A 55,604-nucleotide genomic window follows, 5' to 3' on the forward strand; every position below is an offset into this window, starting at 1 on the left:
GTAGCCTGGCCAGAAAGCGGCAAGATCAATAGGATGCATGGTGACAGCAGGGTGCAGGGGTTGGTGTGTTTGGCGACTGCCAATTTACCTGCATCCCTGACTGTCAATCCTCTCTTTCCCACGATCCCGCGAAGAACCAAAAAAAGGGGCGCCGTAGCGCCCCTCTGTGTCGCGGTTACCCGCGCACTGCAGCGATTTAGACGGTCAGGCGCGTCAGGGCTTCGCGGTATTTGTCGGCGGTTTTCTGCGCGACGTCGGCGGGCACTGCTGGGGCTGGTGGCTCTTTGTTCCAGCCGGTGGATTCCAGCCAGTCACGCACAAACTGCTTGTCGAAGCTTGGTGGGTTCTTGCCTTCTACATAGCTGTCCGCTGGCCAGAAGCGGCTGGAGTCCGGGGTCAGGGCTTCGTCCATCAGGGTCAGGGTGCCGTCTTCATCCAGGCCGAATTCGAACTTGGTGTCGGCGATGATGATGCCGCGCGTGGCTGCGTATTCGACCGCTGCGCTGTACAGGGCAATGGCGGTGTCGCGCACTTTGGCGGCCAGCTCTGCGCCAATAATCGCTTCGCACTGCTCGAAGCTGATGTTCTCGTCGTGGTCGCCCACGGCGGCCTTGGTCGAGGGGGTGAAGATCGGCTGCGGCAGTTTGGCCGCTTCTTTGAGGCCCGCTGGCAGTTGGATGCCGCAGACGGTGCCGCTTTTCTGGTATTCCTTCCAGCCGGAGCCGACGATATAGCCACGGACGATGGCTTCCACCGCGACCGGCTTAAGTCGCTTGGCGACTACTGCGCGGCCTTCCACCAGCGGCAGTTCGGCGGCCGGGACGATGTCTTCAACCTTGTCGCCGGTGAAGTGGTTGGGCACCAGGTCCTTGAGCTTGTCGAACCAGAAGTTGGAGATGGCGGTGAGGATCTTGCCCTTTTCCGGGATCGGCTCGTTGAGGATCACGTCGAATGCCGAAAGGCGGTCGGTGGCGACCATCAGCATGCGTTTGTCGTCGATCTCGTATAGATCACGGACTTTGCCCGAATAGATTTTCTTCAGGCTCAGGGTGGTGGCTGTGCTCATGTCGGAATTTCCGCCTTTGGTAAACAAAACAGGCGAAACCCGCCGGGTTTCGCCTATTGGTAGTGCCGGTGCAGCAGTTACCTGCTGTCAGCCAAGGTTTTCCTGGATCAGGTCCAGCACCTTGCGCGCCACGTCGGACGGGGCAATGGTGTTGAGGTCTTTTTCCACGGTGACCTGCACGCTGTCGCCAACGGCGGTCAGGCGTACCTGATAGCGCTCGGCGCGGGCGTCGATCTCTTCCTTGCTTGGCGCGCTGCCAAACACGCTGCCGAAGAAGCCAGGCTTGTCGTCCGGCTTCTGCGCGCGTTCGGCGAGGTTGATGTAGTACACGCCCAGGCTGCGGTTGATGTCGTCGATACGCACATCAGCCATTTCCAGGGAGCGACCGACACCGGACCAGGCGCGGTCGAAATCAGCACCCAGGCTCAGCACCGGGTTGCCGTTGCCGTCTTCGGACAGGCTAACGCGATTCGGTGCGTCGTAATCACGGGCGGCCAGCAGGGAGACCGAACCACCCTGCTCGGCGCTGCGCGCCAGGGTCACGAGCATTTCATCGAGCAGCGCAGCATCCAGACTTGGGTTGCTGCTGCGGTTGGTGAAGGCGACATCGGCAGTGCTGCCGGCAGGACGCTCGGCGCTGACCACGAAGATTTCGCTGGTGTTGCGCTGCACACCTGGCTCGATACGCACCCGCACGCGGGTTTCGGCATCAGGATTGACGCCGGATACACGGCTGCTCAGACGACGGGCCATGGACTCGGACAGGGCATCAAAACGCTGCCAGGAGGTGCTGAATTCGCCCGTTTGCGGACGCTCTTCAGCAATCTGGAAGCCGTTGTCAGCAAAGAACTGACGCGCTACAGGCCAGACTTCAGCCGGTACGCGCTGCGCCACGACCCAGCGCGACTCGCCGCTCTTTTGCAGGCTGAACTCGCTGGCATCACCGGCTACAGCCAGGGCTTGCGGGCGCGGCACGATAAATTCGCCAGTGTCGGTGGTGGTGGCGACCTGCTGCGGCACGGGCAGCAATGGGTCGATACGTTTGGCGTCGACGTTTGGCGGGATTTGCATCGTGGCCGTTTGACGGGCTTCGAGGTAGTCGCTGCCACGGTCACGGAAATAGCCGTTTTCGCCATAGATCCAGCCGCAACCGCTGGTGCCAGCGATGATCAGGGCCAGGGCGGAGAGTCCGGTGAGTCGCTTCATGCGTAGTAATTCCTCAATTAAACCAATACGCCGGACTGGCGCAGGGCCTGACGCAGCGGTTCATGACAACGTGGGCTGAGCCAGGTCAGTGGCAGACGGATACCGTCTGGCATCAAACCCATTTCATGCAGAGCCCATTTCACCGGAATCGGGTTGGATTCGATAAACAGCGCCTTGTGCAGTGGCATCAAGCGGTCGTTGATTGCCCGGGCAATCGCCGCTTCACCGCGCATGGCAGCTGCGCACAGATCACTCATGGCGCGCGGGGCGACGTTGGCGGTTACCGAGATATTGCCCTTGCCGCCCATCAGCATCAGCTCGACGGCAGTGGCGTCATCACCGGAATAGACCAGGAAGTCCTTGCTTACGCGATCCAGTACTTCCTGGCCGCGCTGCAGGTCGCCAGTGGCTTCCTTGATACCGATGATGTTGTCGATCTTGGCCAGGCGCTCAACCGTCTCAGGCAGCATGTCGCAGACCGTGCGGCCCGGCACGTTGTAGAGGATCTGCGGGATGGCCACCGATTCGGCGATGTGGCGGAAGTGCAGGTACAGACCTTCCTGAGTCGGCTTGTTGTAATACGGGGTGACCAATAGGCAGGCATCGGCGCCGACATCTTTGGCGGCGCGGGTCAGTTCGACCGATTCACGGGTGGAGTTACCACCGGTGCCGGCGATAACCGGAATGCGCCCGGCGACCTGATCGACAATGCGCTTGATCACTTCGATGTGTTCAGGCACCTCAAGGGTCGCCGACTCGCCGGTAGTGCCGACTGCGACGATGGCATTGGTGCCCTCCTGCAGGTGGAAATCCACCAGTTTGCTCAGGCTGTCCCAATCAAGACCACCTTGTGCATCCATGGGCGTAACCAGTGCCACCATACTGCCCGCAATCATGCAACCGCTCCTGCCGGAAAAAGAGAGCCGTAATGGTACTGGGGCCACCTGCCTTGCACAAGCGAAGTACCGAGGCTGTGATGCAACGCGTATACAATCTTTCTCGGGCAAACGCGGCACATTCCTCACCACCCAGCCGCGCCGGCATTCCCCTGAGCGGTGCTTTTCGCTACCCTTCCGGCTTTGATCGGCGCTGCGCACGCAGGCCGACCGCTTATCGTTTAGGAAGGCTGCATGTCCACCCCCCTAGTTCGCGAACAATTCCTGCTTATCAGCGCCCTCGGCCCCAACGCCATGGAGCTGACCAACGTGCTCTGCCGCACCAGCCACGAGAACCGTTGCGCCGTGGTCAGCACCCGCCTGAGTCGGCATGGCGAGTACAGCGCGCTGGTGTTGCAGATCTCCGGCAGCTGGGATGCTCTGGTGCGCCTGGAGTCGAGCCTGCCAGCGCTGGCGAAGAAGCACAGCTTCTCGGTCAATGTGATTCGCAGTGCCGCCTCGGAAAGCCGCCCACAGGCGCTGCCTTATGTGGCGTATGTCAGCTCGGCCTACCGCCCGGACATCCTTAATGAGCTGTGCCAGTTCTTTCTCGACCATCACGTCGAGCTGGAAAACCTCACCTGCGATACCTATCAAGCTCCGCAGACTGGCGGCACCATGCTCAACGCCACTCTGACCGTGACCCTGCCAGCCGGTACGCAGATCAGCTGGTTACGTGATCAGTTCCTCGACTTTGCCGATGCGTTGAACCTGGATGCGCTGATTGAGCCTTGGCGTCCACAAAATCCATAAGGAGATTTTTATGGCCGTAGCACTCGACACCCCGGTTGCAGACTTCCAGGCCCAGGCCACCAGCGGCCAGACCGTTCAGCTGTCCGCACTCAAGGGCCAGCAAGTGGTGATCTACTTCTACCCGAAGGACAGCACCCCGGGCTGTACCACCGAGGGGCAGGGTTTTCGTGATCAGTACCCGGCGTTTCAAGCAGCCAACACGCTGATCTTCGGTGTGTCGCGCGACAGCCTGAAATCCCACGAGAACTTCAAGTGCAAGCAGGAATTCCCCTTCGAGCTGATCTCCGACAAGGATGAAGCCGTCTGCCAGCTGTTCGATGTGATCAAGCTGAAGAAGCTCTACGGCAAGGAATACCTGGGCGTGGACCGCAGCACCTTCCTGATCGATAAAGCAGGCGTACTGCGCCAGGAATGGCGCGGCGTGAAAGTACCCGGGCATGTCGATGCGGTATTGGCCGCAGCCCAGGCGCTGAATAAAGCCTGAATCGCACGCGTAAAAAGCCGGTCAATTGACCGGCTTTTTATTGCCAGCAGCTATTCCGCCGCCACCTGCTCACTGCGCGGCCAAGCGTCGATCACGGCCTTGAACAACGTGGCCAGCGGGATGGCGAAGAACACGCCCCAGAAACCCCACATGCCGCCAAACAGCAGCACCGCGCAGATGATCGCCACCGGGTGCAGATTGACCGCCTCGGAGAACAGCAGCGGCACCAGGACGTTGCCATCCAGCGCCTGGATGATCCCGTAGACCACCATCAGGTAGATGAACTGATCACCAAAGCCCCACTGGAACAACCCGATCAGCGCCACCGGCACCGTCACCACCACCGCGCCGATATACGGCACCACCACCGACAGGCCGACAAACAAGGCCAGCAGCGCCGCATAGTTAAGCCCCAGGGCAACAAAGGCGATATAGGTCACCACGCCGCAAATGATGATCTCGATCACCTTGCCACGGATGTAGTTGGCAATCTGCTTGTTCATTTCCTCGGCCACCCGGGTGATCAGGGCACGCTCACGCGGCAGATAACCGCGAAACCAGGCGCCGATCAGCTCCCGATCCTTGAGAAAGAAGAACACCAGAATTGGCACCAGCACCAGGTAGATCATGATGCTGACCAGCATCGGCAAGCTCGATAAGGAAAACGACAGCGCCCACTGGCCAAACTTGCCGACCTCACCACGCACGCCCTCAATCAGCTGCAGCACCTGAACATCGGTAATCAGCGTTGGGTAACGCTCCGGCAGCAGCAGAAACAGCGACTGCCACTCCCCGAGCATGCGCGGCAGTTCATTGAACAAGGTGCTCAACTGTTGCCAGAGCAGTGGCATCAACACCAGCAGAAACAGCCCCAGCATGCTTAGAAACAGGGTGAACACTAGCCACACCGCCACCACCTGCGGTAAGCGCAGGCGCTCAAAGGCATTCACCAGACCCTGCATCAAAAACGCCAGCACCAGGCCCGTCAGCACCGGAGCCAACATGCCGCCTAGATTCAGGATCGCGGCAAAACCAAGCACCAACAGCACCGCGAGCACCACCGCCTGCTCATCAGAAAAATAGCGATGCAACCAATCCTGAAACACCTTGAACATCGTGACTCCTTACTTGGGCAGCGCCTTCATAGGCTGCCTCATAATCCGCACTTGTCGCAGTAAACCCTAAGCCTTGCGCAGCCAATAACGGTACACGCCATTATCGACCTCTTCACGCAGCAGACTATGCCCGGCCAGACTGGCGAAGGCACGGAAATCCCGCTGCGAGCCGGCATCGGTGGCCTCTATCTTAAGCACCGCACCACTGGCCAGACGATTGAGCTCCAGCTTGGCCTTAAGCAAAGGTAGCGGGCAGTTGAGTCCGCTGGCGTCCAGTTGCGCGTCGAAGTCTTCGGCACGCCATTGCATATCAGTCATTGAGCCACTCCAGGAAGGCCGCAAGGATACCCAAGGCCGCACAACCCTGGCCAGCACCGCCGCCAGCCAGCTACAGTAGCGCCTTTGTTCGACACGAGCTTTGTGCATGAGCCTTCTGCGCCCTACCCTGTTGACGCTGGCCTGCCTGCTGGCAGCCCCCGCCATGGCCAGTGACCTGCCCTCCCTTGGCGATGCCAGTTCCGCCATCGTTTCCCCGCAGCAAGAACACCAGCTGGGCCGTGCATGGCTGAGCCTGGTGCGCGGCCAAGTCAGCCAGCTCGACGATCCGCAGCTCAAGGACTTCGTCGAAACCAGCGTCTATCGCCTGAGCGAAACCAGCCAGCTGCAGGATCGCCGCCTGGAGTTCGTCCTGCTCAACAGCCCGCAGATCAACGCCTTTGCCGCACCCGGCGGGATTGTCGGGGTCAACGGCGGCCTGTTTCTGTATGCCCAGACCGAAGCTGAATACGCCTCGGTCATGGCTCACGAACTGGCGCACTTGTCACAACGCCACTTTGCTCGAGGGCTAGAAGCGCAACAGCGCATGCAGATCCCGGTCATGGCCGGCCTGCTCGCGGGTATCGTCGCAGCGGCTGCCGGCGCGGGTGATCTGGGTATCGCTGCCATCGCCTCGACCCAGGCCGCCGCCATGCAGGAACAGCGGCGCTTCTCTCGGCAGAACGAGCAGGAAGCCGACCGCATCGGCCTGGTCAACCTGGAAAAAGCCGGCTTTGACCCACGCGCCATGCCCAGCATGTTCGAGCGCCTGATGCGCCAGTACCGCTACGACCGCAAACCGCCGGAATTCCTCCTCACTCACCCGGTGTCGGAGTCGCGTATCGCCGATACCCGCAACCGCGCCGAACAGTACAAAGCCACAGGCATCACCGACAGCGTGCGCTACCAGCTGATGCGCGCACGCGTGCAGCTGACCTACGAAGAAACCCCAGGGGTCGCCGCTAAGCGCTTTCGCAATATGCTCGACGAAAACCCACAACTGGAAGCCGCGCGCTACGGCCTGGCGATTGCGCAGATCAAAAGTGGCCAGCACAAGGAGGCCCGCGAGTCCCTGCAACCGCTGCTGGCAAACTCACCCAATGATGTGGCCTACAACCTGGCGCAAGTTGAACTGGATATGGCCGCCAATCGCCTGAGCGACGCGCAAAGCCGGATTACCCGGCTGCTGACCCTTTACCCGAACAACTACCCGGTCAACCAGGCGCATATTGACCTGCTGATGAAGCAGGTCCGCACCCAGGAAGCCGAACGCGCCCTCGACGACATGCTGAAAAGTCGCGGCAAAGATCCGGATGTCTGGTATCAGGTAGCCGAAGTGCGCGGCCTGAGCGGCAATACCATCGGCCTGCACCAAGCCCGTGGCGAATTCTTCGCCCTGGTCGGTGACTACAACCAGGCCCTTGAACAGCTCGACTTTGCCAAGCGCCGCGCCAGCAATAACTTCCAACTCGCCTCACGCATCGACGCCAGGCAGCGCGAGCTGATGGAAGAACAGCGCATCATCGAGCAGATGCTTCGCTAGCACTGCGCGCCCTAGAAACGAAAAAGCCAGGCAAATGCCTGGCTTTCTCATACAGCTCGCTTAAGCGTTGCCGCTCAGCTTGAGCCGCGCAGCCTGGGTAAAATCGAGCATACGCTTGAGCGGCTTGATCGCTTTGGGGATCAATGCCGGGTCGACAAATATCTCATTACTACCCTCACGCAAGCACTCCAAGGTGCGCTGCAGAGTATTCATGGCCATCCACGGACAATGCGCGCAGCTACGGCAAGCAGCGCCGTTGCCGGCGGTGGGCGCGGCAACAAACTCCTTGTCCGGACACAGCTGCTGCATCTTGTAGAAGATGCCGGCGTCGGTGGCGACGATAAAGGTCTTGTTCGGCAGACGCTGCGCCGCGGCGATCAGCTGACTGGTAGAACCCACTGCATCGGCCAGATCGATCACCGCTGTCGGCGACTCGGGGTGCACCAGCACGGCGGCATCCGGATACAGCGCCTTCATATCTTCCAGCTGCTTGGCTTTGAACTCTTCGTGGACGATGCAGGCGCCGTCCCACAGCAGCATGTCGGCGCCGGTTTTGTTCTGGATATAACGCCCCAGATGCTGGTCCGGTGCCCAGATGATGCTTTCGCCGTTATCCATCAGGTGCTCGACAATCTCTACCGCGCAGCTGGAGGTCACCACCCAATCAGCCCGCGCCTTCACCGCCGCCGAGGTATTGGCATACACCACTACCGTGCGCTGCGGGTGCTGATCGCAGAACGCCGAAAACTCTTCCACCGGACAACCCAGATCAAGCGAGCAAGTCGCCTCAAGCGTCGGCATCAGCACGCGCTTTTCCGGATTAAGGATTTTCGCCGTTTCGCCCATAAATTTAACGCCGGCTACCAGCACGGTCTGCGCCGGGTGCTGATTGCCGAAACGGGCCATTTCCAGCGAGTCGGAAACGCAGCCGCCGGTTTCTTCGGCCAAGGCCTGCAGCACCGGGTCGCAGTAATAGTGCGCCACCAGCACGGCGTTCTGCTTTTTCAGCTCGGCAGCGATTTCAGCGCGGTAAAAAGCCTCTTGCTCAGGCGTCAACGGCTTGGGCTGCTTGGCGTCGAGGTGGGCTTGCACCAGTAGGCGTTCGGAAATCTGGGTCATGTCATCAGGCTCTGAATATGCTTTCAGTGCAGCGAGTATACCCGCCTGCATCGCGCCGGCGCAGGCAGCTTGCAACCACGTACAGGCGGTAAAAGTTACAGATACAAAAAAGCCCGAAAATTCCTTTAATCAGAACTTTCAGGCTTCTTGACCTTCCGAGGAAGGAAATATGGTGGGTCGTGTGGGATTCGAACCTACGACCAATTGGTTAAAAGCCAACTGCTCTACCAACTGAGCTAACGACCCGACGCGAGGCGCATGATACTGATTTAATTCAGAAATTCAACACTTCGCGAAAACTTTTTAGAAATAACGAGTGGAATCTACCAGTCCAGCGGTAGCAAAACCCGCAGCGCGCAGACGGCAGCTGTCGCATTTTCCGCAGGCGCGCCCCTCATCATCAGCCTGGTAGCAGGAGACAGTCAGCGCGTAATCAACGCCCTGCTGAACGCCTGCCTGAACGATCTCTGCCTTGCTCATAGCCTGTAGCGGAGCCTGAATGCGGAAGCCCTGCCCTTCTACACCGGCCTTAGTGGCCAGATTGGCCATGCGCTCAAAGGCCTCAATAAACTCCGGACGGCAATCCGGATAACCGGAATAATCCACCGCGTTCACGCCGATAAAAATATCTCGCGCACCCAGCACCTCAGCCCAACCCAGCGCGAGGGACAGGAACACCGTGTTGCGCGCTGGCACGTAAGTCACCGGAATGCCCTCGCTCGGACTTTCCGGCACTTCAATGCTCGCGTCAGTCAGCGCCGAGCCGCCCATGCCATTGAGGTTCAGACCGATCACCTTGTGCTCGACCACACCCAGTTGCCGCGCCACTTGCTCGGCCGCCTGCAATTCAGAGCGGTGACGCTGACCGTAATCGAAACTCATGGTGTAGCAGCTGTAGCCATCGGCCTTGGCCAACGCCACCACGGTGGCCGAATCCAGGCCGCCTGACAGCAGAATTACCGCTTTCTTATCGCTCATATCAATGTCCCGGCTCATCATTCCAGAGAATCTTGTGCAGCTGCATCTGCAGGCGAACTGGCAGGTTGTCGGCAATGATCCACTCGGCCAGTGAGCGCGCATCCAGCTCATGGTGGCTGGGCGACATCAGCACTTCGCTAACACGCTGATCCAGGCGGTACTGAATCAGCTTGCTCACCGCCCAGTCGTAATCCTCACGGGAGCAGATCACGAACTTGACCTGATCATTGGGCGTCAGCAGCTCGATATTCTCGTAGCGATTGCGCACCACTTCGGCCGAGCCTGGGGTTTTCAGGTCGAGGACCTTGCTTACCCGCGGGTCGACCGCCGACACATCCAGCGCGCCGCTGGTCTCCAGCGACACCTCATAGCCGGCATCACACAGGCGCTTGAGCAGAGCAATACAGTTGGGCTGCGCCAACGGCTCACCACCGGTCACGCAGATATAACGCGGCTTGTAGCCGGCAACCTGCTCGAAAATGGCGTCCAGCGACATGATCTCGCCACCACTAAAGGCATAGGCGGTGTCGCAGTATTGGCAACGCAGAGGACAGCCGGTCAGGCGAACGAACACAGTCGGCAAGCCGGCGGTGCGCGTCTCGCCCTGCAGCGAGTAGAAAATCTCGGTAATGCGCAGGGTATCTTGCATATCAGCCACGGGCGTGACAGCTAAACAGGCTGTCCGCCTCCGTTGCGGGAAAAGGGCCGCGGATTGTATACGAAAAAATTTCCGGGAGAAATTTTTAACGTCGCGCAGCGACGGCCCGCAGGGTGGCCGCCAAGGATGGCGGGCCACAAAAAATCCCGGGAGCAGTTTTTAACATCGCACAGCGATGGCCCGGAGGGTGGCCGCCAGGATGGCTGGCCATAAAAATCCGGGGGAAATTCTTAACACCGCGCAGCGACGACCCGATGGGCAACCACTAGGGATCAATGCACATAAAAAACCCGCGCAAGGCGCGGGTTTCTTGAATCGAATTGCGGCGTTACGGCAAACGCTGCAAATCACGCTGCGCCAGCTGAGCAGCTGAACTGCCCGGATACTGGGCAATCACCTGCCGCAGAATACCCTTGGCCTTGTCGCTGTTACCCAGGCGCTGCTCGACATCGGCCAGCTTGAACAGCGAGTCTGGCACTTTGGCGTGGCTCGGGTAAGTCTGGCTGACCCGTGCAAATGCCTGGCCTGCACCCTGCAGATCACCCTTGGCCAGGTTCACCTCACCCAGCCAGTACTGCGCGTTGCCGGCGTACTGACTGTTGGGGTATTTGCGCAGGAAGGCAGTAAATGCCTGACTGGCCTTATCGAAGTCCTTGGCCTTGATCAGGTCAAAGGCAGCCTCATAGAACAGCTTTTCCTTTGCAGGATCGGCCGGCTCATTGCTGGCTGGTGCTTGCGTTTGCCCCGCCGCTGGCGGAACAGGTGTACCACTGGCATTGATTGCGCCAGCAGTTGAAGAATTCTGGCCGGTCGCAGCACCTGCTGCACCACCACTCACACGTCGATCAAGATCCTGATAACGCTCCAGGCTTTCTTGTTTCAGACGCTGAATCTCGTTCTGTTGTTCTTCCAGCGCACCGCGCAGCTGCGCGATCTCGTCCTGCATCTGCTGCAACTGGTTGAACAGCATGCCCTGCGCCGAGACAGGGGCCGCAGCCCCTGCCCCGGCGTAGGTGCCGGACGTACCGTAACCAGCAGGCGGATAACTGCTGCCGTAACCGGCATTGTTATCCACCACGGGAACCTCAGCCCACGCCGCAAGCGGCAGGCTGAGCGCCAAAACGGTTAAAGCACGGCGGCACGTACGCATATCGAATTACTTACGCAGTTCGACGCGACGGTTTTGAGCCCACGAGGACTCGTCGTTGCCAGTGGCGATTGCACGCTCTTCACCGTAGGAAACCAGTTCCAGTTGAGCCGGGGAAACGCCTTGCAGTACCAGATAACGCTGCACAGCTTTGGCGCGACGCTCGCCCAGAGCCATGTTGTATTCACGAGTACCGCGCTCGTCAGCGTGGCCTTCCAGAACTACGCGAGCGCCGTTGCCTTGCAGGTCACGGGCGTGCACGTCCAGAGCGCGCATGGCCTCTGGCTTCAGGTCGGAGCTGTCGTATTCGAAGTAGAAGGTGGTGATAGCGCGCAGAGCAGCTTCTTCGCTCAGGCTGCCATCAACAGCGCCAGTGTTGGCACCGTAACCAGCGTTAGGATCGGTAGCGCCTTCGCCAGCAGCGTCGCCGCCTTTCGAGGAGCAACCAACTGCAACGGCCAGAGCCAGGCTCAGGGCAGCAAACTTACCAAATTTCAGCATTTCCATCATGTAACTCCTAATGAACCCCAGTGTGTTAAGCAGTATTTCAGACAGCAAAAAGGTGTAGCACCGCATCAGTTCAGGTAAGGGGACCAAGAAGGCTCTCGAACTTCGCCTTGAGCGGTAGGAAGAGGGAGCCTCACGCGACCATTAGTGGACGCCAATACCAAGACTCCCCGGCCCTGCTGGCGGGTGGCGTAGATTACCATGGTGCCGTTGGGCGCGACAGTGGGCGACTCGTCCAGACTGGTATCTGAAAGTATCCGCAAATTACCGCGCTGCAGGTCTTGTGCCGCCACTTTGAACACGGTGTAACCATCCTGGCGGTGAATCATCACCAGGGTCTTCTCATCAGCAGAGAGTTTCGGGTTGGCGTTGTAGTTACCGATAAAGGTCACACGCTCTGCCGAACCACCGTTGATGTTGGTTTTGTAGATCTGCGGCTTACCGGAACGATCCGAGGTGAAGTACAGGGTCTGACCGTCCTTACCCCAGAATGGTTCGGTATCGATTGATGGTTGGTTGGTCACCCGGCGCAACTGGCGAGTGCCCATGTCCATCACATAGATTTCCGGGTTGCCATCACGCGACAGCACGAATGCCAGGCGATTGCCATCCGGCGACCAGGCTGGCGCGCCATTCAGGCCTTCAAAATTGGTGATCTGCTCGCGACGACCGGTATCGATGTGCTGCACGAAGATGCGCGGGCGCTTCTGCTCGAACGACACATACGCAATACGTTTGCCATCCGGAGCAAACGATGGCGAGAGGATCGGCTCGCGCGATTGCAGCAAGGTCACCGCACGGGCGCCGTCATAGTCAGAGCGCTGCAGGGTGTAGCGGGTGTTGTTGACTGCGAAACGCTCAGCAGTCACGTACAGCATGCGGGTAGAGAACGCGCCCTTCACACCGGTGAGTTTCTCAAACGACTGATCGGCGATATGGTGCGCCATGTCGCGCAGCTGATCGACACCGCCCCCCACGCTGCCAGTCATAACCTGCTGCTGAGTGGCTACGTTGAACAAAGCGAACTGGATCTGCAGACGCCCGGCGCTCGGCACAATGCTGCCAACCAGCACGTATTGCGCGCCCAGAGCCTGCCAATCGCGGTAGATCACTTCAGTCGCCTGAGTCGGCAGGCTGATCATGTTCTGCCGAGGGATCGGCTCGAATACGCCGGAATTGCGCAGGTCATTGCCGATAATTTCAGCCATGTCCTCGGGCAACACACTGCCGCCCTGCCAGCCAAACGGCACTACGGCGATGGGTGTAGCACGGTCAGTACCACTGCTGATCACCAGCGGATCAGCGGCCTGAACGGTGCCGACCAGTAGGGTCAGACCGAGCAGAACAATACGCATCAGGGTATTCACAGACCTAAATCCTCCGGTTTGAAGACAGCGCGACGCTGCCGGTAAAGGCGATCAAAAGTGGCGCGGTCCAACTGTTGCATTTCAGCAATACGGCCGACGTTACGCACCGCTTGCACGGCCGAGCTATCAAATGGCGAGTCGCCACTGGAGCGCGTCACGCTGGCATTGGTAATGGTGCCATCAGGCAGCATTTCGATCAGTACTTCTACGCTCATGCCATTACGCGCAGATGGCGGGCGCCGCCACTGCTGGCTAACCAACATAACAATCAGATCATCCAGGCTGCCAGCGACTTCATTACCGACGGTATCGGCGATTGCCTGCTGACGACCGACATCCTCGGACAGCAGCTCGGCCAGTGCAGCAGCCTTCTTGTCTTCTACCGCTTTACGCTGAGCGGCTTCAGTTGCTTTCTTTTTGGCATCATCGGCAGCCTTTTTCTTCGCAGCTTCGGCGTCGGCTTTCTTCTTCGCCTCTTCTGCCGCTTTTTTCTTGGCATCTTCAGCAGCCTTTTTCTTGGCCGCCTCATCCGCCGCTTTCTTCTTGGCTACATCGGCGAGCTTCTTCTGCTCGGCGGCCTTCTGCTCGGAGAGCTTTTTCTCTGCCTCAGCTTTCTTGGCGGCCTCCGCTTTCTGAGCCTCTTGCGCTTTCTTTTGTTCCGCAGCCTTGGCCGCTACTTTTTCCTGCTCGGCTTTTTTCTGCTCAAGCTGCTCGGTTTCATACACCGGCGCAGTGGTCTTAGGCTTCTCTCCAGCGATTTTCTGATTGGTCTGGGTGGTGGCCTGGCTCTGCGACTGCAGCTTGTACAGGGTCGCCTGCACCACCGGCTTGGCCGGCGGCAGGTCCGGGGCAAAGGCGAAGCTGACGAACAGCATGGCAAACATGATGACGTGCAGCCCTACAGCCCAGACAACCGGCCAGAACAGACTTTCCGAGGGCGAACGCTCGCGCTGGTAGTGCATCAGGGGGCCTCGGTAATCAGCCCGACGTTACCTACGTCAGCCTGCTGCAAGCCACCCATGGCCGCCATGATGGTGCCGTAATCGACGCTTTTGTCGCCGCGCACGAACACCTGCACCTGCTTACCGGTTGCCCGGCTCTGGTTGATGATCGCAGTCACTGCGCGGGTCATTTCTTCCAGCGTCAGCGCTTTGTCCTGCACGGTATCGACATCGACCTCGGTACCCATATTCCAGAAATAGGTCTTATCGGCCTTGATCGAGATGGTCAGCACCTGGGCGTTATTGTCCTGCGGCAAGACTTCACTGCTGACTTTCGGCAGATCGACCTTGACCCCTTGATTGAGCATGGGCGCGGTCACCATAAAGATCACCAGCAGCACCAACATCACATCGATGTAAGGCACCACGTTCATCTCGGCGACGGGCTTGCGTCTGTTGCGAATTCTGGCCATGGCTTAAAACCTTTCGTAAAGAGTGCCTAAGGCTTAGTCGTCGCTGGTGTGGACTTTGCGGTGCAGGATCGCCTGGAACTCATCGGCGAAGGTGTAGTAACGGCCAATCAGCATTTCGCCACGGGCGGCAAAACGGTTGTAGGCGATTACCGCAGGAATAGCGGCAAACAGGCCGATGGCAGTGGCGATCAGCGCTTCGGCAATACCCGGGGCCACAGTGGCCAGGGTCGCTTGCTGCACCTGAGCCAGGCCGCGGAAGGAGTTCATGATGCCCCACACGGTACCGAACAGGCCGATATACGGGCTGGTCGAACCGACGGTGGCGAGAAACGGCAGGCTCTGCTCAAGCTTCTCTTCTTCACGCGAGATGGCCACACGCATGGCGCGGGCCACGGCATCCATCACCGCATCCGGATCAACACCGGACTGCTGACGCAGACGCGAGAATTCTTTGAAACCAGCGCGGAAGATCTGTTCCAGACCGGAATCCGGGTCCGGGTTACTGCCCGCCTGGCGGTACAGCTTGGACAGATCGATACCCGACCAAAAGCGCTCCTCGAAGTTATCCAGGGCACGCTTGGCCGCACGCAGCAGCGCGGTGCGCTGAAAAATCATGACCCACGAAGTGACCGAAGCGGCCACCAACGTCAGCATTACCAGTTGCACCACCAGGCTGGCGTTGCTAATCAGACTCCACATCGACATGTGGTCAACGGCGTTGGCTTCCACGCTTACTCTCCTGCTCTAGATGTACCCGCGCCGCCCTGCCCGGCAAAGGCCGTGTGCAGAGCTTGGGGAATGGCCCGGGGTTTCAAATTGTCGGCGCGCACACAGGCCACCATAAACTGCCCTTCACAAAGCAGCGCCTCATCCGTTGCCCGCCTGACCTGTTGACGAAAACGCAGGCTGGCACGGTTTAATTCAATGACTTCAGCGCTTACCAGCAACTCGTCGTCGAGCTTAGCGGGCGCGTGGTAGCGCGCTTGGGCCGAATGCACAACGAACAACAGGCCCTCCTCGGCCAACGTCGACTGGAGAAAACCCAGATCACGCAGGCGCTCGGTGCGAGCCCGTTCCATAAATTTAAGGTAATTGACGTAGTAGACGATGCCGCCTGCATCGGTGTCTTCGAAATAAACCCGACAGCGATGGGTGAACGGCGTAACTCCGTTTTGCGCGCGCATACTCTAGTGCCAGCTCCTGTTCTTGCCAATCGTCTTCGACAAGTATTTTTTGTTAGCCATCGTCACTCACGAACAAATCAGCCGTGGGCAGTTCGCCCATGCGCTTGGGCACATTCAGGCCAAAGTGCAAATAGGCATGCCGGGTCACCACACGCCCACGCGGGGTGCGCATGATATAGCCCTGCTGAATCAGATAGGGTTCCAGCACATCTTCGATGGTGTGGCGCTCTTCGCTGATGGCAGCGGCCAGGTTATCGACCCCCACAGGCCCGCCGTCGAATTTCTCGATCATGGTCAGCAGTAGACGTCGGTCCTGGTGGTCGAAGCCACGCTCATCGACATCCAGCAGGTTCAGCGCCAGGTCGGCGATTTCACGGGTGATATCGCCCTGTGCGCGCACTTCGGCAAAGTCGCGCACACGGCGTAGTAAACGGTTGGCGATACGCGGCGTACCGCGGGCGCGACGGGCAATCTCGAAGGCGCCATGGGGCTCGATCGACAGGCCGAGAATCCCCGCAGAGCGCATGACGATAGTCGCCAAGTCTTCGGTGTTATAGAACTCCAGACGCTGCACAATGCCGAAACGGTCGCGCAGCGGGTTAGTCAGCATGCCGGCCCGAGTAGTCGCACCGACCAGAGTAAACGGCGGTAGATCGAGCTTGATCGAGCGCGCTGCCGGGCCTTCACCGATCATGATATCGAGCTGAAAGTCCTCCATCGCCGGATACAGCACTTCCTCGACAATCGGCGAAAGGCGATGAATCTCATCGATAAACAACACATCGCCCGGCTCAAGATTGGTCAGCAGCGCCGCCAGATCACCCGGCCGCTCCAGCACCGGACCCGAGGTGCTCTTGATCGACACGTTCATTTCCTGAGCAATGATATTGGCCAGGGTGGTCTTGCCCAGACCGGGCGGGCCGAAGATCAGGGTGTGATCAAGCGCCTCGCTGCGCCCACGGGCCGCCTGGATAAACAGTTCCATCTGCTCGCGCACACTCGGCTGACCGATGTATTCGGCCAGTTTCAGTGGGCGAATGGCACGGTCAACCTGCTCATCACGGTCACGCGGGGCTGCGGTAATCAGGCGATCAGCTTCTAGCACTAGACCATTCCCTTCAGGGCTCGACGAATCATATCTTCACTGCTCAAACCGTCTTCCTTAATAGCTGAGACGGCGCGACTGGCTTCCTGGGGTTTGTAGCCGAGCGAAATAAGTGCGCTGACCGCATCATTCTCCGCGCTTGAGACTGCATTGCCGCCGCGAGGTTCCACCACCAGGTGCGACATGCCGGGCACGGTTTCCCAGGCCTTGAAGCGGTCTTTCAGCTCAACCAGCAGGCGCTCGGCGGTTTTCTTGCCAACCCCGGGAATCTTCACCAGCACCGAAGTATCTTGTGCCTGCACACAACGCACCAACTCATCAACCTCCAGGCCGGACATCAAGGCCAAAGCCAGTTTCGGCCCTACACCATTGAGGCGAATCAGCTCACGAAACAGCTCGCGCTCGCGCTTCTCGAAAAAGCCATACAGCAGATGCGCATCCTCACGCACCACCAGATGGGTGTGCAGGGTCAACGGCTCACCCACCGAGGGCAAACGGTACAGGGTGGTCATGGGCACTTCCAGCTCATAACCCAAACCATTTATGTCAACAATTACATGGGGCGGCTGCTTTTCCGCCAGGATGCCGCGCAAACGTCCGATCACCGCTGCTTTCCTTAAAAATTACGTTACAAACGAAGGCGACCCGCGCGCCGCTTGGCGCCGACCAGACCATGGGGAATCAGACTCTGCCGGTGATGGGCATGGCACAGGGCGATGGCCAGGGCGTCCGATGCGTCGATCTGCGGCTTCTGCACCAGTTTGAGCAGGTGCATGACCATCAGCTGCACTTGCTCCTTATCCGCCCCGCCGCTGCCGGCAATCGCCTGCTTGACCTGGGTCGCGGTGTATTCGGCGATATCCAACCCTGCCTCGATTCCCGCGACGATAGCCACGCCGCGCGCCTGGCCAAGCTTGAGCGCAGAATCCGGGTTGCGCGCCATAAACACCTGCTCGATGCCCATGGTCACCGGCCCGTAGGTCTCGATGACCTCACGCACCCCGCGAAACACCACCTGCAGTCGCTCTGGCATCGAACCATTGCCCGTGCGAATGCAACCAGAGGCAACATATTCGCAATTGCGCCCGGTATCACGCACCACGCCGTAACCGGTGATGCGCGAGCCAGGGTCGATGCCGAGAATCAAGGTCATGCCCTACCGCTCACTCAAGGCGCCCGCCAACTTGGCCGACACACTGTCTATTTATCCAGTTGCCGAGTATAGGGCCAGCCCACTTCGGCGTCACCCAGGCCGGCGCTATAAAAAATGACCAGGAGCCACTTTTAATAGCGCATCGTGACAGCCCACTGGTTAGCCACCTATAAAAAAGCCGGAAGTGCTCAGGCATACACCTGAAGACCTCCGGCTTTTCATTGACGCCCCGCACTCAGCCAAGCTGCTCCATGATGCCGTCAGGAATTTCGGCGTTGTGGTAAACCTCCTGCACATCGTCAAGGTCTTCGAGCATATCGATCAGCTTGATGACCTTTTGCGCGGTTTCCAGATCAGTAACCGGCGCACTGATCGACGGGATCATGGCAATTTCTGCCTCATCCGCCTTGAAACCGGCAGCGCTGAGCGCCTCGTTGACCCCATGGAAATCGGCAAAGCTGGTCGACACCAGGGCAGAGCCGTCCTCGCTCATCTCCACGTCATCGGCACCGGCTTCCAGTGCCGCTTCCATCAAGGCATCTTCGCTAACGCCAGGCGCGAAGCTGAGCTGCCCCTTGCGCTCGAACATATAGGCCACCGAACCATCGGTACCCAGGTTGCCGCCGCACTTGGTAAAGGCATGGCGGACTTCGGCAGCGGTGCGGTTGCGGTTGTCGGTCATGGCCTCGACAATAATCGCCACACCGCCCAGCGCGTAGCCTTCGTAACTCAGCTCGACGACGTTGTCGGCCTCATTGTTGCCGGCACCACGGGCAATCGCCCGATCAATGACATCGCGCGACATATTGGCGGTCAGGGCCTTGTCCACGGCCAGGCGCAGACGCGGGTTGTCCGCCGGGATCGGGCCGCCGTGCTTGGCCGCCACCGTCAGTTCACGAATGATCTTGGTGAAAATCTTGCCGCGTTTGGCGTCCTGACGCCCTTTGCGGTGCTTGATGTTGGCCCACTTGGAATGACCAGCCATAACTCACTCCGTAATTCGTCAAATCAGATTTTGTCGAACCCATATAACCAAGAAGCCTGGATAATCCAGGCTCGTTGTCATCGCTAAGGCTTATTCGGCCTTGGGCTGCTCGCGCAGGCGAATGTGCAATTCGCGCAGCGCCTTGTTATCCACAAGACCCGGCGCCTGAGTCATCACACAGGCCGCGCTCTGGGTTTTCGGGAAGGCAATCACTTCGCGAATCGACTGCGCGCCGGTCATCAGCATCACCAGACGATCCAGACCGAAAGCCAGGCCGCCATGGGGTGGCGCGCCGAACTTCAAGGCGTCGAGAAGGAAACCAAACTTCTCCTGCTGCTCGTCTTCACTGATACCCAGTACGCGGAATACGGTCTGCTGCATCGACTTGTCGTGGATACGGATCGAACCGCCACCCAGTTCGGTGCCGTTCAGGACCATGTCATAAGCACGCGACAGTGCGGCAGCCGGATTGGCTTCCAGCTCAGCCGGGCTGCATTTTGGCGCAGTGAACGGGTGGTGCATGGCGGTCAGGCTGCCGTCGTCGTTCTCTTCGAACATCGGGAAGTCAACGACCCACAGCGGCGCCCACTCACAGGTCAGCAGATTGAGGTCATGACCGAGCTTGATACGCAGCGCGCCCAGGGCTTCGCTGACGATCTTGGCCTTGTCGGCGCCGAAGAACACGATGTCGCCATCGACCGCGCCAACGCGATCGAGGATCACATTGATGTTGTCCAACGGAATGTTCTTGACGATCGGTGACTGCAGGCCTTCAACGCCATTAGCACGCTCGTTGACCTTGATATAGGCCAGACCCTTGGCGCCGTAGATGCCAACAAACTTGGTGTAGTCATCGATCTGCTTACGCGGCATGCTCGCGCCGCCCGGTACACGCAATGCGGTTACGCGGCATTTAGGATCGTTGGCCGGCCCCGCGAAGACCTTGAAGTCGACATCTTTGAGCTGGTCGGCGACGTCCACCAGTTCCAGCGGGTTACGCAGGTCCGGCTTGTCGGAGCCAAAGCGACGCATGGCTTCGGCCAGAGTCATATGCGGCAGCTCACCAAACTCAACGTTCAGCACTTCTTTGAACAGCTGGCGAATCATCTTCTCGGTGATGGCCATGATGTCGGCTTCATCGAGGAAGCTGGTTTCGATGTCGATCTGGGTGAATTCCGGCTGGCGGTCGGCACGCAGGTCTTCGTCACGGAAGCACTTGGCGATCTGGTAGTAACGGTCGAAGCCGGCGACCATCAGCAACTGCTTGAACAGCTGCGGCGACTGCGGCAGAGCGAAGAAGCTGCCGGCGTGGGTGCGGCTCGGCACCAGATAGTCGCGCGCGCCCTCGGGGGTGGCACGGGTGAGGATCGGCGTTTCCACATCGAGGAAGCCGTTGTCATCCAGGTAACGGCGGATGCTGCTGGTGATGCTCGAACGCAGCTTCAGCTTGGCCGCCATTTCCGGGCGACGCAGGTCGATAAAGCGGTAACGCAGGCGGGTTTCTTCGCCCACGTCGGTGTATTCGTTGAGCGGGAACGGCGGGGTTTCCGCTTCGTTCAGCACTTCCAGCTCATAGCCCAGCACTTCGATAGCGCCGGACGCCATGTTGGCATTTCCGGCACCGGCCGGACGCAGGCGCACCTTACCGGTGATCTTGACCACGTATTCGCTGCGCACCTTGTCGGCGGTGGCGAAGGTCGCCGCGCGATCCGGGTCGAATACCACCTGGGCCAGACCTTCACGGTCACGAATGTCGAGGAAAATCACCCCGCCATGGTCACGACGGCGATGTACCCAACCGCAAAGGGTGACTTCCTGGCCGTCCAGGCTCTCGTTCAGTTGGCCGCAATAATGGCTGCGCATCATGGTGGTGGTCGCTTCTCTTGAGTCTTGAATTCGTTGGGCCGCAGTGACTGCGACGCTCGTTGGCCGGATAACCGGCTGGCGCAGGCGCCATTTCCCGCAATTGTGCTGCCTTTAAGGGGCGCGAAACGATCAGCGGCGCATACGCAGCCCACTGTTCGCCCGACAAAACGCGGCAAAGCGCGGGATTATATATGGTTAAGCCGCCACTTGCAGCCGCCGCCCCACGCGCTTTTGCCAGCCCTTCCTATACTCAGGCATGCAGCACTCTGACCGTCGAATAGTGGAGAGGCTTATGGCCACGCCGAACCTGGCTGAAATCCCCAGCGATTTGCTGGCAGACTTTCGCCTGGAATCCAGCGAACAATTCCAGCGTTGCGAGCAATTGCTGATCGAGCTAGAACACGTCCCCGATGACCGCGAACGTCTGCGCGAGCTGTTTCGCCTGGTACATACGCTCAAGGGCAACCTGGGTTATATCGGCCTGGACACGCTGATGAGCGTGCCGCAAGCCATGGAAGATGTACTGTCCTGCCTGCGCGAGGGCCAGTTGCATTTCGACAGCCTGCTGGGCGATATCCTGCTATTAACCCTCGACCACCTGAAAGAGCTGATCCAGCACGCCCTTGGCGGCCCGCCAGCGCAACTCAGCGCCGCTCAAAGCAAAGCGCTTAGCCAGGCACTCAGCGCCCTGGCACTGGTGCCAGCGGCGCAACAAACCGGTATTCGCAGCGCACTGCTGCAACAACTCGACCCCAGCTCAAAGCCGCCCGCAGCCATTGCTGCAGACGAACCCGCTGCCGCCGACTTACTCAGACGCTATGGCATCGAGCCGGACGCTGACCTGTTGTTCTTTGTCGACCTGATGCAAGCCAGCGAGCGCCGCTCACACTTCTGGCAAGGCCGTGGCCTGCGTCAACTCGACTTGGCCCTGGCGATCAATCAACTGGGCGGCAACCCGGAGCAACCCGAGCAACTGGCTGCGGCCATCTGCCTGCATGATCTGGGCATGGCCTTTCTGCCACTGGAAATGCTGCACAAAGAAGCGCATTTCAATCGCGAAGAACGCAGGCAGATGCAATCCCACCCACGCCTCGCCTACGACTTGCTCAAGCGTATGCCGCGCTGGGATGCCGCTGCGGAAATAACCCTGCAACACCAGGAGCACGCCGACGGCAGCGGTTACCCCAAAGGGCTGAAAGAGCTCGAAACCAGCCCCGGCGCCCTGATTATCAACATCGTCGACACCTTCGACGCCCGCACCCATGAACGCGCCCACCAAACCCTGAACAAACGCCCACTGCTGCGCGCCATTCTCGAAATCAACAACCTCGCCGGGCGGCAATTCAGCGCTCACTGGGTCGAATTATTCAATCAGACGCTGCAACAGCATCCCGAATTAGCGCATCGCTAGGCCCTAGAAAAATTGAACCCAGACCCAGCAATAGCCTCCAACCATCACTTTCATTGATATAAACCACGATAAAGCTCGGTAAAACCCATGGTAGGCTCCGCCCATTACGCGGGCAGCCAAGCCCCGAGCCACCTGAGAGGAGAAATGGTATGGAAATCAATATCGGAATTGCCGAGCAGGACCGCGCCGCCATCGCCGAAGGCCTGTCACGCCTGCTTGCCGACACGTATACCCTGTACCTGAAAACCCACAATTTTCACTGGAACGTCACTGGCCCGATGTTCAACACCCTGCACCTGATGTTTGAGGGGCAGTACACCGAGCTATCGCTGGCCGTCGACCAGATCGCCGAACGCATTCGCGCCCTGGGCTTCCCGGCCCCAGGCACCTACGCCGCCTACGCCCGCCTCTCGTCTATTAAGGAAGAAGAAGGCGTGCCGAACGCACAAGACATGATCAAACAGCTGGTTCAAGGCCAGGAAGCCGTCGTACGCACCGCCCGCGGCATCTTCCCGCTGCTGGACAAAGTCAGCGACGAGCCCACTGCGGACCTGCTGACCCAGCGCATGCAAGTGCATGAGAAAACCGCCTGGATGCTGCGCAGCCTGCTGGCAGCCTAGACATATAGGTAAATAGATAAATCACGTAAAAGGCCCGTCTCTACGGGCCTTTTGCTAGGCGCTTGCCCAGCAGCTGTTCTATGCTTTGGTCAATTGCAACTTGGCCACAGTGACGTGCATGAACAAACCCGCTAAAGCTCCCAGCATTCTGGAACTGTACCCCGAGGAAACCCGCGACGCTGCGGCGCTTCTGAAGAAGGCGGTACCGCTAATGATGCGCCATGATATTCCGCCCAATCCGGTGCATTACGCCCTCTGGTACACCTACAGCAAAGGCCTGGAGCCCGAACTCAATCGCCGCCTGGAGAAAACCGTCGCTGACTTTGACAGCTTCCCGCCGGAAACCGCGGCCAAGCTGTTTCGCGACTACATCATCCATGGTGAGCTCGAAGAAGCCCGCGCCGGCCAACAGCAGGTCATCGAGCTGGTCGACGATATTGAAGGCAACGTGTCACGCAGCATCATTGGCAGCCGTAACTACCAGGCCAGCCTGGAGCATGGCCTTGCCGCGCTGCAGGAACCGATCATCGATGACCTGCCGAATGTCCTGAATGAACTGCAGCAAAGCACGCAACTGATGCAGGACCAGCAGGACAAGTTCCTCTATCGCTTGAATGCCGCTCAGCAAGAAATCAAGAGCCTGCGCAGCCAGCTCGAGCGCGCGCACATCGCCGCAACACTGGATAGCCTGACCCAGGTATTCAATCGCAATGCCTTCAGCCGACTGCTGGAACAGACCCTAAGCAGCGAGCATGACGGCGTCGCCCTGGTGATGCTGGATATCGACCACTTCAAACAATTCAACGACCAATACGGTCACCCCCTGGGTGATCGCGTGCTGCAGCATGTGGGTCAATTGTTGCGCGACCTCCTGCCCGTCCGTGCCATGGCCGCACGTTACGGCGGCGAAGAGTTCTGCATCATCCTGCGCGATTGCTTTGATAACGCCACGGCTTACGCTTTTGCCGAACAGATGCGCCTGAAGATCCAGTCACTGCGCATCAAAGTGCGCCGCACCGACGAAGTACTCGACAGCATTACCGCCTCCTTCGGCTTCGCCCTTGCAGAACAAGGCGATACGCTGGAAACCCTGCTCACCCGCGCCGATGACGCGCTTTATCAGGCCAAGCGCGATGGCCGTAATCAGGTAAGCCCCATGCCGAGCGAAACTGCGCTCAGTGCTTGATTGAGAACCCCACCTCTTTGCTGTTAAATACGCCCCGTGCCGCTGATCCGTATCCATGGCTCAGCGCATAGGCTGGTACCACGCGCTTTTACTCCTCCCCGGCAACACCCACTACGCGCAGCCAGCCCTTCCTGTTGATTCTTTAAATTAAGCGAGCTCATCGAACATGTTGAAAATTGTCCACCTTCTGACGGGCGCTCTCGCCCTGCTACTTTCTTTTGCCCCACACTTTGGCGACACACCACAGTCACTCCTAGAACAACCCAGCGCGCTGTGCCTTGCTCTGTTCGGCCTGCTTAACCTGTTGCTTGCCCCACAACTGCCCATCTGGCACGCCGGCCTGCGCCATCAAGCGCAAAACCTGGTTTCCGCCCTCCTGGTACTCGGCACCCTGCTGCAAGCCTTGATTCTGCTCGCCCCGCTACCGGTAATCGCTAACCAACCGGCTAGCCTGTTCAGCCTGCTGATCATCGCTGCCGCCGTAGCCGTACACCTGGCGGCCAACCTGCGCCTTAAATCGCGCAACACCTCAAGCTCGCAAGATCTGGGTGACCGCGAAACAGGTACCGTTAAGTGGTTCAACACCTCGAAGGGTTTCGGCTTTATCTCCCGCGACTCGGGCGACGATATTTTTGTGCACTTCCGCGCCATTCGCGGTGAAGGCCACCGGGTACTGGTCGAAGGCCAGCGGGTCGAGTTCGCCGTCATGCAACGCGACAAAGGCCTGCAAGCCGAAGACGTCATCGCCGCGCTGCCTGCGCGACGTTAAGCGCATAAACGCAAAAGGCCCGCACATTGCGGGCCTTTTGCGTTTTATACGCCAATCAATAATGGGGCGGCGGCGCCTCATCCTCAGCCATACCAAACTGCGAACTCACCTCATCCTGACGCTTGATCAACGCAGCCACCTGCAGTAGCAAGCGCTCCAGAAGCCGCTGTTGCGCCACCAGCGCATCATTGAGTGCTTGAATAGTGTCGTCCTGAAAAGCCAGCCGGCTTTGCAGATCGTTGATGCGCTCTTCTATTTCCACCCGTCAAGCCTCAGCAAAACAAAAATCCCCAGTCAAAACCAGGCGTAAACGGGCTTTCAACTCGGCCAATTGCTCAGGCGTATACGCCTGCGCCGGATGCTTGCCCCAAACAGGCGCTGGCCAAGCCGCATCCTCGCGACGCCGCACGATGACATGCATATGCAGCTGACTGACCACATTGCCCAAGGTCGCGACATTCATCTTGTCGGCTGCAAAACAGTCCTTGAGTACTTCAGCAAGACCGTTGGTTTCGCGCCAGAGCTGCAACTGATCAGCCGCATCCAGCTGAAACAACTCGCTGACATCCTCACGACGCGGCACCAGGATAAACCAAGGGTACTGCGCATCATTCATCAACAGCAGGCTGCATAACGGGTAATCCCCCATCCAGACAGTGTCCTGCTGCAAACGCAAATCCAGAACAAACATAACGACCTACCTTTAAGAAAACCCACTCACTTGGTTTTGACAGAGATCGAACAGAACAGGCAACGACACCCGAAGCCTGATCAGCAAACCGGCTGCCAAAGCAAAGCCAGCAAACATCGACTGAGCAGGATACGCCGAAGTTGAAACCACGGCACCCACGATCAACCCTACTGCCACGCACCAATAGACAGCACTCGCCAAAGCCACCCAGAGCCTGCGCACCAAAACTGTTCCCTTCGGTAATCCCCACGCAGCAGGCAAATGCCACACAACCGCCATACAACGGCAAGCAACTGAAAACAGAGCAGAAAGCGACCGCAAAAATACCTTTCACTGAGCATAAAAATAGAAAAACCTGCTGAAAAACCAACCACAAACCAATGCAAACCCCGAAAACCTCGATCACACCGGTCAAATCGAGGATAAAAAATTGGCTTTCAGGACTTTGTGCACGACTATTGCTAAGCAATCCATGACGAATCGCACTGCACCGTTTGACTGCCGAAGGCAACCAGCACGCAGGCGCAAAAATCCGTCAGCATTGACTTGGAGCACGCCAGCAGCATCTACAAAAATGCGACATGACTCATAAGCTTTTGCGACACAGCCGTGAAGAAATCGTAATGAATAGATTGCAACTATCGCCAACATTGGCAGCGTGCTATAAGTTACCGCCGACACAAAAAGAAAGAGTCGTCCATATAACAACCAGCCGGACGGCGCAACTTTTCTAAACCAAAGGAGCAATCACGATGCAAGTGATGAAGTGGAGCGTAATCGCCCTCGCAGTAGCAGCGGGCACCACCCAAATGGCAGTGGCATCCAGCCAGTCCGAATCCAAGGGCATTGTTGAAGACAGCAGCTTCAATATCTTCAATCGCGCTCTCTACATGAACCGTGATTTCAAACATGGCGCCAGCCATGTAACCACAGCGAATGAAGCCAAAGACGAGCGTAAAGGCTATCGTGAAGACTTCGGCCTGGGCATCCGCCTGCTGTTCGAATCCGGCTTCACTCAAGGCACCGTTGGCGTTGGTTTTGATGCTCACTCCCTGAGCAGCATCAAACTGGACACTGGCGATGGCCGCCAGGGCAATGGTCTTTTCGCTGAAAATGGTGCAGGCGAAGCTGAGGACACTCAGAGCGAAGTTGGCGGCGCGATCAAATTCCGTGTTTCCGATACTGTTCTCAAGTACGGCAACATGATGATTGACACCCCGGTATTTTCTACCGATGACAGCCGCATCTTGCCTGAAGTTGCAACCGGCACCTTGCTGACCAGCGACGAAATTTCTGGCTTGACCCTCACCGCAGGTCGCTTTACCGCATTGAGCAGCCAAACCGGCTCAAGCCGCGACGACATCAACGGCAAAGGTCCGGGTCTGACTTCCGCCAATATCGTCGGTGCAAACTACTCCTTTACCGATAACTTCAGCGGCGCTGTATTCTTCTCTGATGTCGAAGATCACTTCAAAAAGCGCTACCTGAACTTGAATTACGGTCAAGATCTGGGCAACGAACAATCCTTCGGCCTGGACTTCAATTACTACCGTACAACCGATGATGGCCAGAAGCGCTCTGGTGACATCGACAACAGCATCTGGAGTATTGCGCCCTCCTATGCTATCGGCGGCCACAAGTTCACCGTTGCTTACCAGAAATCCAACGGCGACACTGGCTATGTATATGGCATTGATGGCGGCGGTGCTGTTTACTTGAACAACTCAGTACAAATCGGCGACTACGAGCTCAAAGACGAACAATCTTGGCAAGCTCGTTATGACCTGAACATGGCCACATTTGGTGTTCCTGGCCTGAGCTTCATGACCCGTTACATCACCAGCACCGATATCGACGGCGTACGTGCCGACGGTGCCGGCGACGGCAAACGTCACGAGCTCAACTTGGAGAGCAAGTACGTGATCCAAGAAGGCGCAGCAAAAGACCTGTCCTTCCGCGTTCGTCATGCTGCATACCGCGCCAACTTTGGTCGCGATCTGAACGACACCCGCTTGATCATCGAGTACCCACTGGACGTTCTCTAACGCCCAAGTAGTACTGAAGTAATAAAAAAGAACCCAGCCTAGGCTGGGTTCTTTTTTCTCTACTGATAACAGACTTACAACGGCAACGCATAAGTCCCCGTTACATGCGCCACCAACTCTTCTTCGTTGCCCTGCGAATAAACGGATACTTCGCAAACAGCCTGCCTGCGACTTAATCTCAATATCCGAGCCTCGGCTAACAGATCAACCGGCCTGGGCTTGACCAGAAAGTTGATATTCAAATTAGATGTCACAGCCATCTCTACCCGCCCGAGACTGCCCAGCACCACCGCATACATCGCCGCATCTGCCAGCGCCATAATGGTTGGCCCGGACAAAGTGCCGCCGGGGCGAATTAATTTGCTGTGAAATGGCACCCGCGCCAGCGCGCCCTTAGCGTCCAGCCGATCGATACACAGGTTGATATCTTCTGCCATCGGCAGCCCCGCCCGAATCAGCGCCTGCACCTGTTCCGCCGTCAATATCGACACACTCCCCTCCTTTTATAAGCACACGCCAGCATCCTGTACGCATCTGTACAGGCACCGTACAATGCGGGCCATTCAAAATCTCTTGCAACCGACAGAACAGCCAAATATGCGTACCAGCCAGTTCCTGCTCTCGACTCTGAAAGAAACCCCATCCGATGCCGTGGTGATCAGCCATCAGCTGATGCTGCGTGCCGGCATGATCCGCAAGCTGGCTTCCGGCCTGTACACCTGGCTGCCCATGGGCCTGCGTGTGCTGCGCAAGGTTGAGAAGGTCGTGCGCGAGGAAATGAATGCCGCTGGCGCTCTGGAAGTGCTGATGCCGGGCATTCAGCCGGCAGAGCTGTGGCAGGAATCCGGTCGCTGGGAGCAGTACGGCCCGGAACTGCTGCGCATGAAGGATCGCCACGGCCGCGACTTCTGCGCCGGTCCGACCCATGAAGAAGTGATCACTGATCTGGCGCGCAACGAGCTGAACAGCTACAAGCAGCTGCCGATCAACCTGTATCAGATCCAGACCAAGTTCCGCGACGAAATCCGTCCGCGCTTCGGCCTGATGCGTGGCCGCGAGTTCATCATGAAGGACGCTTACTCCTTCCACGTCGACCAGGCTTCGCTGCAAGAAACCTATGACCGCATGCACCAGGCCTACTGCAACGTATTTACCCGCCTGGGCCTGAATTTCCGCCCTGTACAGGCGGACACCGGCTCCATCGGCGGCACTGGCTCCCACGAATTCCACGTACTGGCCGACTCCGGCGAAGACGATATCGCCTTCAGCGACAGCTCTGACTACGCCGCCAATATCGAAAAAGCCGAAGCAGTACCACGCGAAAGCAGCCGTGGCGCAGCCACTGAAAGCATGCGCATGGTTGACACCCCGGACACCAAAACCATCGATGCACTGGTGACAGGTTTTGGCCTGGCCATCGAAAAAACCATCAAGACCCTGATGGTCCATGGTGCTAAAGAAGGCACTCTGGTGGCGCTGATCGTACGTGGCGACCACGAACTCAACGAGATCAAAGCTGCCAACCTGGAAATAGTTGCCAGCCCACTGGTGTTCGCCAACGAAGCTGAAATTCGCGCAGCCATCGGCGCAGGTCCTGGTTCGCTGGGCCCGGTCAATCTGCCGATCCCTTGCGTGGTCGACCGCTCGGTTGCCTTGATGAGCGACTTCGCCTCGGGTGCCAATATCGATGACAAGCACTATTTCGGCGTCAACTGGGAGCGCGACCTGCCGCTGCCGGAAGTGGCCGACCTGCGCAACGTGCTGGCCGGCGACCCAAGCCCGGATGGCAACGGTACTCTGGAAATCAAGCGCGGCATCGAAGTCGGGCATATCTTCCAGCTGGGCACCAAGTACAGCGAAGCGCTGAACTGCCAGGTGCTGGGTGAGAACGGCAAGCCGGTGATTCTGACGATGGGCTGCTATGGCATTGGCGTTTCGCGCGTGGTGGCGGCAGCCATCGAGCAGAACAACGATGACCGCGGCATTCTCTGGAACGACGCCTTGGCGCCTTTCCACATCGCCCTGGTGCCGCTGCGTTACGAAACCGATGCCGTGCGCGAAGCCACCGACACGCTGTATGCGCAGCTAACTGCTGCCGGCTATGAAGTGCTGCTCGATGACCGTGACAAAAAGACCAGTCCAGGCATCAAATTCGCCGATATGGAACTGATCGGCATCCCGCATCGCATCGTCGTCAGTGATCGCGGCCTGGCCGAAGGCAACCTGGAATACAAGAGCCGCAAGGAAACCGACGCCCAGGCCGTGCCTGTCGCCGATATCCTGAGCTTTATCCAGGCCCGCATCAGCCACTGATCTCAGCCCTTTTAGCAAGAGTCGTCATGTTCAAGCGAAACACCCTCAGCCTCATCGCCACCCTGCTGGGTGGCTCTCTGCTACTCAGTGGTTGCGCCAATCAGTTGCCGCAGCGCAGCGAGCACGAGGAGCGCGTCGAGCGCAAATTGCTCGATCACAGCCTGCAGATCGATGTCGGTGAGCCACGCGTGCTGGAGTTGCCACAACGCCGCGTACGCGTGCATGAACAGAAGACCTTCGAGGTCACGGCGTTTGACGTGACGCGCCGCTATGACCGCTATACCCCCTACCAGCCCTGGCGCGAACTCTATGAAGTGCCGCTCGGCGCACTGGCGATTGTCGGTGGCATCGGTGCCAACGTACTCAACGTGGTACTGCTCGGCAGCCTGCCGGATACCGTCACCAAGGACTGGATCAGTTACGGCTTTGCCGGGCTCAACCCGGCGATGAACGTCGAATCCAACGGGCGCTCGCAACAGAACCTCGCCACCCTCGAGGAGCGCCGCCAGGATGCGCGCATGGAGTATTCCAGCCTGCCATGGGCCGAGCGTCCGGTACTGGTTAAAGCCGGCGCACAGAGCCATGAGCTGCTCACCGACCGCAATGGCATCCTGCGCCTGAACTTGCTCGACAGCCCGTTTGCCGAAGAGGATGTCACGCGTATTAGTACCCTACTGCTGACCGTGGAAGATGATCAGGGCTCAGCGCGCGCTGATGCCTCCCTGCTGGTCAGCCGCACCCTGCGCGGCAAACTGCAGGAAGCCCACCAGCTGATTTACAACGACCTTGAAGGTGACGACGTTGCCCAGTGGGTACATCGGGTTAAACGCCTGTCAGAGCTGGGCCTGGAAGAGGAAGCCAGCGAGCTGGAACAGAGCCTGATCGAACTGACGCGCAATGATCCGGAACTGCAGAAGATCTTCCTCCAGGCCCTGACCAAAGACGCCGGCCGCCTGGTCGCCGATCCTGGCAACGACTGACGCCCCCATGCTGCAGCGCCTGACCTGCACCCTACTCGGCCTACTGCTCTGCAGCGTGGCGTATGCCGACGTGCGCCAGGCGCCGGAGACGGAACTGCGCACACTGCTGCAACAGACCGTGGCCCAGGCCGACAGCTTTCAGGATCGTTTCGATGCCGAAGTCTGGCTGTTGGATATGTCCACGCGCATGCGCCGTTATATTCCGGATGCCGAGCAACGCCTGAGCCTGCTGCGCCTGGTACACCGCGAAGCCAGTAAAGCCGGCTTGCGCCCCGACCTGATGATTGCCCTGATTCATGCCGAAAGCCATTTCGACCGTTTCGCCATATCTTCAGTCGGCGCCCAGGGCATGATGCAGGTGATGCCCTTCTGGAAAGCCGAACTGGGCCGCCCGCAAGACAACCTCACCGACAACGCCACCAACCTGCGCTATGGCTGCACCATCCTCAGCTTTTATTTACGCAAGGAAAACGGCGACCTGAACCGCGCACTGGCGCGTTACAACGGCAGCCTGGGCAAACACACCTACTCGGCCAAGGTGGTCGGTTTCTGGCACGACTTCTGGTATGTCAAACCGTAGATGGGTTAGCGGCGCAGAGCACAAGACGCATGCACAACATGCCTCCCATGCGACGCTTAACCCATCAACGACTCAGCGCCGTACGATAAATCCGGCAACTCCCTGCAACGCCTGATCCTGCAGCTCCAGCGCGGTCACGTCGGCAGCCTGCGGCCCTTGCTCTAACCAGCTTGCTAACTCGGCCACTGCAGCTTCATCACCCTCGAACAGCACCTCGACCCGGCCATCGGCCAGGTTGCGCACCCAGCCATCGAGATCCAGACGCTCAGCCTGCTCTGCGGTCGTTTGGCGAAAACTGACGCCCTGAACGCGACCGCTGACGTAACCATGCTTGCAGATACGCGCCACGGCTCTAGCCCTCCGCCTTGAGCGCAGCCAGGCGAGCACTCAGGCCGGCCGCCGTCTGCTCACCCAGCAGGCGCTCACGCATACGACCCTGATCATCGACGATATAGGTCACCGGCAGCACCTCGGCACGCGGCAGCTGATAGCGCTCAGCCGGGTCCTGCGCCAGCACGGTAAAGGTGATGCCCATGTCTTGCGCTGCCTGACTCAGTTTCTCGCCCTGCAGCGCATCGAAATTCACCCCCAGCACCTGCACGGATTGCTCCTTGAACTGTTTCTCCAGAGCATTGAGTTCAGGGATCTCGGTGCGGCAGGGTGCGCACCACTGCGCCCAGTAATTAATCACTAACCACTGGCCATCCAGGCGCTCAACCGCTACCTTTCGTCCATATTGATCGACGCCTATGTCTTCAGCGCAACCGGCCAGAATCAGACCTATGCCTACGCCCGCAACAGCACGAATGATCGCCTGGAAACGCATTCCCATGCATTCGCTCCCTGATTCCATAAGGTTGATATGACATTAGATGCCTTGCGCCTGGAAGTGCCAGACATCCTCGAAACCGAGGTCGCACCGTTGGCCGACCTCAATGAGCAGCTGGCCCAGGCCCGTCTGCAGCCGCCAGAACTGGCCTTGCAGCAAGCGCTCGGCCTGCTCTTCAGGCTGAACCGCAGCGCCATGACCTTACTCGAAAGGCAGCGCGCACTGCAAAGCTTCAGCGATCAGTACCGGCATTACAGCAAGGCCTACCAGGGCGAAAACCCCCCCACGGCGTTGTTCGTGCATCTGTGCAGTGAACTGGCTATCGGCTTCAAACGTCTGCTGCTGCAAATCCTCCAGGGCCGTCAACCATCACGCCCGCACCTGGCCTGGTGCCTGTATATGGCTCAGCACTTTCTCGCGCAGAGCCTGCTGCGCCACTACCAGCTATATCAGGAACCACCGCCCAGCCTGTGGCGTGACAGCCATCTGCTGTACTGGATCGGTGAGCATCAGGATTGCTTAGACGAGCCAGTGGCGGCAGCGTTTACCCCACAACCGGCCAACACCATGCGCGGCATCTACCAGCAGATGCTGCTGTTGTCGCTGAGCAACCCGTTTCACCTCGCCGATGGCGAATGCGCACTGCTGTTCGGCGCGCTCTCGCCGCTGGCCGGGCTGGCGCGCCTGCTGCCCTGGGACGAGGACGATGAAATCGAAGGGCCAACCATCGACCTGACCGAGGCGCAGCCCTGCCTGAGCTACGCCCAGACACCAGAAGGCAGCGCTGACTATTTGCGCCGCTTCGAGCTGGGCGCCCTGCTGGTAGCTCTGCATGAGCCCGCACCACTGCAAAGCAAAGCGGAGCGCCAACTGCTGGAGCGCGTGCAACAACACTGGCTGGGGCGCCAGCAACGCCGACATACCCGCGCCGACCACAGCTCCGAATGCAACATTATCGTCGGCCTACCCGGCATCCATGCGCAACTACTGGAACAGCGACCGCTGCGCACCAGCGCGCAGATGCTCGACGCCAGCGCAGGCGGTGCACGCCTGCTGTGTAATGCCGACCAGGCCGCGCAACTGTCAGTTGGCCAGCTTGTGCTATTGATCACCGGCAGCGATACACCGACCCTAGCCCTAGTACGTTGGCGGCATCTGAATAGCGAAGGCCTGCACCTGGGCCTGCGTTACCTGAAAGGCCTGCCGCGCCCGGTCTGGCTGCGGCGCGCGCCCAGCGCCCAGACTCACCCGGGCGTGCTGCAAAGCACCCCGGCACCGGGCAACGGTTGGCATCACGGCTTATGGCTGCCTAACGGGCAGTTTGTTGAAGGGGAAAATGTCTGGCTGCAACTGGCCAGCGCGCACAACCAGGCAATTCTGCCGCTGCCGACCGCCAATCTGGTCACCGCCTCCGTCACTCGCTACCCGATGCAGCTGGCTTAGACACTGTTGCCGATACGCTAAAACTGCGAGAAAGGTCACGCCGAACGGCGGCCGAGCGCACAGTTTCATCGGAGGGGCCAAGCTTATAATTCATCGCACTCACGCTTGATGCGATCCGTTATTAGCCTGGAACACAACCATGACCCAAGCCCTCGATAAGTTGGTCGGCCCCGTGCCATCTGCCATCGTCAATCTCGCCCGCTTACAGGTCACCCCGTACGAAGGGCGCGTCGCTGAGTTCAACGTAGCCGCCTGGCTGCACCTACCGGGGCTGGCCAACCTGCCTGTATCCCTGTTGATCAGCTACCGCGACGGCACCACCCGCCGCGAAGTGATGGTCGATCACGGCAAGGTCAATCAGCACAGCAAGATTCTGCTTTCCAGCGTGGCCCGCCTGCCGGTGAAGCTGAAGATCGAAGACATGCAGGTGCGCCTGCGCTCTGCCGTGCCAGCGACCAGCCTGGTGGTCGAGGAGCTGTTTGTGCAAGCGGTCGAGTTACCACAAACCGACAGCCGCCAAGCCCTCGCCTGATAGCACCCCGTAGCACACAAGCCCCGCGCACTGACGCGGGGTTTTGCGTTTAGCGCGAGAGCACTCCTGCAGGCCCACACTGGGTGTCAGAATCAGGTCGCGTGACAGTTTCAGATAAGCCAGAAGAGTGGGGCTGCTCAGTCGGGTTGGAGTTGACCAAGGACTGCGGCCAGCTGCTAAAGCGCAGGCCGGTGATGCGATTAAGGCGCTCGAGCGCCTCTTGCGGATCACGTTGATACAGATGAATCACTTTGCCTTTAGTGGCTGTCATAACGCCTTCACACTCCGCCAATCCCTGCCCTGCTGGCAACCTGATCGCTATCTGCAAGACAAATAGCCAGAAGCGTGCCAGCTTCCTTTTAACCGCGTTTGGCGACCTTCATGGTCGTCCGAGCCATCATGCGCCATCAGCACAACGCCGCAAACTGACGTTTTACGTCACTTTGCCGGCTCAGCTTCAGGCTGCAGCCACTTCGCCAGGTCTTCACCAAATAGCGCCGCCTGCTCTTCTTGCAACTGCACCAAACCACGGCGCAGCGCCGGATACCAGACCTCATCGAGCTGCTCGGGCAGGTTCTCCGCCCTGGGCAGCGGCCAGGGACTGTGGCTAAGCAATTGCTGCAGCGAATAATGACCAAGGTCACGGCTCAACACCCAGGTACCGGAACCGGTCGGGGCAATCAGTTTCTGCTGCTCAAGAAACACCAGAATCTCTTCCCACTCATGCTCCGCCAGCGACCAGCCCTGGCGCTGCACATCCAGCAAACGTACTTTCAAACCCGACTGCTGGCGCTCGTAGAACACCCGCAGCACGCCAAGCGCCATCAATAAACGCGGCACCGCACGCTTGCGCCACTGCTGGGAAAACCCCAGGTTACAGACCAGTTCGGCGCCAAACAGCACGATCAACCAGGACAGATAGATCCACAACAGAAACAGCGGCACCGTGGCAAATGCACCGTAAATCAACTGATAACCGGGAAACAGGCGCACATACAGGCCGAACAGCATCTTCGCCACTTCGAACAGAATTGCCGCGAACAAGCCGCCTAGCAGCGCATGCCGCACCGGCACCTGAGCATTCGGCACCGTGGCATACAGCAAGGTGAATGCAGCCACGCTAAACAGCAGCGGCATAAATTTCAGCAGCGCCTGGGCACCGAGCAAGGCATCCGGGCCGGAGATCAGTGACAACGACGTGAAGTAGGTACTGATGGCAAAGCCACCGCCAAGCAACAACGGACCCAGGCTGAGAATCGCCCAGTACAGCAGAAAGCTCGACACGCCCCGACGCGGCTGCCGCACGCGCCAGATGGTGTTGAAGGTCTTCTCGATCGTCACCAGCATCCAGAACGCCGTCGCCGCCAACACCGCCACACCAATCCAGGTCAGCTGGCGCGCCTGAGTGGTGAAATCGCGCAGGTATTGCTGCAGGGTCTCACCGGCAGAGGGCACGAAGTTGCGGAAGATAAAGCTCTGAATCTGCTCGCCGGTATCCTGAAACGCCGGAATGGCCGAGAGCATGGAAAAGGTCACCGTCATCATCGGCACCACCGCAAACAGGGTGGTGTAGGTCAAGGCCGCCGCATTGCTGGTGCCTTGGTCGGCGATAAAGCGTTGCAACAAAAAACGCCAGAACTCCAACAGGTTGTTAACACGCTGCAGCATGCCCTCTCCTTAGCCATTTGCATCCCGGCAACCTGCACTACAGGCGCAGGCGTAAATGCCGTTAGCGGTTAGAATAGCCGCCATCGAAGGTAACCGGCGACCCGAACATGACCGCTATGACGTTCTACCATAACCCGCGCTGCTCCAAATCGCGCAGCGCATTGCAATTGCTGGAAGACCGCGGGCTCAACCCAACCATCGTGCGCTACCTGGAAACACCGCTGAGCGCCGCCCAGCTACAGGCGTTGCTGAGTAAGCTCGGCATCAGCCCACGGCAACTGCTGCGCACTGGCGAAGATGAATACAAAACCCTCGGCCTGAGCGACCCGCAACTGACTGACGCACAGCTAATCGAGGCCATGGTTGAGCAGCCAAAATTGATTGAGCGGCCCATTCTGGTTGTCGGCGAGAAAGCCGTCATCGGTCGCCCACCTGAAAATGTTCTGGAGATTTTGCCGTGAGCGCACCCTATATTCTGGTGCTGTATTACAGCCGCCATGGCGGCACCGCCGAAATGGCCCGGCAGATCGCCCGCGGCATCGAGATGGGCGGCCTGGAAGCGCGCCTGCGCACCGTGCCCGCAGTGTCGACCGAGTGCGAAGCAGTGGCTGCGGACATCCCAGCCGAAGGTGCGCTGTATGCCAGCCTGGATGATCTGAAGAACTGCGCCGGCCTGGCGCTTGGCAGCCCGACCCGCTTCGGCAATATGGCCGCGCCGCTCAAGTACTTTCTCGATGGCACCAGTGGCCTGTGGTTGACCGGAGGCTTGGTCGGCAAACCTGCAGGCGTATTCACCTCAACCGCCAGCTTGCATGGCGGCCAGGAAACCACCCTGCTGTCGATGCTCTTGCCGCTGCTGCACCACGGCATGCTGATCACCGGTCTGCCCTATAGCGAAGCCGCGCTGCTGGAAACCCGTGGCGGCGGCACGCCTTATGGTGCCAGCCACCACGCCGGCGCCGATGGCAAACGCGCCCTCGATGAACATGAAACAGCCCTATGCCGCGCACTCGGCCAACGCCTGGCGCAAACCGCGGCAAAACTGGAGAACCCCCGTGGCTAAAACTGCAAAACCGCTGCCGGCGCTGGAGTGGCTAGAGCCTCGTCTGAACATCAGCCGCGCGGTCAGCCTGCTGAGCTTTTTTGGTCTCGGCGCATTACTGCTGGTGTGGAACCTGTGGTTCGCCAACGTCCCCGGCAAACTGCTCTGGGTGATCCTCGGCGTACAACTCGCCCCCCTGCTATTGCTCGCCCCCGGTCTGATCCTCGGCAACGCCCGCGTCCACGCCTGGGCCTGCTTTGTGGTCAACCTGTACTTTATTCAGGGCGTACTCGCCGCCTTCGACCCCAGCAAGGCGCTGTATGGCTGGTTACTGACAGGGCTTAGCTTCAGCCTGTTCTGCGCCGCACTGATGTTTACCCGCTGGCGTTTTCAGTACGAGCGCAAGTTGGCAGGGGAAAACTAGGGGGCAACGCTGAGCCTGGCTGCACGCAGGCTCAGCGTTTTATAGCGAGCGCTTTACCAGCCGAGGGTTTCTTTAAGAAAGGGGATGGTCAGCTTGCGCTGGGCTTGCAACGACGCCTGATCCAGGCGCTCAAGCAAATCGAACAAGGCGCTCATGCTGCGCTCGCCACGGGTGAGGATAAAACGCCCGACATCATCACTCAGGTGCAGCCCGCGGCGTGATGCGCGCAGTTGCAAGGCACGCAATTTGTCCTCGTCGGACAGTGATTGCAGTTGAAACACCAGTGCCAAGGTCAGGCGCGATTGCAGGTCAGCCAGTTGCACTGGTAACTCGCGTGGCGAACTGCTGGCAGCCAGCAACAGACGCCGGCCGCTGTCGCGTAGACGGTTGAACAGGTGAAACAACGCCTCTTCCCAGTCACTGCGTCCGGCCACCGCATCCAGATCATCCAGACAAACCAGCTCGCACTGCTCCAGATTGTCGAGTAGCGCAGGGCCGTACTCGACCACCTCGGCCAGCGGCAGATACACCGCTGGCTCGCCGCGCTGCTCAAAGCGCAGACAAGCCGCCTGTAGCAAATGACTGCGCCCCACGCCCTCGCCACCCCACAGATAAATCAGGCTTTCCGTCCAGCCGGCATCGGCCTCGCACAGACGCTCGACATAGCCAAGCGCCGCAGCGTTGGCTCCGGGGTAGTAATTGGCGAAAGTGGCGTCGTCACGCAGACGCACGCCTAAAGGCAGTTGTATGGGTGTCATGCTGGGTTGGGCGGCTCGTCGGAACCGCTGGCTGGCTCACCGTAAAGATCGGAAAGTTTATAGAAATCATGCAGATGACGCACTAACACCATGATCACTGCCGCCACCGGCAGGGCCAGAAGGATGCCGGTAAAGCCGAACAGTTGGCCGCCAGCCATGATCGCGAAGATCACGGCAACCGGGTGCAAACCGATACGATCACCCACCAGCATCGGTGTCAGCAGCATGCCTTCGAGCATTTGCCCGACGATAAAGACTGCGGCGATGGCCACCAGAGGGTAAGGGTCCATGCCGAACTGAAACAGGCCGGCCGTCAGCGCCGCGCCGATGCCGACCACCACGCCGAGGTACGGCACAATGCTGGCCAAGCCGGCCAGCACGCCGATCAGCAGCCCGAGTTCCAGGCCGATCACCATCAGGCCGGTGGCATACATCACACCCAGCGCCAGCATCACCAGTAACTGGCCGCGCAGGAAGGCGCCGAGTACTTCGTGACACTCGCCGAACAGCTGCACAACCAGGCCTTCACGGCCACGCGGCAGCAGGCTGCGCAGTTTGGCGACCATCAGGTCCCAATCACGCATCAGGTAGAAGCTCACCACCGGAATCAGCACCAGATTGGCCAGCCAGGCCAGCAGCGCCAGACCTGAAGAGGTGGCCGTAGACAGCAGCATGCCAACGATATCGGTGGTTTTACCCAGTTGCCCGGACAATGCGGTTTTCAGTTGATCAAAACGCCAGAAGCCTTCGCTCAAGCCCAGCTTGAGTTGAATCCATGGCAGGGCCTGGTGCTGCGCCCAGTCGAGCATCTCTGGGACCAGCTCGTAGAGGCGTACCAGCTGCTTGCCCAGCATGGGCACCAACACCAGTAGCAGGATGGCCATGACCAGGGTAATCAATGCAAAGACCACTACCACACCCCAGGTCCGCGACAGCTTCCAGCGTTCCAGGCGGTCGACCAGCGGGTCGCCCATATAGGCCAGCAGCACGCCGATCAGAAATGGCGAAAGAATCGGCGCCAGCAGGTACAACAGGCCGCACAGCAACAGCGCCCCGACTATCCATATCCAACGATGCGAATCGATCATGCCCAGCGCTCCATATGCCAACGTTTTATCCAGAAAATCCTCAACCCGCGAGGCCCGCTATATAAGAAAACCGCAGCTCGGTAGCTGCGGTTTTCAAGTCAGGACACGGGTGCAATCAGCGCAGTCTACCAGCGAAACCTCAGTACATTGTCACGCGGCGCAGCAGGCTCAGCGCCAGGGGCTGGCGGCGTAACCGACTGGCTGGCATCGACCACTGGGGCTTCTGCCGGCACTTCCTGCAAGCGCGCCAGGCTAAGCTGCGCACGCAACTGCTCGGCATTGGCATTCACGGCAAAGGTCAGCGTGTCACCCTGCACCTTGCGCAGTTGCGCGGCGAACGGCTCAAGAATGCGCTGCAACTCGGCGTAGCGTGCCAGGTCGACGCCCTGCACTTGCACCGTCAAACCAGTGGCGGTACCGGCAGCCACAATAAAACGTGGTGCCAGACGCTGGTGGACGGCCAACAGGATGGCATCGGCCAGCGCGGCTTGATCGGCACCCTGCACAGTGCCTTGCTCACGCTCATCACCCAGCCACAGGCGCCACTCGGCCTGCCACTGGCCGTTTGCTTCGCGCGCCATCACTGCCAGCAGGGCATCGGCGGCATAGCGCTCGGAGGCTTCACGCAAGGCGGCCGGATCATTCGCGGTAAGATTTTCCGGCACCGCCACCAGTTGCTCGGCCAGATCGGCCAACGGCAGGCGCAGCGGCAAACCACGGTGCTGCGCGGCCTGATTGAGCGGTGCGGCAGCGGCTTGACCGTCACCGAGCAGACGGCTGCCGTCACTGGCATCACTTAACCACCAGAGCAAGATGCTTGGGCGATTAGCGCCCCACAGCGCCAGGCCCGCCTGACGCAGGCTGCGCTCGGTGCTCAGTGGATCAAAGTCGACCAGCAACTTGTCACCTTCATAGCCGTATTGACTGACGATCTGTTGCGGGTCCTTGCGCAGCGCCACCAGTGCTGGGCTTTGCGCGGCATCGGCCTTGCCGGTCAGGCGCAACACCAGGGTATCCAGCGCGCGGTTCAGGGCGGCAGCGCGCTCTTCCGGTTGCTGGTTGCTGACCGCTTCGCGGACTTGATACAGATCACTCACCGGCGCGGCCAGGGCCGGCAGGCCGGACAGTGACAAACAGGCAAGAAGCAGGCGAGCGGTCAAACGCATGGGTGGATTCTCGACGGGCGGAAAGCGGCGCGTAGGCCAGGTTTAACAACAGTTGCAGCCAAGCCATGCCATATAAGGCAGGCGGCGCTGGCTCAAGAGTGCGAGTTTAGGTGCTGTTAAGGTGCATTCCCAAGCCCTTTTCAGCCGCAGACTAGCAACAACAGGCAGATTTCGAGCTTAAACAGCCGCCCCAGTACCCGCAACCATCGCGCCGCCTGGGTGGCCGCTGCCGGGTAAGCCTGATAAAATCGCGCGCCTTCGCAGACCGTCGCCACAAGCGACGGTGCCAATCCGAATTTCCCCTAAAGGCCTGGATCTATGAGCAAGCAACCCTCCATCAGCTACAAGGACGCAGGTGTAGATATCGACGCGGGCGAAGCCCTGGTCGAACGCATCAAAGGCGTGGCCAAGCGCACCGCGCGTCCGGAAGTCATGGGTGGGCTGGGCGGCTTCGGCGCGCTGTGCGAGATCCCGGCGGGCTACAAACAACCGGTGCTGGTCTCCGGCACTGATGGCGTGGGCACCAAACTGCGCCTGGCACTGAACCTGAACAAGCACGACAGCATCGGTCAGGACCTGGTCGCCATGTGCGTCAACGACCTGGTGGTGTGTGGCGCCGAGCCGCTGTTCTTCCTCGATTACTACGCCACCGGCAAGCTCAACGTGAACGTCGCCGCCACCGTAGTCACCGGCATCGGCGCTGGCTGCGAACTGGCTGGCTGCTCCCTGGTTGGCGGTGAAACCGCTGAAATGCCCGGCATGTACGAAGGCGAAGACTACGACCTGGCCGGCTTCTGCGTCGGTGTAGTGGAAAAAGCCGAAATCATCGACGGCTCGAAAGTCGCCACTGGCGACGCACTGATCGCCCTGCCGTCTTCCGGCCCGCACTCCAACGGCTATTCGCTGATCCGTAAGATCATCGAAGTCTCGGGCACCGAGATCGAAACCACCCAGGTTGACGGCAAGCCGCTGGCCGACCTGCTGATGGCGCCGACCCGTATCTACGTCAAACCCCTGCTCAAGCTGATCAAGGACACTGGCGCAGTCAAAGCCATGGCCCACATCACCGGTGGCGGCCTGCTCGACAACATCCCGCGCGTGCTGCCAAAAGGCGCCCAAGCCGTGGTCGACGTGGCCAGCTGGACGCGCCCAGCAGTCTTCGACTGGCTGCAGGAAAAAGGCAACGTGGATGAGCACGAGATGCACCGCGTCCTCAACTGCGGCGTCGGCATGGTTATCTGCGTGGCGCAGGATCAAGTCGAGATCACCCTGCAAACGCTGACCGCCGCTGGCGAGCAACCATGGGTGATCGGCCAGATCGGTGCCGCCGCCGAAGGTGCCGCCCAGGTCGTGCTGAACAACCTGAAACAGCACTAATGTCGGCACCGATGCCAACAGACTGCAATGTGGTGGTGCTGATCTCCGGCTCCGGCAGCAACCTGCAGGCGCTGATCGACAGCATCGCCCATGACGGTAATCCGGCACGCATCAGCGCGGTGATTTCCAACCGCGCCGATGCCTACGGCCTGCAGCGCGCCAAACAGGCCGGCATCGCCACCGCCGTGCTCGACCACAAGCAATTCGACGGCCGCGAAGCCTTCGATGCCGCGCTGGTCGAGGCCATTGATGCGTTTAATCCGCAGCTGGTGGTGCTGGCCGGTTTTATGCGCATCCTCACGCCCGGCTTCGTTCGTCATTACACCGGCCGCCTGCTGAATATCCACCCCTCGCTGCTGCCAAAATACAAAGGCCTGCACACCCACCAGCGGGCGCTGGACGCCGGTGACAGCGAACATGGCTGCAGCGTGCACTTTGTCAGCGAGGAACTCGATGGCGGACCACTGGTCGTACAGGCAGTGGTACCGGTACAGTCGGATGACTCGCCGAGCAGCCTGGCGCAGCGCGTGCACGAGCAGGAACACGTGATTTACCCGCTGGCCGTAGGCTGGTTTGCCGCAGGCCGTTTGCAGCTGACAGCGCACGGGGCCATGTTGGACGAGCACCTGTTACCGAGTACCGGACACCTTATTCGAACTTAGGAGACACCATGGGTCGCGCCTTACTGTTCGCACTAACGCTTCTGAGCTTGCCGGCATTGGCCGTCGAGCTGAAACCTTTCTCTGCCAGCTACACCGCCGACTGGAAGCAACTACCGGTCAGCGGCAGCGCCGCACGTAGCCTTGAAGCCCTGGATAACGGGGTGTGGAAGCTGAATTTCGAAGCCTCGATGCTGGTCGCCAGCCTGACCGAACAAAGCACCCTGCGCGTCGACAAGGACGTTTTCCTGCCGCAAACCTACCTGTACGAACGAAATGGCCTGGGCAAAGGCAAGAAGGTCGAGCATGACTTCGACTGGAGCGCCAAGCAGGTAATCGGCAGTGACCGCGACACTCCAGTGCGCCTACCACTGAACCGTGGCCTGCTGGACAAATCGACCTACCAATTGGCCCTGCAGTACGATGTAGCCGCCGGCACCAAGAGCATGAGCTACCAGGTGGTCGATGGCGATGAAGTGGAAACCTACGACTTCCGCGTACTCGGCGAAGAAGTGGTACGCACCAAGGCCGGCCTGATCGATGCGATCAAGGTCGAACGCGTGCGCGACCCGACGCAAAGCAGCCGCAAGACCATCCTCTGGTTCGCCAAGGATTGGCAATTCCTGCTGGTGCGCCTGCATCAGGTCGAGAAAGACGGCAAGGAATACCAGATCATGCTCAAGGAAGGCACAGTTGATGGTAAGCCGGTCGAAGGCCGCCGCGACTGAGCGCACACCGGGTACAAAAAACCGAGCCAGTGGCTCGGTTTTTTATGGCCGGTGATGCGGAGAGAGGCAGTGTGTAGCCTGCGCCAACGCAATCCGGGAAACCTTACCCCGGATTACGCCTAGGCTTATCCGGGCTACCAATGGGTGTTTAAGCGGCGTCCGCCGTCACCACATCAGATCATCCGGCACCTGATAAGCCGCGTACGGATCATCGGCATCCGGGGCTTCGGTTGGGGTATTGAGCAGCACCACACGCTGGGCGTCGCGCTCCTGAATCTTCAGCGCCGCTTCGCGCGGGATCACTTCGTAGCCGCCGCCGTGGCGAACGATGGCCAGCGATCCGCTGCTGAGCTTGTTGCGCATCAGGCTGTTAACCGACAGGCGCTTAACCTTCTTGTCGTCGACGAAGTTGTAGTAATCCTCGGTGGTCAGTTTGGGCAGGCGCGATATCTCGATCAGCTGCTTGATCTGCGCGGCACGGGCCTTTTGCTCGATCTTTTCCTGCTGCTGACGGTTCAGTTCCTGATCGCGCGCGGCCTTCTCGGCCATGGCCTGCTGAGCAGCGAGCTTTTGCGATTCGTCCTTCTCGACCTGACCTTTATGCACCAGGCGCTGCTGTTTCTGCTGCTGTTTGCCGGCCTGCTTGGCCTGCTTTTCGTTGACCAGCCCGGCTTTAAGCAACTGATCGCGTAGTGAGAGAGCCATAACCTACCTTTCCAACCTTCAATATTAAGTGGGCGTACCCAACGCAATCGTGACGCGTTATTCGTAGGGTGGATGACGCTTCACCATCCACCGTGTCCTTGCCAGTGGTGGATGAAAGAAGGCCATCCACCCTACAGACTCAACAACTCGGGGTCTGCTTTTCCAGCTTCTTCGCTTCGCCCCAGAGCGCGTCCAACTCATCCAGGTGGCAATCTTCCATGTTGCGTCCCGCTTCGCGCAATGCCTGCTCGATAAAACGAAAGCGCCGTTCAAACTTGCCATTGGCCGCGCGCAAGGCAGTTTCCGGATCAACTTTCAGATGCCGCGCCAGGTTGCTGACCACAAACAGCAGATCACCGATCTCCTCGCTAATCGCCTCGGGGTCGTTCTCGCTCATGGCTTCGAGCACTTCATCCAGCTCTTCGCGCACCTTGTCGACCACCGGTAAAGCCTCGGGCCAGTCGAAACCAACCTGGGCGGCGCGCTTCTGCAATTTGATCGCCCGGCTGAGCGACGGCAGCGCTGTGGGCACATCGTCGAGCAGTGAGAGTTGCTCAGGGGCTGCTGCCTTTTCGGCACGCTCTTCGGCCTTGATCTGTTCCCAGCGCTGTTTGACCGCCGCCTCTTCCAACTTGGCCACGTCCACGGCGCCATACAGATCGCCATCAGGGAAGACATGGGGATGGCGACGAATCAATTTGCTGGTGATGCCATCGACCACCTGAGCAAACTCGAAGCGCCCCTCTTCGCGCGCCAGCTGGCTGTAATACACCACCTGAAACAGCAGGTCGCCCAGCTCACCGGGCAGATGATCGAAGTCGCCGCGCTCGATGGCATCGGCCACCTCGTACGCCTCTTCGATCGTATGCGGCACGATCGTCGCGTAACTCTGCTTGAGGTCCCACGGGCAGCCGTGCTGCGGGTCGCGCAGGCGGGCCATCAGGTGCAGCAGATCGTCGAGTTGGTACATAGAGTTCCTTCGTAACGTAGCCCGGATGCAATCCGGGAATGCCTGAACGCAATTCCCCGGATTGCATCCGGGCTACGGTCTTGAGACTTAACTGACTCGGTGGCGACGCGCCTCAATAATATTGGGCAGCTGGGAAATACGCCCCAACAAACGCCCAAGCGCATCGAGCCCAGGAATTTCCACGGTGATCGACATGGACGCGGTGTTGTCGTCCTTGTTCGAGCGGGTGTTCACCGCCAGCACATTGAGCCGCTCGTTGAGCAGCACCTGGGTCACGTCACGCAGCAGACCGGAGCGGTCGTAGGCCTTGATGACGATTTCCACCGGGTAGGTCTGCACCGGCACCGGCCCCCAGTTGACCTGGATAATCCGCTCCGGCTCGCGCCCAGCCAGTTGCAGCACCGAGGCGCAGTCCTGACGGTGGATGCTCACGCCACGGCCCTGGGTGATATAGCCAACAATCGGGTCGCCCGGCAGCGGCTGGCAACAGCCGGCCATCTGTGTCAGCAGGTTGCCGACACCCTGAATCTGGATATCGCCGCGCTTGCCCGGCTTGAAGCCCAACGCCTTGCGTGGAATCAGCTCGAGCTGCTCGTTGACCCGATCCGGCTCGACCAGTTGCTGGGCCAGGTTGACCAGCTGCGCCAGGCGCAAATCGCCCGCACCAAGGGAGGCGAACAGATCCTCGCTGGTTTTCAGGTTGGCCTTCTCGGCCAGTTTGTCGAAGTCCACATGCGGCAGTGCCAGGCGCTGCAGCTCGCGCTCCAGCTGCACCTTGCCGGCGGCGACGTTCTGGTCGCGGTCCTGCAGTTTGAACCAGTGAACGATCTTTGCCCGCGCCCGGCTGGTGGTGACGTAGCCGAGGTTGGAGTTCAGCCAGTCGCGGCTCGGCGTGCCGTGCTTGCTGGTGATGATCTCCACCTGTTCGCCAGTCTGCAGGCTGTAGTTGAGCGGCACGATGCGCCCGTTGATCTTCGCGCCACGGCAGTTGTGGCCAATCTCGGTGTGCACGCGGTAGGCAAAATCCAGCGGCGTCGCGCCCTTGGGCAGGTCGATGGCGTGACCGTCCGGGGTAAACACATAGACCCGGTCCGGCTCGATATCCACGCGCAGCTGCTCGGCCAGGCCGCCGATGTCACCCAGCTCCTCATGCCATTCGAGCACCTGACGCAGCCAGGAAATTTTCTCTTCGTAATGGTTGGAGCTGGCTTTGACGTCAGTGCCCTTGTAGCGCCAGTGCGCGCACACGCCCAGCTCGGCTTCTTCGTGCATGGCCTGGGTGCGGATCTGCACTTCCAGCACCTTGCCTTCCGGGCCGAGCACAGCGGTGTGCAGCGAGCGGTAGCCGTTTTCCTTGGGGTTGGCGATGTAATCGTCAAACTCCTTGGGAATGTGCCGCCACAGGGTGTGCACAATACCCAGGGCGGTGTAGCAATCGCGCACTTCCGGCACCAGCACGCGCACCGCGCGCACGTCGTAGATCTGGCTGAACTGCAGACCCTTGCGCTGCATTTTGCGCCAGATCGAATAGATGTGTTTGGCCCGCCCGCTGATGTCGGCTTTGACCCCAGTGGCCTCAAGCTCGGTGCGCAACTGGCCCATCACTTCATTGATGTAGTGCTCGCGGTCCAGGCGGCGCTCGTGCAGCAGCTTGGCGATCTGCTTGTACTGCTCGGGCTCCAGGTAGCGGAAAGACAGGTCTTCCAACTCCCACTTGATATGGCCGATGCCCAGGCGATGGGCCAGCGGTGCATAGATATCGAACACTTCGCGGGCTACGCGCTGACGTTTCTCGTCATCGGCTTCTTTCACCGCTCGGATAGCGCAGGTGCGCTCGGCCAGCTTGATCAGCGCCACGCGCACATCATCAACCATGGCCACGAGCATCTTGCGCAGGTTTTCCACCTGCGCCTGCGAGCCGAGCACCAGGGAATCACGCGGGTTCATCGATGCGCTGATTGCCGCCATGCGCAGCACGCCTTCCACCAGTTTGGCCACCACCGGACCGAAACGCTGATGCACCAGCGCTAACGGCACCTTGCCCTCGCGCACGCAACGGTAGATTACGGCGGCGACCAGGGAGTCCTGATCGAGCTTGAGGTCGGCGAGAATTTCGGCGATTTCAAGCCCTGCGCGAAAACTCGACGCGCCCTCGGTCCACAGATTCTTCGCGGCATTGGCCTGTTGCTCGGCCTCGCGGGCAAACTCGCAGGCCTCGCGCAGGGCTTCGCGATCCAGCGCCGGATCGACACTCAGCACATGCCCGAGCCAGGCTTCAAGGTTGATGCTGCCGTCGTCATTGATCGGCTGATGCGCTCTGACCTGAACCATCTTGCTTACCTTCCCTACGGTGCGCGGCATGCACACCGAACAGTCGCCGCCTTCTATGAGGTGGTCGGTTTAACCACTTAAGGCGCGATCCCTGCGCGCCCCTGCAGCGCCGGGATACGGCGCTTCTATCTACTGCCTAACAAACAGCGCCATCGCTTCGACGTGCGCGGTTTGCGGAAACATATCGAGGATACCGGCACGTTCCAGCCGGTAGCCTTGCGCCAGCAACTCGGCGCTGTCGCGGGCCAGGGTCGTCGGGTTGCACGACACATACAGCACCCGTTTGACGCCCAACGTCGTCATTTGCTTGACCGCCTGCAGCGCGCCATCTCGCGGCGGGTCGAGCAGCACGGCAGCGAAACCGCCCTGGGCCCAGCCGGCCTCGACCAGCGGGTTGGACAGGTCGGCCTGGAAAAAGTGCGCATTGCCCAAGCCATTGCTCGCGGCATTTTCAGCGGCGCGCTCAACCATGGCCTGCACGCCCTCCACCGCCACCAGTTCCCGCACCCGCTGGGCCAGCGGCAAAGCGAAATTGCCCAGACCGCAGAACAGATCCAGCACCCGCTCATCGGCCTGGGGCGCCAGCCAATCCAGCGCCTGCGCGACCATGGCGTCATTCACCGGCTGGTTGACCTGGACAAAATCGCCAGGCCGATACGCCAGATCGAGAGCAAACGCATCCAGGCGATAACTCAGCTGCTGCGCCGGCTCAAACGGCTGGGGCTCGGCCGTGCCGTGCAACCACAGCTGTGCATTCTGCGCAGTGCAGAACGCCTGCAAACGAGCCAGGTCTGCTTCGCTCAAAGCAGCGGTATGCCTTATCAGCACAGCACTGCTGCTGCCACTGAACAACTCGACATGACCAATGGCCTGCGGTTTATCCAGCTCACGCAACACCTGCGGTAACGCGCGCAGGATCGGCTGCAAGGGTTGTACCAGCACCGGGCACTCGCTGATGGCGATAATGTCCTGGCTGGCCGCAGCGCGAAAACCGACATCCAGGCGCTTAGCTTTGTTGTCCCAGCGCACGGCAATGCGCGCGCGGCGACGGTAACCCAGTTCCGGGCCAACCAGCGGCGCGGCCCATTCCTGCGGTTCAAGATTGGCCAAACGGCTGAGCTGCTCGGCGAGCATGCGCTGTTTCAGGGCAAGCTGATCGGCATGGGGCATATGCTGCATGCTGCAGCCGCCGCAGACTTTGGCATGCGCGCAGGCCTCGTTGCGACGCTCAGCGCTGGCAGTGAGGATGCGCTCGACCCGCGCCTCGACCACCTTGCCATGGGCACCGAGCACCCGCGCTTCGATCTGCTCACCCGCCAGTGCGCCGCTGACAAACCAGGTACGCCCTTCGCTGAACGCGATGCCACGGCCATCGTTGGCCAGACGCTCGATGGTCAGTTTTTGCTTCTTGCCCACCGGCACCTGCGGCGCACGGGAACCACCGCTGGGTTGAAAGCGCAGACCGCCGTCTTTCTTGGCCATCAGTTGCTCTGGCCATCAGTGCTCGGGGCGTCGTAAACGCCACTGGACAGGTAACGGTCGCCACGGTCGCAGATGATCGCCACCATCACCGCGTTCTCGACTTCCTGCGACAGACGCAGCAGCGCCGCCACCGAACCACCGGATGACACCCCGCAGAAGATGCCCTCCTCGCGGGCCAAGCGGCGCATGACGTCTTCAGCTTCCTGTTGGCTCATATCAATAATGCGGTCAACCCGCTCGGCCTGATAAATCTTCGGCAAATACTCTTGCGGCCAGCGCCGGATACCAGGAATCGCTGAACCCTCCATCGGCTGCAGACCGACGATCTGCACGTCAGGCTTCTGCTCTTTCAAGAAGCGCGACACGCCCATGATGGTTCCGGTGGTACCCATGGAGCTGATGAAATGGGTGATCTGCCCGCCCGTCTGCTGCCAGATTTCCGGGCCAGTGCTGGTGTAGTGGGCAATCGGATTGTCGCCGTTGGCAAACTGATCAAGCACCTTGCCCTTACCGTCGGCCTGCATTTGCAGAGCCAGGTCACGCGCCTCTTCCATGCCACCCACCAGAATCAGCTGCGCGCCGTAAGCAGTCATCGCGGCCTTGCGTTCAGCAGTGGAGTTGTCCGGCATGATCAGAATCATGCGGTAGCCCTTGATCGCCGCCGCCATGGCCAGAGCGATGCCGGTGTTGCCACTGGTGGCCTCGATCAGCACATCACCGGGCTGGATATCACCGCGCTGCTCGGCGCGAGTAATCATCGACAATGCCGGGCGGTCCTTTACCGAACCTGCCGGGTTGTTGCCTTCCAGCTTCAACAGCAAGGTGTTGCTGGTGTTACCCGGCAGGCGCTGCAAACGCACCAGCGGGGTGTTGCCGATGCAATCGGCGATGGTTGGGTAATGCAGGCTCATGGCGAACGAAATGATCCAGAAGCAAAGAAGGCCGCCATGATAACGGCAAACCTCGCTTGGCCATATAACAGAGCTGATGTAGGCAACAGCATTTGCCATAAGAACAGGTGCAGCCGCTAAACTGCACCTGGTCAATACAGGAGGCAGCGCGTGATAAAGGATTTAGGCATCAAAGGCCGTGTGCTCATGCTCACCCTGCTGCCCACCAGCCTGTTGGCGCTGGTGTTGGGCGGCTATTTCACCTGGGTGCAGTTGTCCGGTTTGCAGGGGCAGCTGTTGCAGCGCGGACAGATGATCATCGAACAGCTCGCGCCGCTGGCCGCACCGGCGCTGCATGCCGGCGACAGCGAGGTGCTGCAGCGCATTGCCAGCCAGGCACTCGATCAGCCGGATGTGCGCGCGGTGAGTTTCCTCGGTTCCGAACGCAATACCCTTGCCCACGCGGGCCCCAGCATGCTCAACCCCTCGCCGGCGACAGGCGAGCAGCAACCCGCGCAGAACAGCAACCAGAACGCCACGCGCTTTCTGTTGCCGGTGTATCAGCAGCACCTGAGCCTGACCGGCAAAACCACTGCAGAGCCAGGCACCCAGCTGCTCGGCTGGGTCGAGCTGGAGCTGTCGCACCACAGCACCCTGCTCAGCGGCTACCGCAGCCTGCTGGCCAGCCTGCTGTTAATCGCCACCGGGCTGATGGTCACTGCCCTGCTCGCCGTGCGCATGAGCCGCACCATCAACGACCCGCTACGGCAGATTAAACAGAGCGTCGCCCAGCTCAAGGACGGCCACCTGGAAACCCGCCTGCCGCCACTCGGCAGCCATGAGCTGGATGAGCTGGCCTCGGGCATCAATCGCATGGCCGAATCGCTGCAGAACGCCCAGGAAGAACTGCAACACAGCGTCGACCAGGCCACCGAAGACGTGCGGCAGAACCTGGAAACCATCGAAATCCAGAACATCGAGCTCGACCTGGCGCGTAAAGAAGCGTTGGAAGCCAGCCGGATCAAATCCGAATTCCTCGCCAATATGAGCCACGAGATCCGCACCCCGCTCAACGGCATCCTCGGCTTCACCAACCTGCTGCAGAAAAGCGAGCTGACCCCGCGCCAGCAGGATTACCTGGGCACCATCGAAAAATCCGCCGACAGCCTGCTGGCGATCATCAACGAGATTCTCGATTTCTCGAAGATCGAAGCCGGCAAGCTGGTGCTGGAAAACATCCCGTTCAACCTGCGCGACCTGCTGCAGGACACCCTGACCATCCTTGCCCCCGCCGCCCACGCCAAACAGCTGGAACTGCTCAGCCTGGTGTACCGCGACACGCCGCTATCGCTGATCGGCGACCCGCTGCGACTGAAGCAGGTGCTGACCAACCTGGTGAGCAACGCGATCAAGTTCACCCGCGCCGGCACCATCGTGATTCGCGCCATGCTCGAAGACGAAAGCGCCGACCGTGCGCAGCTGCGCATCAGCGTGCAGGACACAGGCATCGGCCTGTCTGATGAAGACCTGCGCGAGCTGTTCCAGGCCTTCAGCCAGGCCGACAACTCTCTCAGTCGTCAGGCAGGCGGCACCGGCCTGGGCCTGGTGATTTCCAAGCGCCTGATCGAGCAGATGGGCGGTGAAATCGGCGTCGACAGCACCCCCGAGGAAGGCTCGGAATTCTGGATCACCCTGAGCCTGCCCAAGGCCCGCGACGATGCTGAAGACCTGCCGCGGCCACCGCTGCTCGGCCGCCAGGCTGCCGCCCTGGAACACCATGACCTGGCCCGCCAGGCCTTGCAGCACCAGTTGGAAGACTGTGGCCTGCTAGTCAGCGGCTTCGACAACCTCGACAGCCTGCTCGCCAGCGTGGCCGAAGCGCGGCATAGCGCTCAACCGTTTGAGCTGGCCATACTCGGCGTCAGCACCCAGACCCTGCCACCGGAGCGCCTCGATCAGCGCATCTGGGAACTTGAGCGGCTGGCCTGCAAGACTCTGCTGTTGTGCCCCACTACCGAACAATCGCTGTACCACAGCCTGCTGCCGGATGCGTACAGCCAACTGCAAGCCAAGCCGGCCTGTACGCGCAAACTGCAACGGGGCCTGGCCGAGCTGGTCAGCCCAAGACAGAGCCGCAGCGAAAACCAACAAAGCGCACCGAGCAGGCCGCCACTGATTCTCTGCGTCGACGACAACCCGGCCAACCTGCTGCTGGTGCAAACCCTGCTGGACGACATGGGCGCGCAGGTGAGCATCGCCAACAGCGGCTATGAGGCCGTGGAAAAAGCCGCCGAGCAGACGTTCGACCTGATCTTTATGGATGTACAGATGCCCGGCATGGACGGCCGCCAGGCCACCGAAGCGATTCGCCAACAGGAAAATGAGCGCAGCCAGGGCCCAGTGCCGATTGTCGCACTGACCGCCCACGCCCTCGCCAACGAGAAACGCGCCCTGCTGCAAAGCGGCCTGGACGACTACCTGACCAAGCCGATCAGCGAACGCCAACTGGCCCAGGTGGTGCTCAAGTGGACCGGCCTGGCCCTGCGCAACCAAAGCAGCGAACACACCGGCATCAGCGCCACGCACAACAACCTCAGCGTGCTGGACGCCGATGAAGGCCTGCGTTTGGCCGCCGGCAAGGCGGACCTGGCCGCCGACATGCTGAGCATGCTGCTGGCCGGCCTGCCGGGTGATCGTCAAGCCATCCGCCAGGCGCGCGACAGTGGCGAACGCAACAGCCTGATCGAGCGCGTGCACCGCCTGCACGGCGCCACCCGTTACTGCGGCGTGCCGCAGCTGCGCGCCGCCTGCCAGCGCAGCGAAACCCTGCTGAAACAGAATGATCCGGCCGCCCAACAAGCCCTGGATGAGCTGGATGCGGCCATCGACCGGCTGGCCCGCGAGGCTGAAGTCAGCGCCTGAAGCAGCAGGCCAACGCAGCCAATGGCGGCTGCGTGTTAGCATTTGCGCCTATTTGGAGGCTCCATGGCTGAACACGACTTTCGCTACAACCTGCTCAACCCCGAGCACACCCTGATTGAATGCCGCGCACTGGCACCGGGCCGTTACCAGGTCACTGGCAATGGCGGCTCGATCCAGAGCGGCGACACCCTGCTGGTGACCCTCAAGGGCAGCCGTGAGCTGTCCATGCGCCTGCAGGCTGACAAGGTTCGCCACCTGATCAACCCGCGCGGCCAGTGGGTGGCCGTGGCCACCGGCCCGGCGTTCAAGGAGCTGGCTATCTTCAATTGGCAGGCCAACTGCGACAGCTGCAATGCGCAGCTGGATTTTGAGTTCGCCGTCGACGCCGCCCTCGGCAAAAAGGCCCAGGCACCCGCCGCCGAAGCACGGATTAAGGAACTGGGCTGGCAGTCGAAAAACGCCAAGCACCTGTGCCCGACATGCATCACCAAGGAGGCTATATGAAACGCGTACTGACTATCAGCCTGCTGGCTGCCGGCCTCGTGGGCTGCGCCACATCCGCACCGCAGCTGGAAACCGAGCACAGCTACCAGGTGGAATGGATCGGCGAACGTCCGCTGATCGACCGCAGCCACCTGACCATCACCCTCGGTGACGACGGCCGCGCCTATGGCAACGCCGGCTGCAACCACTGGTTTGCCAGTTACACCTTGGCTGGCGACACGCTCAGCTTCAGCGCCGCCGGTAGCACCCGCAAGATGTGCGCACCGGCGCTGATGGAGCAGGAAGCGCGCTTTCTCGACAGCCTGAGCAAGGTACAACGCTGGGACTTCTCGCCCACCGAGCAACTGCGCCTGTGGCCTGCGCAGGGCAAGCCGCTGCGGCTGTGGCCAGAAGGCAAGTAAGCGTTTCAGCTGCAACAAAAAAGGGAGCTCGAAAGCTCCCTTTTGCGTTGCGGCTGAAACTCAGTGAATGATCTGACTGAGGAACAGCTTGGTGCGTTCGTTCTGTGGGTTGGTGAAGAAGGCGTTGGGCTCGTTCTGCTCAACGATCTCGCCTTTGTCCATAAAGATCACCCGGTTCGCCACGGTGCGAGCAAAGCCCATTTCGTGGGTTACGCAGAGCATGGTCATGCCGTCTTCAGCCAGGCCGATCATAGTATCCAGCACTTCCTTGACCATTTCCGGATCGAGGGCCGAGGTCGGCTCGTCGAACAGCATGATCTTAGGCTTCATGCACAGCGCACGGGCAATCGCCACACGCTGCTGCTGACCACCGGAAAGCTGACCCGGGAACTTGTTGGCCTGCTCCGGAATGCGCACGCGCTCAAGAAAGTGCATGGCAATTTCTTCCGCCTGACGCTTGGGCATCTTGCGCACCCACATCGGCGCCAAGGTGCAGTTTTGCAGCACGGTCAGGTGCGGAAACAAGTTGAAGTGCTGGAACACCATACCCACTTCGCGACGCACCGCTTCGATGTGCTTGAGGTCGTGGGTCAGCTCGGTGCCATCGACCACGATGCGCCCCTGCTGGTGCTCTTCCAGGCGGTTAAGGCAGCGAATAGTGGTCGACTTGCCGGAGCCGGACGGCCCACACAAGACGATACGCTCACCGGCCTGCACATTCAGGTTGATGTCTTTGAGCACATGGAACTGACCGTACCATTTGTGCACGCCCTGCATCTGGATCATGCCGTCAGCAGGCGCAGGCTGTTTGTTTGCTTCACTCATATGGGTTAGCTCCTAACGCTTGTGGCCGGTGTCCAGCTTGCGCTCCAGATGTTGGGAGTAGCGGGACATACCAAAACAGAAAATCCAGAAAATCAGCGCGGCGAACACATAGCCTTCAGTGGCCATGCCCAGCCAAGCCGGATCGGTGGTGGCTTGCTTGATGCTGTTGAGCAGGTCGAACAGGCCGATGATGATCACCAGGCTGGTGTCCTTGAACAGCGCAATAAAGGTGTTGACGATGCCGGGAATAACCAGCTTCAGGGCTTGCGGCAGAATCACCAGGCCCATCATCCGCCAGTAGCCCAGACCCATGGCCGCAGCGGCCTCGTACTGACCCTTGGGAATCGCCTGCAGACCACCACGCACCACTTCGGCGATATAGGCCGACTGGAACAGAATCACCCCGATCAGCGCACGCATCAGCTTGTCGAAGGACAGGCCCTCGGGCAGGAACAGCGGCAGCATTACCGAGGACATAAACAGCACGGTGATCAACGGCACCCCGCGCCAGAACTCGATAAAGGTCACGCAGATCACGCGGATCGCCGGCATGTCCGAGCGTCGCCCCAGCGCCAGCAGAATGCCCAGCGGCAAGGCGCCAGCAATACCGACAGCGGCGATCACCAGGGTCAGCATCAGGCCGCCCCACTGACTGGTCGACACGGTCGACAGGCCGAAGAAGCCACCGTGCAGCAGCCAGTACGCCAGCACCGGGTAAACCACCAGGAAAGCCAGGCCATACATGGCCTTGCGCGGCATTTGCGGCACGAACAGCGGTGCAGCACCGATGATCGCCAGCCACAGGGTCAGGTCAACGCGCCAGCGCAGCTCGCTCGGGTAGAAGCCGTACATAAACTGGCCGAAGCGCTGCTGCACAAACACCCAGCAGGCCCCGCCGCTGGTGCAGTCGGCACGGGTGGTGCCGGTCCAGTCCGCATCGATCAAGGCCCACTGAATCAGCGGCGGCACAATCAGCCACACCAGGTACGCGGCGAACAGCGTCAACAGGGTGTTGAACCAGCTGGAGAACAGGTTGGCGCGCAGCCAACCGACCACACCAACGCTGAGCGCGGGTGGCGGTAGATCAGGTTTGAAGGTATGAGTTTGCATGGCTGCTCCTTACCGCTCGATCAGCGCAATGCGCTTGTTGTACCAGTTCATCAGCATGGAAATGCTGATACTGATCGCCAGGTACACACTCATGGTGATGGCAATCACCTCGATCGCTTGCCCGGTCTGATTGAGTACCGTACCGGCGAACAGCGAGACCATGTCCGGATAACCGATACCGGCGGCCAGCGAGGAGTTCTTCGCCAGGTTGAGGTATTGGCTGGTCAACGGCGGAATGATCACCCGCAGTGCCTG

General features: G+C 60.0%; 59 protein-coding genes, 1 tRNA gene and 2 pseudogenes (1 of these 62 running past the window's edge). 23 read left to right on the plus strand and 39 right to left on the minus strand.

The window, feature by feature from the left end:
• Nucleotides 1–196 precede the first annotated feature (196 nt).
• The 3 genes from Q8M42_RS01430 to dapA form a co-directional block, all read right to left on the minus strand.
• On the minus strand, nt 197–1,066 hold the full coding sequence (locus Q8M42_RS01430) for a phosphoribosylaminoimidazolesuccinocarboxamide synthase (protein ID WP_304870613.1): 870 nt from the start codon (nt 1,064–1,066) through the stop codon (nt 197–199).
• An 87-nt stretch (nt 1,067–1,153) separates the two neighbouring features.
• Nucleotides 1,154–2,272: an outer membrane protein assembly factor BamC gene (bamC, locus tag Q8M42_RS01435; protein WP_304870614.1), complete on the minus strand. Its 1,119-nt coding sequence runs from the start codon at nt 2,270–2,272 to the stop codon at nt 1,154–1,156.
• A 17-nt stretch (nt 2,273–2,289) separates the two neighbouring features.
• Nucleotides 2,290–3,168 (minus strand): 4-hydroxy-tetrahydrodipicolinate synthase, encoded by an 879-nt coding sequence (gene dapA, locus Q8M42_RS01440; protein ID WP_275963535.1) that lies wholly within the window; start codon nt 3,166–3,168, stop codon nt 2,290–2,292.
• 234 nt (nt 3,169–3,402) lie between these two features.
• On the opposite strand from dapA, the gene Q8M42_RS01445 reads away from it, so the two are divergent.
• Nucleotides 3,403–3,960, plus strand: coding sequence for a glycine cleavage system protein R (locus Q8M42_RS01445; RefSeq protein ID WP_304870615.1), 558 nt, complete (start codon nt 3,403–3,405; stop codon nt 3,958–3,960).
• Nucleotides 3,961–3,970: 10 nt separating this feature from the next.
• Nucleotides 3,971–4,444, plus strand: coding sequence for a peroxiredoxin (locus Q8M42_RS01450; RefSeq protein ID WP_275963533.1), 474 nt, complete (start codon nt 3,971–3,973; stop codon nt 4,442–4,444).
• A 50-nt stretch (nt 4,445–4,494) separates the two neighbouring features.
• Here the strand turns inward: Q8M42_RS01450 and Q8M42_RS01455 are convergent, their stop codons facing one another.
• A complete protein-coding gene (locus tag Q8M42_RS01455; protein ID WP_304870616.1) occupies nt 4,495–5,559 on the minus strand; it encodes an AI-2E family transporter in 1,065 nt (354 codons plus the stop codon).
• 66 nt (nt 5,560–5,625) lie between these two features.
• Nucleotides 5,626–5,877, minus strand: a complete 252-nt coding sequence (locus Q8M42_RS01460; RefSeq protein WP_304870617.1) for a sulfurtransferase TusA family protein — start codon at nt 5,875–5,877, stop codon at nt 5,626–5,628.
• 106 nt (nt 5,878–5,983) lie between these two features.
• On the opposite strand from Q8M42_RS01460, the gene Q8M42_RS01465 reads away from it, so the two are divergent.
• On the plus strand, nt 5,984–7,417 hold the full coding sequence (locus tag Q8M42_RS01465) for a M48 family metalloprotease (protein WP_304870618.1): 1,434 nt from the start codon (nt 5,984–5,986) through the stop codon (nt 7,415–7,417).
• Nucleotides 7,418–7,477: 60 nt separating this feature from the next.
• Here Q8M42_RS01465 and nadA read toward each other — a convergent pair whose 3' ends face one another.
• The 16 genes and pseudogenes from nadA to aspS form a co-directional block, all read right to left on the minus strand.
• The gene (gene nadA / locus Q8M42_RS01470) at nt 7,478–8,536 is read right to left on the minus strand and encodes a quinolinate synthase NadA (protein ID WP_304870619.1); all 1,059 of its coding nucleotides are present in this window, start codon (nt 8,534–8,536) and stop codon (nt 7,478–7,480) included.
• 170 nt (nt 8,537–8,706) lie between these two features.
• A tRNA-Lys gene (locus Q8M42_RS01475) sits at nt 8,707–8,782 on the minus strand.
• Between the two features lie 57 nt (nt 8,783–8,839).
• Nucleotides 8,840–9,514, minus strand: coding sequence for a 7-cyano-7-deazaguanine synthase QueC (gene queC / locus Q8M42_RS01480; protein WP_304870620.1), 675 nt, complete (start codon nt 9,512–9,514; stop codon nt 8,840–8,842).
• A 1-nt stretch (nt 9,515) separates the two neighbouring features.
• On the minus strand, nt 9,516–10,163 hold the full coding sequence (gene queE, locus Q8M42_RS01485) for a 7-carboxy-7-deazaguanine synthase QueE (protein ID WP_304870621.1): 648 nt from the start codon (nt 10,161–10,163) through the stop codon (nt 9,516–9,518).
• Between the two features lie 337 nt (nt 10,164–10,500).
• A complete protein-coding gene (gene ybgF, locus Q8M42_RS01490; RefSeq protein ID WP_304870623.1) occupies nt 10,501–11,322 on the minus strand; it encodes a tol-pal system protein YbgF in 822 nt (273 codons plus the stop codon).
• Nucleotides 11,323–11,328: 6 nt separating this feature from the next.
• Nucleotides 11,329–11,826 carry a peptidoglycan-associated lipoprotein Pal gene (gene pal, locus Q8M42_RS01495; protein ID WP_304870625.1) on the minus strand — a complete coding sequence of 166 codons (498 nt, stop codon included), beginning with the start codon at nt 11,824–11,826 and terminating at the stop codon, nt 11,329–11,331.
• 68 nt (nt 11,827–11,894) lie between these two features.
• A complete protein-coding gene (gene tolB, locus Q8M42_RS01500; RefSeq protein ID WP_304870627.1) occupies nt 11,895–13,193 on the minus strand; it encodes a Tol-Pal system beta propeller repeat protein TolB in 1,299 nt (432 codons plus the stop codon).
• Nucleotides 13,190–14,155 (minus strand): cell envelope integrity protein TolA, encoded by a 966-nt coding sequence (gene tolA, locus Q8M42_RS01505; RefSeq protein WP_304870629.1) that lies wholly within the window; start codon nt 14,153–14,155, stop codon nt 13,190–13,192. Before tolA ends, tolB begins: the two co-directional genes overlap by 4 nt.
• On the minus strand, nt 14,155–14,607 hold the full coding sequence (gene tolR, locus Q8M42_RS01510) for a protein TolR (RefSeq protein ID WP_304870631.1): 453 nt from the start codon (nt 14,605–14,607) through the stop codon (nt 14,155–14,157). Before tolR ends, tolA begins: the two co-directional genes overlap by 1 nt.
• 33 nt (nt 14,608–14,640) lie before the next feature.
• Nucleotides 14,641–15,336 (minus strand): protein TolQ, encoded by a 696-nt coding sequence (tolQ, locus tag Q8M42_RS01515; protein ID WP_304870633.1) that lies wholly within the window; start codon nt 15,334–15,336, stop codon nt 14,641–14,643.
• Nucleotides 15,317–15,791 (minus strand): annotated as a pseudogene (gene ybgC / locus Q8M42_RS01520) (tol-pal system-associated acyl-CoA thioesterase). The gene tolQ and the pseudogene ybgC overlap by 20 nt, the downstream one beginning before the upstream one ends.
• Before the next feature lie 52 nt (nt 15,792–15,843).
• Nucleotides 15,844–16,896: a Holliday junction branch migration DNA helicase RuvB gene (gene ruvB / locus Q8M42_RS01525; RefSeq protein ID WP_304870635.1), complete on the minus strand. Its 1,053-nt coding sequence runs from the start codon at nt 16,894–16,896 to the stop codon at nt 15,844–15,846.
• Nucleotides 16,896–17,501 (minus strand): Holliday junction branch migration protein RuvA, encoded by a 606-nt coding sequence (gene ruvA / locus Q8M42_RS01530; RefSeq protein WP_304870637.1) that lies wholly within the window; start codon nt 17,499–17,501, stop codon nt 16,896–16,898. The genes ruvB and ruvA overlap by 1 nt, the downstream gene beginning before the upstream one ends.
• A gap of 23 nt (nt 17,502–17,524) precedes the next feature.
• The gene (gene ruvC, locus Q8M42_RS01535) at nt 17,525–18,049 is read right to left on the minus strand and encodes a crossover junction endodeoxyribonuclease RuvC (RefSeq protein ID WP_275963519.1); all 525 of its coding nucleotides are present in this window, start codon (nt 18,047–18,049) and stop codon (nt 17,525–17,527) included.
• A gap of 235 nt (nt 18,050–18,284) precedes the next feature.
• Nucleotides 18,285–19,034: a YebC/PmpR family DNA-binding transcriptional regulator gene (locus Q8M42_RS01540; RefSeq protein ID WP_304870639.1), complete on the minus strand. Its 750-nt coding sequence runs from the start codon at nt 19,032–19,034 to the stop codon at nt 18,285–18,287.
• A 90-nt stretch (nt 19,035–19,124) separates the two neighbouring features.
• A complete protein-coding gene (aspS, locus tag Q8M42_RS01545) occupies nt 19,125–20,900 on the minus strand; it encodes an aspartate--tRNA ligase (protein WP_304870641.1) in 1,776 nt (591 codons plus the stop codon).
• A 292-nt stretch (nt 20,901–21,192) separates the two neighbouring features.
• On the opposite strand from aspS, the gene Q8M42_RS01550 reads away from it, so the two are divergent.
• The 5 genes and pseudogenes from Q8M42_RS01550 (at nt 21,193) to Q8M42_RS01570 (ending at nt 24,886) form a co-directional block, all read left to right on the plus strand.
• On the plus strand, nt 21,193–22,311 hold the full coding sequence (locus Q8M42_RS01550) for an HD domain-containing phosphohydrolase (protein WP_304870643.1): 1,119 nt from the start codon (nt 21,193–21,195) through the stop codon (nt 22,309–22,311).
• A 149-nt stretch (nt 22,312–22,460) separates the two neighbouring features.
• Nucleotides 22,461–22,931 (plus strand): Dps family protein, encoded by a 471-nt coding sequence (locus Q8M42_RS01555; protein ID WP_167144942.1) that lies wholly within the window; start codon nt 22,461–22,463, stop codon nt 22,929–22,931.
• Nucleotides 22,932–23,049: 118 nt separating this feature from the next.
• The gene (locus Q8M42_RS01560; protein ID WP_304870646.1) at nt 23,050–24,117 is read left to right on the plus strand and encodes a GGDEF domain-containing protein; all 1,068 of its coding nucleotides are present in this window, start codon (nt 23,050–23,052) and stop codon (nt 24,115–24,117) included.
• A gap of 166 nt (nt 24,118–24,283) precedes the next feature.
• A pseudogene (locus Q8M42_RS01565) lies at nt 24,284–24,604 on the plus strand (cold shock domain-containing protein membrane protein); the annotation flags it as partial.
• Between the two features lie 57 nt (nt 24,605–24,661).
• A complete protein-coding gene (locus Q8M42_RS01570) occupies nt 24,662–24,886 on the plus strand; it encodes a cold-shock protein (RefSeq protein WP_169852850.1) in 225 nt (74 codons plus the stop codon).
• Between the two features lie 55 nt (nt 24,887–24,941).
• Here Q8M42_RS01570 and Q8M42_RS01575 read toward each other — a convergent pair whose 3' ends face one another.
• Nucleotides 24,942–25,148 (minus strand): SlyX family protein, encoded by a 207-nt coding sequence (locus tag Q8M42_RS01575; protein ID WP_304870648.1) that lies wholly within the window; start codon nt 25,146–25,148, stop codon nt 24,942–24,944.
• Nucleotides 25,149–25,151: 3 nt separating this feature from the next.
• Complete coding sequence (locus tag Q8M42_RS01580; protein ID WP_304870650.1) at nt 25,152–25,577, minus strand: HIT domain-containing protein; 426 nt, start codon at nt 25,575–25,577, stop codon at nt 25,152–25,154.
• A gap of 752 nt (nt 25,578–26,329) precedes the next feature.
• On the opposite strand from Q8M42_RS01580, the gene Q8M42_RS01585 reads away from it, so the two are divergent.
• Nucleotides 26,330–27,622: an OprD family porin gene (locus Q8M42_RS01585; protein WP_304870652.1), complete on the plus strand. Its 1,293-nt coding sequence runs from the start codon at nt 26,330–26,332 to the stop codon at nt 27,620–27,622.
• A 74-nt stretch (nt 27,623–27,696) separates the two neighbouring features.
• On the opposite strand, the gene Q8M42_RS01590 is transcribed toward Q8M42_RS01585, so the two are convergent.
• Nucleotides 27,697–28,104, minus strand: coding sequence for a PaaI family thioesterase (locus Q8M42_RS01590; protein ID WP_304870728.1), 408 nt, complete (start codon nt 28,102–28,104; stop codon nt 27,697–27,699).
• 115 nt (nt 28,105–28,219) lie between these two features.
• On the opposite strand from Q8M42_RS01590, the gene Q8M42_RS01595 reads away from it, so the two are divergent.
• The 3 genes from Q8M42_RS01595 to Q8M42_RS01605 are packed head-to-tail and all read left to right on the plus strand — an operon-like array spanning nt 28,220 to nt 31,495.
• A complete protein-coding gene (locus Q8M42_RS01595) occupies nt 28,220–29,935 on the plus strand; it encodes a proline--tRNA ligase (RefSeq protein ID WP_304870654.1) in 1,716 nt (571 codons plus the stop codon).
• A gap of 26 nt (nt 29,936–29,961) precedes the next feature.
• Nucleotides 29,962–30,915: a hypothetical protein gene (locus Q8M42_RS01600; protein ID WP_304870656.1), complete on the plus strand. Its 954-nt coding sequence runs from the start codon at nt 29,962–29,964 to the stop codon at nt 30,913–30,915.
• Nucleotides 30,916–30,922: 7 nt separating this feature from the next.
• Nucleotides 30,923–31,495, plus strand: coding sequence for a transglycosylase SLT domain-containing protein (locus Q8M42_RS01605; RefSeq protein WP_304870658.1), 573 nt, complete (start codon nt 30,923–30,925; stop codon nt 31,493–31,495).
• 72 nt (nt 31,496–31,567) lie between these two features.
• On the opposite strand, the gene Q8M42_RS01610 is transcribed toward Q8M42_RS01605, so the two are convergent.
• The gene (locus tag Q8M42_RS01610; RefSeq protein ID WP_304870660.1) at nt 31,568–31,843 is read right to left on the minus strand and encodes an acylphosphatase; all 276 of its coding nucleotides are present in this window, start codon (nt 31,841–31,843) and stop codon (nt 31,568–31,570) included.
• Nucleotides 31,844–31,847: 4 nt separating this feature from the next.
• Entirely contained in the window at nt 31,848–32,327 is a 480-nt protein-coding gene (locus Q8M42_RS01615) for a TlpA disulfide reductase family protein (protein WP_304870662.1), read from the minus strand.
• A 30-nt stretch (nt 32,328–32,357) separates the two neighbouring features.
• Between Q8M42_RS01615 and Q8M42_RS01620 the strand changes: the two genes are divergently transcribed.
• Nucleotides 32,358–33,767, plus strand: a complete 1,410-nt coding sequence (locus tag Q8M42_RS01620; protein WP_304870664.1) for a PilZ domain-containing protein — start codon at nt 32,358–32,360, stop codon at nt 33,765–33,767.
• A gap of 139 nt (nt 33,768–33,906) precedes the next feature.
• Nucleotides 33,907–34,299, plus strand: coding sequence for a hypothetical protein (locus Q8M42_RS01625; protein ID WP_304870666.1), 393 nt, complete (start codon nt 33,907–33,909; stop codon nt 34,297–34,299).
• Nucleotides 34,300–34,348: 49 nt separating this feature from the next.
• Here Q8M42_RS01625 and Q8M42_RS20860 read toward each other — a convergent pair whose 3' ends face one another.
• On the minus strand, nt 34,349–34,570 hold the full coding sequence (locus tag Q8M42_RS20860; RefSeq protein WP_370692759.1) for a hypothetical protein: 222 nt from the start codon (nt 34,568–34,570) through the stop codon (nt 34,349–34,351).
• Nucleotides 34,571–34,737: 167 nt separating this feature from the next.
• On the minus strand, nt 34,738–35,967 hold the full coding sequence (locus tag Q8M42_RS01635) for a virulence factor BrkB family protein (protein WP_304870668.1): 1,230 nt from the start codon (nt 35,965–35,967) through the stop codon (nt 34,738–34,740).
• A 107-nt stretch (nt 35,968–36,074) separates the two neighbouring features.
• On the opposite strand from Q8M42_RS01635, the gene arsC reads away from it, so the two are divergent.
• Genes arsC through Q8M42_RS01650 form a run of 3 tightly spaced genes read left to right on the plus strand, consistent with a single transcriptional unit; the run spans nt 36,075 to nt 37,433 of the window.
• Nucleotides 36,075–36,428: an arsenate reductase (glutaredoxin) gene (gene arsC / locus Q8M42_RS01640; RefSeq protein WP_304870670.1), complete on the plus strand. Its 354-nt coding sequence runs from the start codon at nt 36,075–36,077 to the stop codon at nt 36,426–36,428.
• Complete coding sequence (gene wrbA, locus Q8M42_RS01645; protein WP_304870673.1) at nt 36,425–37,030, plus strand: NAD(P)H:quinone oxidoreductase; 606 nt, start codon at nt 36,425–36,427, stop codon at nt 37,028–37,030. The genes arsC and wrbA overlap by 4 nt, the downstream gene beginning before the upstream one ends.
• Complete coding sequence (locus Q8M42_RS01650) at nt 37,023–37,433, plus strand: DUF2069 domain-containing protein (protein WP_304870676.1); 411 nt, start codon at nt 37,023–37,025, stop codon at nt 37,431–37,433. The genes wrbA and Q8M42_RS01650 overlap by 8 nt, the downstream gene beginning before the upstream one ends.
• Before the next feature lie 53 nt (nt 37,434–37,486).
• Here Q8M42_RS01650 and hda read toward each other — a convergent pair whose 3' ends face one another.
• The 3 genes from hda to Q8M42_RS01665 all read right to left on the minus strand — a co-directional run bounded on the left by hda (nt 37,487) and on the right by Q8M42_RS01665 (nt 40,445).
• Nucleotides 37,487–38,191 (minus strand): DnaA regulatory inactivator Hda, encoded by a 705-nt coding sequence (gene hda, locus Q8M42_RS01655; RefSeq protein ID WP_304870678.1) that lies wholly within the window; start codon nt 38,189–38,191, stop codon nt 37,487–37,489.
• Entirely contained in the window at nt 38,188–39,279 is a 1,092-nt protein-coding gene (locus Q8M42_RS01660) for an AI-2E family transporter (RefSeq protein ID WP_304870681.1), read from the minus strand. The genes hda and Q8M42_RS01660 overlap by 4 nt, the downstream gene beginning before the upstream one ends.
• A gap of 125 nt (nt 39,280–39,404) precedes the next feature.
• Nucleotides 39,405–40,445: a DUF2066 domain-containing protein gene (locus tag Q8M42_RS01665; RefSeq protein ID WP_304870682.1), complete on the minus strand. Its 1,041-nt coding sequence runs from the start codon at nt 40,443–40,445 to the stop codon at nt 39,405–39,407.
• A gap of 318 nt (nt 40,446–40,763) precedes the next feature.
• Here Q8M42_RS01665 and purM point away from each other — a divergent pair, with 318 nt between their 5' ends.
• From purM to Q8M42_RS01680, 3 genes are read left to right on the plus strand one after another with little or no spacing between them, the layout of a single operon-like run.
• Entirely contained in the window at nt 40,764–41,822 is a 1,059-nt protein-coding gene (gene purM / locus Q8M42_RS01670; RefSeq protein ID WP_304870684.1) for a phosphoribosylformylglycinamidine cyclo-ligase, read from the plus strand.
• Between the two features lie 11 nt (nt 41,823–41,833).
• Complete coding sequence (gene purN / locus Q8M42_RS01675; protein ID WP_304870685.1) at nt 41,834–42,484, plus strand: phosphoribosylglycinamide formyltransferase; 651 nt, start codon at nt 41,834–41,836, stop codon at nt 42,482–42,484.
• An 8-nt stretch (nt 42,485–42,492) separates the two neighbouring features.
• A complete protein-coding gene (locus Q8M42_RS01680; protein ID WP_304870687.1) occupies nt 42,493–43,209 on the plus strand; it encodes a DUF3108 domain-containing protein in 717 nt (238 codons plus the stop codon).
• A gap of 165 nt (nt 43,210–43,374) precedes the next feature.
• On the opposite strand, the gene Q8M42_RS01685 is transcribed toward Q8M42_RS01680, so the two are convergent.
• From Q8M42_RS01685 to cysM, 5 genes are all read right to left on the minus strand, one after another.
• Nucleotides 43,375–43,914, minus strand: a complete 540-nt coding sequence (locus tag Q8M42_RS01685; RefSeq protein ID WP_304870689.1) for a DUF2058 domain-containing protein — start codon at nt 43,912–43,914, stop codon at nt 43,375–43,377.
• 139 nt (nt 43,915–44,053) lie between these two features.
• Nucleotides 44,054–44,884 (minus strand): nucleoside triphosphate pyrophosphohydrolase, encoded by an 831-nt coding sequence (gene mazG / locus Q8M42_RS01690; protein ID WP_304870691.1) that lies wholly within the window; start codon nt 44,882–44,884, stop codon nt 44,054–44,056.
• 87 nt (nt 44,885–44,971) lie between these two features.
• Complete coding sequence (relA, locus tag Q8M42_RS01695) at nt 44,972–47,215, minus strand: GTP diphosphokinase (protein WP_304870693.1); 2,244 nt, start codon at nt 47,213–47,215, stop codon at nt 44,972–44,974.
• Between the two features lie 129 nt (nt 47,216–47,344).
• Nucleotides 47,345–48,697 carry a 23S rRNA (uracil(1939)-C(5))-methyltransferase RlmD gene (rlmD, locus tag Q8M42_RS01700; RefSeq protein WP_304870695.1) on the minus strand — a complete coding sequence of 451 codons (1,353 nt, stop codon included), beginning with the start codon at nt 48,695–48,697 and terminating at the stop codon, nt 47,345–47,347.
• A complete protein-coding gene (gene cysM, locus Q8M42_RS01705) occupies nt 48,697–49,608 on the minus strand; it encodes a cysteine synthase CysM (RefSeq protein WP_304870697.1) in 912 nt (303 codons plus the stop codon). The genes rlmD and cysM overlap by 1 nt, the downstream gene beginning before the upstream one ends.
• Nucleotides 49,609–49,758: 150 nt before the next feature.
• On the opposite strand from cysM, the gene Q8M42_RS01710 reads away from it, so the two are divergent.
• From Q8M42_RS01710 to Q8M42_RS01720, 3 genes are all read left to right on the plus strand, one after another.
• Complete coding sequence (locus tag Q8M42_RS01710; protein ID WP_304870698.1) at nt 49,759–52,509, plus strand: ATP-binding protein; 2,751 nt, start codon at nt 49,759–49,761, stop codon at nt 52,507–52,509.
• Between the two features lie 63 nt (nt 52,510–52,572).
• Nucleotides 52,573–53,013 (plus strand): hypothetical protein, encoded by a 441-nt coding sequence (locus Q8M42_RS01715; RefSeq protein WP_304870700.1) that lies wholly within the window; start codon nt 52,573–52,575, stop codon nt 53,011–53,013.
• Complete coding sequence (locus Q8M42_RS01720; RefSeq protein ID WP_304870702.1) at nt 53,010–53,414, plus strand: META domain-containing protein; 405 nt, start codon at nt 53,010–53,012, stop codon at nt 53,412–53,414. Before Q8M42_RS01715 ends, Q8M42_RS01720 begins: the two co-directional genes overlap by 4 nt.
• A gap of 60 nt (nt 53,415–53,474) precedes the next feature.
• On the opposite strand, the gene Q8M42_RS01725 is transcribed toward Q8M42_RS01720, so the two are convergent.
• The 3 genes in view from Q8M42_RS01725 to Q8M42_RS01735 are tightly spaced (at most 12 nt apart) and all read right to left on the minus strand, a layout consistent with a single transcriptional unit that may run on beyond the window.
• Nucleotides 53,475–54,239: an amino acid ABC transporter ATP-binding protein gene (locus tag Q8M42_RS01725; protein ID WP_269381697.1), complete on the minus strand. Its 765-nt coding sequence runs from the start codon at nt 54,237–54,239 to the stop codon at nt 53,475–53,477.
• Between the two features lie 12 nt (nt 54,240–54,251).
• A complete protein-coding gene (locus Q8M42_RS01730; RefSeq protein WP_304870706.1) occupies nt 54,252–55,349 on the minus strand; it encodes an amino acid ABC transporter permease in 1,098 nt (365 codons plus the stop codon).
• A gap of 9 nt (nt 55,350–55,358) precedes the next feature.
• Nucleotides 55,359–55,604: the 3' end of an amino acid ABC transporter permease gene (locus Q8M42_RS01735; protein WP_304870708.1), read on the minus strand. It continues 939 nt past the right edge of the window; 246 of the gene's 1,185 nt are visible here — the last part of the coding sequence; the start codon falls outside the window, past its right edge; the stop codon is at nt 55,359–55,361.

Source organism: Pseudomonas sp., assembly GCF_030684895.1.
Taxonomy (GTDB): Bacteria; Pseudomonadota; Gammaproteobacteria; order Pseudomonadales; family Pseudomonadaceae; genus Aquipseudomonas.

Bases quoted from the DNA above. Each gene is read 5' to 3' on its own strand.
- relA (WP_304870693.1), bottom strand. From the start codon at position 47,215: ATGGTTCAGGTCAGAGCGCATCAGCCGATCAATGACGACGGCAGCATC.
- tolA (WP_304870629.1), bottom strand. From the start codon at position 14,155: ATGCACTACCAGCGCGAGCGTTCGCCCTCGGAAAGTCTGTTCTGGCCG.
- Q8M42_RS01715 (WP_304870700.1), top strand. From the start codon at position 52,573: ATGGCTGAACACGACTTTCGCTACAACCTGCTCAACCCCGAGCACACC.
- pal (WP_304870625.1), bottom strand. From the start codon at position 11,826: ATGGAAATGCTGAAATTTGGTAAGTTTGCTGCCCTGAGCCTGGCTCTG.
- aspS (WP_304870641.1), bottom strand. From the start codon at position 20,900: ATGATGCGCAGCCATTATTGCGGCCAACTGAACGAGAGCCTGGACGGC.
- ruvC (WP_275963519.1), bottom strand. From the start codon at position 18,049: ATGACCTTGATTCTCGGCATCGACCCTGGCTCGCGCATCACCGGTTAC.
- Q8M42_RS01455 (WP_304870616.1), bottom strand. From the start codon at position 5,559: ATGTTCAAGGTGTTTCAGGATTGGTTGCATCGCTATTTTTCTGATGAG.
- queC (WP_304870620.1), bottom strand. From the start codon at position 9,514: ATGAGCGATAAGAAAGCGGTAATTCTGCTGTCAGGCGGCCTGGATTCG.
- Q8M42_RS01720 (WP_304870702.1), top strand. From the start codon at position 53,010: ATGAAACGCGTACTGACTATCAGCCTGCTGGCTGCCGGCCTCGTGGGC.
- Q8M42_RS01635 (WP_304870668.1), bottom strand. From the start codon at position 35,967: ATGCTGCAGCGTGTTAACAACCTGTTGGAGTTCTGGCGTTTTTTGTTG.
- hda (WP_304870678.1), bottom strand. From the start codon at position 38,191: ATGACACCCATACAACTGCCTTTAGGCGTGCGTCTGCGTGACGACGCC.
- Q8M42_RS01580 (WP_304870650.1), bottom strand. From the start codon at position 25,577: ATGTTTGTTCTGGATTTGCGTTTGCAGCAGGACACTGTCTGGATGGGG.
- Q8M42_RS01540 (WP_304870639.1), bottom strand. From the start codon at position 19,034: ATGGCTGGTCATTCCAAGTGGGCCAACATCAAGCACCGCAAAGGGCGT.
- Q8M42_RS01660 (WP_304870681.1), bottom strand. From the start codon at position 39,279: ATGATCGATTCGCATCGTTGGATATGGATAGTCGGGGCGCTGTTGCTG.
- bamC (WP_304870614.1), bottom strand. From the start codon at position 2,272: ATGAAGCGACTCACCGGACTCTCCGCCCTGGCCCTGATCATCGCTGGC.
- purN (WP_304870685.1), top strand. From the start codon at position 41,834: ATGCCAACAGACTGCAATGTGGTGGTGCTGATCTCCGGCTCCGGCAGC.
- Q8M42_RS01615 (WP_304870662.1), bottom strand. From the start codon at position 32,327: ATGGGAATGCGTTTCCAGGCGATCATTCGTGCTGTTGCGGGCGTAGGC.
- Q8M42_RS01625 (WP_304870666.1), top strand. From the start codon at position 33,907: ATGACCCAAGCCCTCGATAAGTTGGTCGGCCCCGTGCCATCTGCCATC.
- Q8M42_RS01550 (WP_304870643.1), top strand. From the start codon at position 21,193: ATGGCCACGCCGAACCTGGCTGAAATCCCCAGCGATTTGCTGGCAGAC.
- dapA (WP_275963535.1), bottom strand. From the start codon at position 3,168: ATGATTGCGGGCAGTATGGTGGCACTGGTTACGCCCATGGATGCACAA.
- Q8M42_RS01460 (WP_304870617.1), bottom strand. From the start codon at position 5,877: ATGACTGATATGCAATGGCGTGCCGAAGACTTCGACGCGCAACTGGAC.
- Q8M42_RS01555 (WP_167144942.1), top strand. From the start codon at position 22,461: ATGGAAATCAATATCGGAATTGCCGAGCAGGACCGCGCCGCCATCGCC.
- cysM (WP_304870697.1), bottom strand. From the start codon at position 49,608: ATGAGCCTGCATTACCCAACCATCGCCGATTGCATCGGCAACACCCCG.
- Q8M42_RS01685 (WP_304870689.1), bottom strand. From the start codon at position 43,914: ATGGCTCTCTCACTACGCGATCAGTTGCTTAAAGCCGGGCTGGTCAAC.
- rlmD (WP_304870695.1), bottom strand. From the start codon at position 48,697: ATGGCCAAGAAAGACGGCGGTCTGCGCTTTCAACCCAGCGGTGGTTCC.
- Q8M42_RS01665 (WP_304870682.1), bottom strand. From the start codon at position 40,445: ATGCGTTTGACCGCTCGCCTGCTTCTTGCCTGTTTGTCACTGTCCGGC.
- nadA (WP_304870619.1), bottom strand. From the start codon at position 8,536: ATGACCCAGATTTCCGAACGCCTACTGGTGCAAGCCCACCTCGACGCC.
- Q8M42_RS01600 (WP_304870656.1), top strand. From the start codon at position 29,962: ATGTTCAAGCGAAACACCCTCAGCCTCATCGCCACCCTGCTGGGTGGC.
- Q8M42_RS20860 (WP_370692759.1), bottom strand. From the start codon at position 34,570: ATGACAGCCACTAAAGGCAAAGTGATTCATCTGTATCAACGTGATCCG.
- ybgF (WP_304870623.1), bottom strand. From the start codon at position 11,322: ATGCGTACGTGCCGCCGTGCTTTAACCGTTTTGGCGCTCAGCCTGCCG.
- mazG (WP_304870691.1), bottom strand. From the start codon at position 44,884: ATGTACCAACTCGACGATCTGCTGCACCTGATGGCCCGCCTGCGCGAC.
- Q8M42_RS01620 (WP_304870664.1), top strand. From the start codon at position 32,358: ATGACATTAGATGCCTTGCGCCTGGAAGTGCCAGACATCCTCGAAACC.
- Q8M42_RS01445 (WP_304870615.1), top strand. From the start codon at position 3,403: ATGTCCACCCCCCTAGTTCGCGAACAATTCCTGCTTATCAGCGCCCTC.
- Q8M42_RS01450 (WP_275963533.1), top strand. From the start codon at position 3,971: ATGGCCGTAGCACTCGACACCCCGGTTGCAGACTTCCAGGCCCAGGCC.
- Q8M42_RS01730 (WP_304870706.1), bottom strand. From the start codon at position 55,349: ATGCAAACTCATACCTTCAAACCTGATCTACCGCCACCCGCGCTCAGC.
- arsC (WP_304870670.1), top strand. From the start codon at position 36,075: ATGACCGCTATGACGTTCTACCATAACCCGCGCTGCTCCAAATCGCGC.
- purM (WP_304870684.1), top strand. From the start codon at position 40,764: ATGAGCAAGCAACCCTCCATCAGCTACAAGGACGCAGGTGTAGATATC.
- tolR (WP_304870631.1), bottom strand. From the start codon at position 14,607: ATGGCCAGAATTCGCAACAGACGCAAGCCCGTCGCCGAGATGAACGTG.
- Q8M42_RS01595 (WP_304870654.1), top strand. From the start codon at position 28,220: ATGCGTACCAGCCAGTTCCTGCTCTCGACTCTGAAAGAAACCCCATCC.
- Q8M42_RS01560 (WP_304870646.1), top strand. From the start codon at position 23,050: ATGAACAAACCCGCTAAAGCTCCCAGCATTCTGGAACTGTACCCCGAG.
- Q8M42_RS01605 (WP_304870658.1), top strand. From the start codon at position 30,923: ATGCTGCAGCGCCTGACCTGCACCCTACTCGGCCTACTGCTCTGCAGC.
- queE (WP_304870621.1), bottom strand. From the start codon at position 10,163: ATGCAAGATACCCTGCGCATTACCGAGATTTTCTACTCGCTGCAGGGC.
- Q8M42_RS01680 (WP_304870687.1), top strand. From the start codon at position 42,493: ATGGGTCGCGCCTTACTGTTCGCACTAACGCTTCTGAGCTTGCCGGCA.
- Q8M42_RS01465 (WP_304870618.1), top strand. From the start codon at position 5,984: ATGAGCCTTCTGCGCCCTACCCTGTTGACGCTGGCCTGCCTGCTGGCA.
- Q8M42_RS01585 (WP_304870652.1), top strand. From the start codon at position 26,330: ATGCAAGTGATGAAGTGGAGCGTAATCGCCCTCGCAGTAGCAGCGGGC.
- Q8M42_RS01725 (WP_269381697.1), bottom strand. From the start codon at position 54,239: ATGAGTGAAGCAAACAAACAGCCTGCGCCTGCTGACGGCATGATCCAG.
- Q8M42_RS01430 (WP_304870613.1), bottom strand. From the start codon at position 1,066: ATGAGCACAGCCACCACCCTGAGCCTGAAGAAAATCTATTCGGGCAAA.